The organism is Zunongwangia sp. L-65 (assembly GCF_056859415.1).
Window position 1 is genome coordinate 1 of record NZ_JBSXOK010000050.1, and the last position, 57,671, is coordinate 57,671.

General features: G+C 36.2%; 58 protein-coding genes (1 of these 58 running past the window's edge). 33 read left to right on the top strand and 25 right to left on the bottom strand.

The window, feature by feature from the left end:
- Positions 1–237 precede the first annotated feature (237 nt).
- Positions 238–2,001 carry a TrkH family potassium uptake protein gene (locus AC13DP_RS06975; protein WP_228251515.1) on the top strand — a complete coding sequence of 588 codons (1,764 nt, stop codon included), beginning with the start codon at positions 238–240 and terminating at the stop codon, positions 1,999–2,001.
- 7 nt (positions 2,002–2,008) lie between these two features.
- Entirely contained in the window at positions 2,009–2,710 is a 702-nt protein-coding gene (locus AC13DP_RS06980) for a potassium channel family protein (RefSeq protein WP_013070352.1), read from the top strand.
- A gap of 60 nt (positions 2,711–2,770) precedes the next feature.
- Here AC13DP_RS06980 and AC13DP_RS06985 read toward each other — a convergent pair whose 3' ends face one another.
- Positions 2,771–3,106, bottom strand: coding sequence for a tRNA-binding protein (locus AC13DP_RS06985; RefSeq protein ID WP_013070351.1), 336 nt, complete (start codon positions 3,104–3,106; stop codon positions 2,771–2,773).
- 68 nt (positions 3,107–3,174) lie between these two features.
- Here AC13DP_RS06985 and AC13DP_RS06990 point away from each other — a divergent pair, with 68 nt between their 5' ends.
- Positions 3,175–3,735, top strand: coding sequence for a thioredoxin family protein (locus AC13DP_RS06990; RefSeq protein WP_347407099.1), 561 nt, complete (start codon positions 3,175–3,177; stop codon positions 3,733–3,735).
- Positions 3,736–3,890: 155 nt separating this feature from the next.
- Positions 3,891–4,532, top strand: coding sequence for a peroxiredoxin (locus AC13DP_RS06995; protein WP_347407098.1), 642 nt, complete (start codon positions 3,891–3,893; stop codon positions 4,530–4,532).
- Between the two features lie 173 nt (positions 4,533–4,705).
- Here the strand turns inward: AC13DP_RS06995 and AC13DP_RS07000 are convergent, their stop codons facing one another.
- The 5 genes from AC13DP_RS07000 to AC13DP_RS07020 all read right to left on the bottom strand — a co-directional run bounded on the left by AC13DP_RS07000 (position 4,706) and on the right by AC13DP_RS07020 (position 13,557).
- Positions 4,706–5,638: a peptidylprolyl isomerase gene (locus AC13DP_RS07000; RefSeq protein WP_272958489.1), complete on the bottom strand. Its 933-nt coding sequence runs from the start codon at positions 5,636–5,638 to the stop codon at positions 4,706–4,708.
- Between the two features lie 42 nt (positions 5,639–5,680).
- Entirely contained in the window at positions 5,681–7,306 is a 1,626-nt protein-coding gene (locus tag AC13DP_RS07005; RefSeq protein WP_347407097.1) for an amidohydrolase, read from the bottom strand.
- Between the two features lie 97 nt (positions 7,307–7,403).
- Positions 7,404–8,528 carry a hypothetical protein gene (locus AC13DP_RS07010; RefSeq protein WP_013070346.1) on the bottom strand — a complete coding sequence of 375 codons (1,125 nt, stop codon included), beginning with the start codon at positions 8,526–8,528 and terminating at the stop codon, positions 7,404–7,406.
- A gap of 220 nt (positions 8,529–8,748) precedes the next feature.
- Entirely contained in the window at positions 8,749–10,485 is a 1,737-nt protein-coding gene (locus AC13DP_RS07015) for a TonB-dependent receptor (protein ID WP_483067465.1), read from the bottom strand.
- Between the two features lie 48 nt (positions 10,486–10,533).
- Positions 10,534–13,557, bottom strand: coding sequence for a tetratricopeptide repeat protein (locus AC13DP_RS07020; protein WP_483067466.1), 3,024 nt, complete (start codon positions 13,555–13,557; stop codon positions 10,534–10,536).
- Positions 13,558–13,844: 287 nt separating this feature from the next.
- Here AC13DP_RS07020 and AC13DP_RS07025 point away from each other — a divergent pair, with 287 nt between their 5' ends.
- A complete protein-coding gene (locus AC13DP_RS07025; RefSeq protein ID WP_013070343.1) occupies positions 13,845–14,528 on the top strand; it encodes a cell division ATP-binding protein FtsE in 684 nt (227 codons plus the stop codon).
- A gap of 156 nt (positions 14,529–14,684) precedes the next feature.
- On the opposite strand, the gene AC13DP_RS07030 is transcribed toward AC13DP_RS07025, so the two are convergent.
- Both AC13DP_RS07030 and AC13DP_RS07035 read right to left on the bottom strand, forming a co-directional pair.
- Positions 14,685–15,074: a rhodanese-like domain-containing protein gene (locus AC13DP_RS07030; protein ID WP_347407094.1), complete on the bottom strand. Its 390-nt coding sequence runs from the start codon at positions 15,072–15,074 to the stop codon at positions 14,685–14,687.
- Complete coding sequence (locus AC13DP_RS07035) at positions 15,074–15,388, bottom strand: rhodanese-like domain-containing protein (protein ID WP_013070341.1); 315 nt, start codon at positions 15,386–15,388, stop codon at positions 15,074–15,076. Before AC13DP_RS07035 ends, AC13DP_RS07030 begins: the two co-directional genes overlap by 1 nt.
- 153 nt (positions 15,389–15,541) lie before the next feature.
- Here AC13DP_RS07035 and AC13DP_RS07040 point away from each other — a divergent pair, with 153 nt between their 5' ends.
- The 12 genes from AC13DP_RS07040 (at position 15,542) to AC13DP_RS07095 (ending at position 25,859) form a co-directional block, all read left to right on the top strand.
- Positions 15,542–15,991 (top strand): MarR family winged helix-turn-helix transcriptional regulator, encoded by a 450-nt coding sequence (locus AC13DP_RS07040; RefSeq protein WP_013070340.1) that lies wholly within the window; start codon positions 15,542–15,544, stop codon positions 15,989–15,991.
- Between the two features lie 109 nt (positions 15,992–16,100).
- Positions 16,101–16,733 carry an NAD(P)H-dependent oxidoreductase gene (locus tag AC13DP_RS07045; RefSeq protein ID WP_013070339.1) on the top strand — a complete coding sequence of 211 codons (633 nt, stop codon included), beginning with the start codon at positions 16,101–16,103 and terminating at the stop codon, positions 16,731–16,733.
- 20 nt (positions 16,734–16,753) lie between these two features.
- Positions 16,754–17,323, top strand: coding sequence for a YceI family protein (locus AC13DP_RS07050; RefSeq protein WP_483067467.1), 570 nt, complete (start codon positions 16,754–16,756; stop codon positions 17,321–17,323).
- A gap of 245 nt (positions 17,324–17,568) precedes the next feature.
- Complete coding sequence (locus AC13DP_RS07055) at positions 17,569–18,966, top strand: anthranilate synthase component I family protein (RefSeq protein ID WP_483067468.1); 1,398 nt, start codon at positions 17,569–17,571, stop codon at positions 18,964–18,966.
- 117 nt (positions 18,967–19,083) lie between these two features.
- Positions 19,084–19,650, top strand: a complete 567-nt coding sequence (locus AC13DP_RS07060; protein ID WP_013070336.1) for an anthranilate synthase component II — start codon at positions 19,084–19,086, stop codon at positions 19,648–19,650.
- A 97-nt stretch (positions 19,651–19,747) separates the two neighbouring features.
- Positions 19,748–20,740, top strand: coding sequence for an anthranilate phosphoribosyltransferase (gene trpD, locus AC13DP_RS07065; protein WP_483067469.1), 993 nt, complete (start codon positions 19,748–19,750; stop codon positions 20,738–20,740).
- Between the two features lie 5 nt (positions 20,741–20,745).
- A complete protein-coding gene (trpC, locus tag AC13DP_RS07070; protein WP_228251502.1) occupies positions 20,746–21,531 on the top strand; it encodes an indole-3-glycerol phosphate synthase TrpC in 786 nt (261 codons plus the stop codon).
- Positions 21,532–21,939: 408 nt separating this feature from the next.
- Complete coding sequence (locus tag AC13DP_RS07075; RefSeq protein ID WP_013070333.1) at positions 21,940–22,560, top strand: phosphoribosylanthranilate isomerase; 621 nt, start codon at positions 21,940–21,942, stop codon at positions 22,558–22,560.
- Positions 22,561–23,349: 789 nt separating this feature from the next.
- Positions 23,350–24,531, top strand: a complete 1,182-nt coding sequence (gene trpB / locus AC13DP_RS07080; RefSeq protein WP_228251500.1) for a tryptophan synthase subunit beta — start codon at positions 23,350–23,352, stop codon at positions 24,529–24,531.
- Between the two features lie 198 nt (positions 24,532–24,729).
- Positions 24,730–25,503 carry a tryptophan synthase subunit alpha gene (gene trpA / locus AC13DP_RS07085; RefSeq protein WP_483067470.1) on the top strand — a complete coding sequence of 258 codons (774 nt, stop codon included), beginning with the start codon at positions 24,730–24,732 and terminating at the stop codon, positions 25,501–25,503.
- Between the two features lie 72 nt (positions 25,504–25,575).
- Complete coding sequence (locus AC13DP_RS07090; RefSeq protein WP_013070330.1) at positions 25,576–25,719, top strand: hypothetical protein; 144 nt, start codon at positions 25,576–25,578, stop codon at positions 25,717–25,719.
- 5 nt (positions 25,720–25,724) lie between these two features.
- Positions 25,725–25,859 (top strand): 30S ribosomal protein THX, encoded by a 135-nt coding sequence (locus tag AC13DP_RS07095; RefSeq protein WP_013070329.1) that lies wholly within the window; start codon positions 25,725–25,727, stop codon positions 25,857–25,859.
- 85 nt (positions 25,860–25,944) lie between these two features.
- Here AC13DP_RS07095 and AC13DP_RS07100 read toward each other — a convergent pair whose 3' ends face one another.
- The 5 genes from AC13DP_RS07100 to AC13DP_RS07120 form a co-directional block, all read right to left on the bottom strand.
- Complete coding sequence (locus tag AC13DP_RS07100; protein WP_483067495.1) at positions 25,945–26,604, bottom strand: uracil-DNA glycosylase family protein; 660 nt, start codon at positions 26,602–26,604, stop codon at positions 25,945–25,947.
- A gap of 11 nt (positions 26,605–26,615) precedes the next feature.
- The gene (locus AC13DP_RS07105; RefSeq protein WP_483067471.1) at positions 26,616–27,281 is read right to left on the bottom strand and encodes an HAD family hydrolase; all 666 of its coding nucleotides are present in this window, start codon (positions 27,279–27,281) and stop codon (positions 26,616–26,618) included.
- 171 nt (positions 27,282–27,452) lie between these two features.
- A complete protein-coding gene (gene yaaA / locus AC13DP_RS07110; protein ID WP_483067472.1) occupies positions 27,453–28,214 on the bottom strand; it encodes a peroxide stress protein YaaA in 762 nt (253 codons plus the stop codon).
- A gap of 236 nt (positions 28,215–28,450) precedes the next feature.
- Positions 28,451–29,509 carry an RluA family pseudouridine synthase gene (locus AC13DP_RS07115; protein WP_339812735.1) on the bottom strand — a complete coding sequence of 353 codons (1,059 nt, stop codon included), beginning with the start codon at positions 29,507–29,509 and terminating at the stop codon, positions 28,451–28,453.
- Positions 29,509–30,126 carry a PASTA domain-containing protein gene (locus tag AC13DP_RS07120; protein ID WP_228251495.1) on the bottom strand — a complete coding sequence of 206 codons (618 nt, stop codon included), beginning with the start codon at positions 30,124–30,126 and terminating at the stop codon, positions 29,509–29,511. The genes AC13DP_RS07115 and AC13DP_RS07120 overlap by 1 nt, the downstream gene beginning before the upstream one ends.
- Positions 30,127–30,232: 106 nt before the next feature.
- Between AC13DP_RS07120 and AC13DP_RS07125 the strand changes: the two genes are divergently transcribed.
- Positions 30,233–31,207, top strand: coding sequence for a D-alanine--D-alanine ligase (locus tag AC13DP_RS07125; RefSeq protein WP_228251494.1), 975 nt, complete (start codon positions 30,233–30,235; stop codon positions 31,205–31,207).
- A gap of 3 nt (positions 31,208–31,210) precedes the next feature.
- Here the strand turns inward: AC13DP_RS07125 and AC13DP_RS07130 are convergent, their stop codons facing one another.
- A complete protein-coding gene (locus AC13DP_RS07130) occupies positions 31,211–31,777 on the bottom strand; it encodes a hypothetical protein (RefSeq protein WP_483067473.1) in 567 nt (188 codons plus the stop codon).
- A 123-nt stretch (positions 31,778–31,900) separates the two neighbouring features.
- On the opposite strand from AC13DP_RS07130, the gene coaD reads away from it, so the two are divergent.
- Positions 31,901–32,356: a pantetheine-phosphate adenylyltransferase gene (coaD, locus tag AC13DP_RS07135; RefSeq protein ID WP_228251491.1), complete on the top strand. Its 456-nt coding sequence runs from the start codon at positions 31,901–31,903 to the stop codon at positions 32,354–32,356.
- 674 nt (positions 32,357–33,030) lie between these two features.
- Here coaD and AC13DP_RS07140 read toward each other — a convergent pair.
- Both AC13DP_RS07140 and AC13DP_RS07145 read right to left on the bottom strand, forming a co-directional pair.
- Positions 33,031–35,319 (bottom strand): TonB-dependent receptor domain-containing protein, encoded by a 2,289-nt coding sequence (locus tag AC13DP_RS07140; RefSeq protein WP_483067474.1) that lies wholly within the window; start codon positions 35,317–35,319, stop codon positions 33,031–33,033.
- Between the two features lie 30 nt (positions 35,320–35,349).
- The gene (locus AC13DP_RS07145) at positions 35,350–36,642 is read right to left on the bottom strand and encodes a PQQ-dependent sugar dehydrogenase (protein WP_347407084.1); all 1,293 of its coding nucleotides are present in this window, start codon (positions 36,640–36,642) and stop codon (positions 35,350–35,352) included.
- Positions 36,643–36,883: 241 nt separating this feature from the next.
- Between AC13DP_RS07145 and AC13DP_RS07150 the strand changes: the two genes are divergently transcribed.
- Positions 36,884–38,635, top strand: coding sequence for a M14 family metallopeptidase (locus AC13DP_RS07150; protein WP_347407083.1), 1,752 nt, complete (start codon positions 36,884–36,886; stop codon positions 38,633–38,635).
- Here the strand turns inward: AC13DP_RS07150 and AC13DP_RS07155 are convergent.
- On the bottom strand, positions 38,619–39,245 hold the full coding sequence (locus tag AC13DP_RS07155) for an NUDIX hydrolase (protein WP_013070315.1): 627 nt from the start codon (positions 39,243–39,245) through the stop codon (positions 38,619–38,621). The genes AC13DP_RS07150 and AC13DP_RS07155 overlap by 17 nt on opposite strands.
- Before the next feature lie 7 nt (positions 39,246–39,252).
- Between AC13DP_RS07155 and pyrE the strand changes: the two genes are divergently transcribed.
- Together pyrE and AC13DP_RS07165 are read left to right on the top strand one after the other, a co-directional pair.
- Entirely contained in the window at positions 39,253–39,900 is a 648-nt protein-coding gene (gene pyrE / locus AC13DP_RS07160) for an orotate phosphoribosyltransferase (protein ID WP_013070314.1), read from the top strand.
- Positions 39,897–40,286 carry an SRPBCC domain-containing protein gene (locus AC13DP_RS07165; protein WP_347407080.1) on the top strand — a complete coding sequence of 130 codons (390 nt, stop codon included), beginning with the start codon at positions 39,897–39,899 and terminating at the stop codon, positions 40,284–40,286. The genes pyrE and AC13DP_RS07165 overlap by 4 nt, the downstream gene beginning before the upstream one ends.
- Positions 40,287–40,455: 169 nt before the next feature.
- On the opposite strand, the gene AC13DP_RS07170 is transcribed toward AC13DP_RS07165, so the two are convergent.
- Positions 40,456–41,187, bottom strand: coding sequence for a biotin--[acetyl-CoA-carboxylase] ligase (locus AC13DP_RS07170; RefSeq protein WP_347407079.1), 732 nt, complete (start codon positions 41,185–41,187; stop codon positions 40,456–40,458).
- Positions 41,188–41,280: 93 nt separating this feature from the next.
- Here AC13DP_RS07170 and rsfS point away from each other — a divergent pair, with 93 nt between their 5' ends.
- The 6 genes from rsfS (at position 41,281) to AC13DP_RS07200 (ending at position 46,182) form a co-directional block, all read left to right on the top strand.
- Positions 41,281–41,652, top strand: a complete 372-nt coding sequence (gene rsfS, locus AC13DP_RS07175) for a ribosome silencing factor (RefSeq protein ID WP_013070311.1) — start codon at positions 41,281–41,283, stop codon at positions 41,650–41,652.
- A gap of 26 nt (positions 41,653–41,678) precedes the next feature.
- Positions 41,679–43,724: an ATP-dependent zinc metalloprotease FtsH gene (gene ftsH, locus AC13DP_RS07180; protein WP_483067475.1), complete on the top strand. Its 2,046-nt coding sequence runs from the start codon at positions 41,679–41,681 to the stop codon at positions 43,722–43,724.
- 99 nt (positions 43,725–43,823) lie between these two features.
- Positions 43,824–44,441, top strand: a complete 618-nt coding sequence (locus AC13DP_RS07185; protein ID WP_013070309.1) for an LUD domain-containing protein — start codon at positions 43,824–43,826, stop codon at positions 44,439–44,441.
- A gap of 6 nt (positions 44,442–44,447) precedes the next feature.
- Positions 44,448–45,251, top strand: a complete 804-nt coding sequence (locus tag AC13DP_RS07190) for a phosphatidate cytidylyltransferase (RefSeq protein WP_013070308.1) — start codon at positions 44,448–44,450, stop codon at positions 45,249–45,251.
- On the top strand, positions 45,241–45,891 hold the full coding sequence (locus tag AC13DP_RS07195; protein WP_483067476.1) for a phosphatidylserine decarboxylase family protein: 651 nt from the start codon (positions 45,241–45,243) through the stop codon (positions 45,889–45,891). Before AC13DP_RS07190 ends, AC13DP_RS07195 begins: the two co-directional genes overlap by 11 nt.
- 15 nt (positions 45,892–45,906) lie before the next feature.
- Complete coding sequence (locus AC13DP_RS07200) at positions 45,907–46,182, top strand: acyl-CoA-binding protein (protein WP_013070306.1); 276 nt, start codon at positions 45,907–45,909, stop codon at positions 46,180–46,182.
- A gap of 154 nt (positions 46,183–46,336) precedes the next feature.
- Here the strand turns inward: AC13DP_RS07200 and AC13DP_RS07205 are convergent, their stop codons facing one another.
- Genes AC13DP_RS07205 through AC13DP_RS07215 form a run of 3 tightly spaced genes read right to left on the bottom strand, consistent with a single transcriptional unit; the run spans position 46,337 to position 48,290 of the window.
- A complete protein-coding gene (locus AC13DP_RS07205; RefSeq protein ID WP_339810652.1) occupies positions 46,337–46,894 on the bottom strand; it encodes a hypothetical protein in 558 nt (185 codons plus the stop codon).
- 30 nt (positions 46,895–46,924) lie between these two features.
- Positions 46,925–47,485, bottom strand: a complete 561-nt coding sequence (locus AC13DP_RS07210; protein ID WP_347407076.1) for a sugar O-acetyltransferase — start codon at positions 47,483–47,485, stop codon at positions 46,925–46,927.
- A gap of 10 nt (positions 47,486–47,495) precedes the next feature.
- Positions 47,496–48,290, bottom strand: a complete 795-nt coding sequence (locus tag AC13DP_RS07215; protein ID WP_041579595.1) for a DUF2797 domain-containing protein — start codon at positions 48,288–48,290, stop codon at positions 47,496–47,498.
- 113 nt (positions 48,291–48,403) lie between these two features.
- Between AC13DP_RS07215 and AC13DP_RS07220 the strand changes: the two genes are divergently transcribed.
- Positions 48,404–49,915 (top strand): GH3 auxin-responsive promoter family protein, encoded by a 1,512-nt coding sequence (locus tag AC13DP_RS07220; RefSeq protein WP_013070301.1) that lies wholly within the window; start codon positions 48,404–48,406, stop codon positions 49,913–49,915.
- Positions 49,916–50,180: 265 nt separating this feature from the next.
- Here AC13DP_RS07220 and hemL read toward each other — a convergent pair whose 3' ends face one another.
- From hemL to AC13DP_RS07240, 4 genes are read right to left on the bottom strand one after another with little or no spacing between them, the layout of a single operon-like run.
- Positions 50,181–51,473: a glutamate-1-semialdehyde 2,1-aminomutase gene (gene hemL, locus AC13DP_RS07225; protein WP_013070299.1), complete on the bottom strand. Its 1,293-nt coding sequence runs from the start codon at positions 51,471–51,473 to the stop codon at positions 50,181–50,183.
- Between the two features lie 11 nt (positions 51,474–51,484).
- Positions 51,485–52,318: a glucosaminidase domain-containing protein gene (locus AC13DP_RS07230; RefSeq protein ID WP_483067477.1), complete on the bottom strand. Its 834-nt coding sequence runs from the start codon at positions 52,316–52,318 to the stop codon at positions 51,485–51,487.
- Between the two features lies 1 nt (position 52,319).
- The gene (locus AC13DP_RS07235; protein ID WP_483067478.1) at positions 52,320–53,279 is read right to left on the bottom strand and encodes a 1-aminocyclopropane-1-carboxylate deaminase/D-cysteine desulfhydrase; all 960 of its coding nucleotides are present in this window, start codon (positions 53,277–53,279) and stop codon (positions 52,320–52,322) included.
- Between the two features lie 39 nt (positions 53,280–53,318).
- Complete coding sequence (locus AC13DP_RS07240) at positions 53,319–53,645, bottom strand: hypothetical protein (protein ID WP_228251480.1); 327 nt, start codon at positions 53,643–53,645, stop codon at positions 53,319–53,321.
- 33 nt (positions 53,646–53,678) lie between these two features.
- Between AC13DP_RS07240 and AC13DP_RS07245 the strand changes: the two genes are divergently transcribed.
- The 4 genes from AC13DP_RS07245 to AC13DP_RS07260 form a co-directional block, all read left to right on the top strand.
- The gene (locus AC13DP_RS07245; protein WP_187288257.1) at positions 53,679–53,846 is read left to right on the top strand and encodes a C1orf53 family protein; all 168 of its coding nucleotides are present in this window, start codon (positions 53,679–53,681) and stop codon (positions 53,844–53,846) included.
- Positions 53,847–53,876: 30 nt separating this feature from the next.
- Complete coding sequence (locus AC13DP_RS07250; protein WP_483067479.1) at positions 53,877–55,859, top strand: urocanate hydratase; 1,983 nt, start codon at positions 53,877–53,879, stop codon at positions 55,857–55,859.
- A gap of 30 nt (positions 55,860–55,889) precedes the next feature.
- On the top strand, positions 55,890–56,429 hold the full coding sequence (locus tag AC13DP_RS07255) for a DUF4136 domain-containing protein (protein WP_272959281.1): 540 nt from the start codon (positions 55,890–55,892) through the stop codon (positions 56,427–56,429).
- 140 nt (positions 56,430–56,569) lie between these two features.
- Positions 56,570–57,671, top strand: the 5' portion of a protein-coding gene (locus AC13DP_RS07260) for an aromatic amino acid hydroxylase (protein ID WP_483067480.1). The gene runs 668 nt beyond the window's last position; 1,102 of the gene's 1,770 nt are visible here — the first part of the coding sequence; the start codon lies at positions 56,570–56,572; the stop codon falls past the right edge of the window.

Consider the following 57,671-nt stretch of genomic DNA (forward strand, 5'->3'; position numbering starts at 1 on the left):
AAAATTTGTTGATGTGAAAATGAAGATAGAAAAAAACAACTTTAAACCTTGAACTTTTAAACTTTGAACTCAACAGCGGCTGCTTAAGCTTTCGCTTATCGAGTAAATTTTGGGTTTTATTTAAAACAATCTTTCTTAAAGTCTATCCTTTTCTATTTATCTTGCGCTATATTTTAGCGCGTGCGTACTTCGATTTGCACCCAACTAAACTGAATTTTACTACAATTTCAGTAGTGTATGAGTAAATATAAAATTTTAGAGTACCTAAGAAGGTTTTCTTTTTGGCTAAGTTTCTTTGCGGTAATAGCAATAATTTTTGATTTAGGCTTTTCTCATGAGAAATTTGTTGAAATCGAAATAAGAACTTTTTATTTTATTACCCTTCTCGTTGGAATTCCTTCTATTGCTTTACGTTATTTTATCGCCAATGATCGTTTCCCTAACAAGGTTAGATTTTTCGATACTATCATTTTCTCGCTATTTGGCCTCCTCGCTCTTGCACAGGTTGATGCTATTAGAGAGAATCTTGGATTTTTCGAATTTTTCAATAAAATGGGCTGGATCTACCTGGCTATCGTTATTTATTTTATCCGGGAATTATCCAGGTTTGAATTAAAGATCAATCGAGAAATTATCAATCCGGCACAACTGTTTATTATTAGTTTTTTAATACTCATAATAATAGGGACACTGTGCCTTATGCTTCCTAAAGCTACTCACAATGGCATTTCGTTTTTAGATGCTTTATTCACCTCTACCAGCGCAGTTTGTGTCACCGGACTTATTGTGGTTGATACAGGTAGCTATTTTACAACTTTTGGACAAAGTATCATTTTGGTTTTAATTCAGCTAGGGGGATTGGGAATCATGACTTTTGCCAGTTACTTTAGTTATTTTTTCCGTGGTAGCACCTCGTATGAGAATCAGTTAATGATGAAAAACGTCACCGATTCAGAGACACTGGGCGAAGTTTTTTCGGCATTAAAAAAGATTTTGTTTATCACTTTTGTATTCGAATTTATAGGAGGTTTATTAATTTATATGAGCTTAGATCCTCAATTATTCGAAACTGTTGGTGATCGTATTTTCTTTTCGGTTTTTCACACCATTTCAGGGTTTTGTAATGCCGGTTTTTCTACTTTAGAATATAGTCTATACCAACCGGAATATCGATTTAATTTTCCATTGCATATCATTTTATCAGTACTGTTTATTCTGGGAGGTTTAGGATTTCCTATTGTACTTAACATATATAAGTATGGAAAGTATTTTATCAAAAAGAATTTTTTACGGTTTAAAAGACCAGACCAGCCGGTTCATATGCCATGGGTTTTGAATTTGAATTCCAGAATTGTACTGGTCACCACAGCGATATTACTCGTGGGCGGTACGGTTTTCTTTATGTTCTTTGAATACAACAATACCCTAAAAGATTATAATTTCCTTGGAAAACTGGCTGCTTCTTTCTTTGGTTCCTCGACTCCTAGAACTGCCGGGTTTAACTCGGTCGATATGGGGGCATTGCATTTCTCTACCATTATGGTGATTATGTTTTTAATGTGGATTGGTGCTTCCCCTGGATCTACAGGTGGTGGTATTAAAACAAGCACGATAGCTATTGCTACGCTTAATTTTTTAAGTCTGGCAAAAGGTAAAGACCGTGTAGAAGTTTATAACCGGGAAATTGCAAATAACTCTTTACGAAGAGCTTTTGCGATCATGACCTTATCTATACTTTTTGTAGGATTATCGATTTTAATGATCTCTTATTTTGACCCCGATATGCACTTACTTGATGTGGCTTTCGAATCTATTTCTGCTTACAGTACCGTAGGATTAAGCTTAGGGATTACTGCAAATTTTTCCGGTGCCTCAAAAATTGTAATTATCATGACCATGTTTGCCGGTAGAGTAAGCATGCTTACTATTATGGCCGCATTTTTGGCTGATGTAAAACATTTAAATTATAAATACCCTACAGAGGAAGTTTTAATTAACTAATAGCATTATGAAATATATCATTATTGGATTAGGAAACTTTGGTTCTTCATTAGCCCAAAAGCTTACTGCACTTAACAATGAAGTTATTGGTGTTGATATTCGTATGGATCGTATCGAATCCATAAAAGATAAAATCACACATGCGATTAATCTTGATGCAACAGAATCGGCTGCTGTATCTAACCTGCCTCTTAGGGATACCGATGTTGTAGTGGTAGCCATTGGAGAAAATCAGGGCGCCAATGTGATGACCACAGCTTTGATGAAAAAGTTAAATGTAAAGCGACTTATTAGCCGTGCACAACAGGGATTGCAGGAAATGGTATTAGAAGCTATGGGCGTAGATGAGATTATTCACCCTGAAGAAGAAACCGCCGAGCGCTGGGCCAAAAAACTGAATATGCGCGGAGTGGTAGATAGCTTTGAACTTAATGAGGATTATAGTATTGTTGAAGTGCAGGTACCGGATCAATACCACGATAAAACCTTACAGGAAATACGCTTTAGAGAAGATTATGACCTTATTATTTTGACTACAATGAAAGTCACTGAAGGTAAAAACGATCTTGGGTGCGCAAAAAAAATAACCAATATTAAAGGCGTTGCTTCCGCAGGCACCAAACTATACAAAGGCGATATCATGGTGATCTACGGAAACAAAAAAGATATCAGAAAATTATTAGAAGATCAGCAGAAAAGAGATCGATAATTTTGAATTGAAAAAATCACTTCAAAATTGAAGCATTATTGCAATCATTATTAGTGTACCCTACCCAATTCTTATGCCATTTTCAACCTCTAAACCAGGCTCAATAAGGACAATATCGTTATGATCTCCTACTGCTCCCAAAACCAGACATTCACTCATAAAATTAGCGATTTGCTTATCTGGGAAATTAATTACCGCAATGACCTGTTTCCCTACCAGATCCTGAGGCTCGTAGTTTCTGGTAATTTGTGCAGAGGTCTTTCTAAAACCTATATGTTTTCCAAAATCAATTTTTAATTTGTAAGCGGGCTTCCTGGCTTCTGGGAACTGCTTGGCCTCGATGATTGTTCCTACCCGCATTTCAACTTTTTCAAAGTCTTTCCAACTTATTTCCATAGCATTTGTATTTCTACGGAAATTTAGATATTCTAGAGTACAAAATTGTAAATTTATAGTAAAAAATTATGGCACGTACTCCATCAAATATGTTGGCTTTGGGCACTAAAGCTCCAGAGTTTGAATTATACGATACAGTAACCGATAAAACCTTTGATATTGAAGCACTAAAAGGACCAAAAGGAATATTAATCATGTTTATTTGCAACCATTGTCCATTCGTAAAGCATGTAAATTCAGAAATCGCCAAACTAGGCGAAGAATATCAGGCTAAAGGATTTGGGATAGTGGCAGTTTCCAGCAATGACGTTGAAAATTATCCTGACGACAGCCCGAAATTAATGAAAAAAGCTGCTCAAAAAGAAGGATATACTTTCCCTTATTTATACGATGAAGACCAAAGTGTTGCAAAAGCTTATGATGCTGCCTGCACGCCAGACTTTTTTCTTTTTGATGAAAATTTAGAACTCGCTTATCGCGGTCAGCTAGACGATTCTCGTCCCGGAAACGAAAAACCGGTTACCGGAAAAGATCTTAGAAATGCCATGGATGCTATTCTTGCCGGAGAAAAAGTTGCGGAAGATCAAAAACCGAGTATTGGCTGCAATATTAAATGGAAACAGGCTTAGTGCCAACTGCTTAAATTATATGAAATAACCTCTTATTTCTCCAGAAAAAGAAATATCGGGTTAAACTTTTCACAAAACACAATTATCCTATAGATTTAATAGGTTATTTGATTTGATTTTCTTTAATTTTGAATACAATTTAAAAAGATCAGACTATGAGTACTATAAGATTAGGAGATACTGCACCAAATTTTGATGCTGAAACTACAGAAGGAAAAATAAATTTTTACGATTATCTTGGCGATAGTTGGGGAATATTATTCTCTCACCCATCAGATTATACGCCGGTTTGTACTACGGAATTAGGAACTGTAGCCAATTACAAACCAGAATTTGATAAGCGTAACACTAAAGTAATCGCTTTAAGTATCGACGATCTGGAATCTCACAAAGGTTGGGTAAAAGACATTGAGGAAACTCAGAAAGTAAAACTTAACTATCCCATTATCGCTGATGAGGATAAAAATGTTTCGAATCTTTACGACATGATCCATCCAAATGAAGATAATAAAGCGACGGTAAGATCGGTATTTATTATTAGTCCTGATAAGAAAGTAAAGTTAACATTAACCTATCCACCAAGTACCGGTAGGAATTTTGAAGAAATTCTTCGTGTTATCGATTCTTTACAATTAACGGCGTATCATAAAGTAGCGACTCCGGCAAACTGGAAACATGGTGAAGAAGTAGTTATTAGTCCTGCGGTTTCTAACGAAGATGCTAAAGGTCTATTCCCTAAAGGATATAAAGAAGTGAAACCATATTTGAGAATGACCCCACAACCCAATTTGGACTAATTTCTTAAAAAACAATCGTAAATTACCTTTGGGCAAGCCCACAAGGCATTCGATAGAGACAAAATCTCAATTCCAAAGCATCCCGATTGCTATCGGGACGGCTATTACGCCCTTTGGCGGTACCAATAAAAAAAGCTGCTCGGTCGAGCAGCTTTTTTTATAATTATTCTGTATTATTTTACATCCATTAACTCTACATCAAAAATCAATGTTGCGTTTGGTGGGATTACACCACCTGCACCACGCTCACCATATCCAAGATGAGAAGGGATCACAAATCTTGCCTGGTCACCAACTTTTAGTTTTAAAATACCTTCGTCCCAACCAGCAATTACATGTCCTACACCAATAGGAAACTCTATAGGCTGATTTCTTTTATAGGAAGAATCAAAAACAGTACCATCGGCCAAGCGACCTTTGTAGTGTACAGCAACCGTTTTTCCTTTTTCGGCTTGTTTACCGTCTCCTTCTTTCTCAATTTTATAGCGTAAACCACTATCGGTTTTTTCAAAACCCTGTGCTAATTTACCAAGAAGTTCTTCCTGTTGCTTTAGGGCAGCAGCTTCACGCTCTGCTTTAGCACCATTAAACTGACGGAACGTTTCTACTGCATTCCAATTTTTAGCTTCTTCCCCTTCACGGATAATTTCTAACTTTTCGATTTTATCACCCTGAGCGATGCTATCTACAACATCCTGACCTTCAACCACACTTCCAAATACCGTATGCTTCCCGTCTAACCATGGTGTCTCTACGTGAGTAATAAAAAACTGACTACCGTTAGTACCAGGACCTGCATTGGCCATCGATAATTTACCTGGAGCATCGTGCTTAAGATCTGGATGAATTTCGTCATCAAATTTATAACCTGGACCACCAGACCCAGTCCCCTGAGGATCACCACCCTGAACCATAAAATCTGGAATTACCCGATGAAATTTTAATCCGTCGTAATAAGGCGTTCCCTGTGATTTTGCTTCGTTTTCTAAATTTCCTTCAGCAAGCCCAACAAAATTTCCTACTGTTCCCGGAGCCTTTTCATATTCTAATGCTACTAAAATTTCACCTTTCGTGGTGTGAAACTTAGCATATATTCCGTTATCCATTTTTTAGTTTTTAATTTTAGCAAAGATACTCTTTTCTGTTTTTTAAAACACTTTTTCTCCCCCAACGTAAGTTTCCACTACTTTTAGATTAGGAATTTCGCTTTCGTCTACCTCCATAATATCCTTTTCCAATAGGATAAAGTCGGCAAATTTACCTTTTTCGATACTTCCCTTTTCCTCTTCTTCAAAGTTCGCATAAGCCGCCCAAATGGTCATTCCTTTTAAGGTTTCTTCACGAGTTAAAGCTTCCTCTTTCATAAAGCCGCCTTCAGGATAGTTTTCAGTGTCCTTTCTTGCTACTGCCGCATAAAAGGTTAAGAACGTACTTACTTGCTCTACCGGAAAATCAGTACCTAAAGCAACCAATCCTGCCTGGTCCAATAATTTTTTATATGCATAAGCGCCTTCTTGTAACCGTTCTTCACCCAAACGATCCTCTGCCCAGTACATATCACTTGTAGCATGTGTAGGTTGGACAGAAGGAATTATATTTTTACTGAAGTATTTAAAATCCTCTTCATCAATAATCTGAGCATGTTCTACCCGCCATCTGCGGTCAGGATCATTTTTCAGCAAAGAATCATAAGTTGTTAGCACCACATAATTAGCTGAATCCCCAATAGCATGCGTATTTAACTGATATTTTGATTTTGCAACTCTAGCCGCTACCTCTTTAAAAGTCTCTATAGGAGAAAGCAAGGCCCCAAAATGACCGTGACGGTCACTATATTCCTCTTTTAAAGCGGCTCCTCGAGAACCTAAAGCGCCATCACCGTAAAATTTTACCGATCGTACATTTAAGTGCTCAGTTTTATAAGGTTCCTTATCAAGATAATAATTAAGGTTTTCTTCGGTATTGCTAATCATTGCATAGATTCTCATTTTAAAATCCCGATGCTGTTGTAAACTGTCCATAAGTTCGATCACTTTACGATCGATACCGGCATCTACCACGGTAGTCAAACCATACTCAAAACACATTTTTTGAGCAGTCATCAAGGCTTCAGCCATTTCGTCTTCGGTTGGTTTTGGTTGCGCATCAAAAATTAATTGCATAGGATTATCGACCAGGATACCGGTTAACTCCCCATTTTTCTGCTCGATATCACCACCTTCAAAAGTAGTTTCTGTAGTAACCCCTGCCTTATCCAACGCAGCTTGATTTACCAGTAAGGCATGACCATCAATTCGGCTTAAAGCAATTGGCGTATCCGGAAATAAACGATCTAAGGTGTCTTTGGCTGGAAACTCTTTATTTTCCCAATCATTTTGATCCCAACCACCCCCTGTGATAAAGGACTTATTATTTTTTTGTTGAAATTCAACGATTCTTGCTACTACTTCTTCATAGCTTTTTGTGCCGACTAGATTTACCATTTGCTGCTGAAGGCCTAAACGATAAAAATGCGCATGAGCATCAATAAAACCTGGATAGACTGCTTTACCGTGGGCATCTATGGTTTTATTTGCTTCATAAATCGACGTAATTTCTGAAACTGTCCCAATTGCTTCAAATTTTCCGTCTTTTACCGCAAAAGCTTCGGCCATAGAAAAATCTTCATCTACCGTATAAATCTTCGCATTGGTTACAATGAGATCTACTTTCTGCTTAGAATCGCAAGAACACAAAATAAATGATACAAATAAAATTGTAAAAATATTACGCATAGTTCACTTTTTAAGATAAGTTGTAAAAATAAAAAATGCACCTTATCTAAGGTGCATTTGAATGAAATTATATGGTTCTGAAGAAATGCTCCCAGAATTATACGCTAATACTTGCAAAAATTGCATCACGAATACTTTTATTTGCCGCCGCCGCAAGGGCAACAGAAATAATGAGTCCTAAAAAAGCGTAAATAAAGTCTCTGGCAATTAATTTAAAGGCTTTCTTTCGATGTTTTTTACCTTTTTTCTTACGGGCCAAACTTATAGCAATCTCACGCCCCCCGATAACTCCAAGGAAAACCCAGGTGGTACTCATAGGTACAGTACTAATAAACAGCTTGTAGATTAATAATAAAACGTAAGTTAAATCCACCAGCGTTGCTGCACGTATATCTGAAATTCGTGATTTTTCACTTACCACTTCCTGAATACGATCGCCTCGCAAATAGAATAGCAATCCTAGCCCTAAAAAGATGGTTACCGCAAATATGATAAACTGAAACAGACTTTGATGTCTGGGTAAGAAAACAGCGATGTTTGCCCCATCCTGCATTACCCAAACCGCCCAAAGTGAACCACTCACAATCCATTGTACCGCCATCCAACCGGTATGCGCTTTACGACTTTTAAAAAACTTTCTTATGGCATTATATGATAAATACCATACTGCAAAGGATAATACAAAAGCCATTACATAACCCGACAAACTCTTACCAACTACTGAAGTGATTCCAGAGGTATCCGCACTAAAAACACTTAAAATAAGAAATGTCGTCGATACCGGCATTCTCATTCTGGTAAGAATTAACAACACTAAAGGAGCTATGATCTGGAAGAAACTAAACTTCTCGGGATGTGGATAATCTGACGTTCCATCGGGGTTTAAAAGTCGTTGATAGGTCACATCTCCATCGTAATGAAGGAAACTCCACGTAACTGTGACCAGGAAAATCGATCCTACAAAAAGCCATAATATCCACCATTTTCTAGCTTTATTACTTTCAATAAAAGTTCCTAAAGACTGGATACTATCATTAGCTACAGTAGCATAAGCAGCAAAAAAGAATCCCACCCACATTGCGGCCCTACCATACCCGGTAGAGATACCGGCAACGATAATACCAACCATGATGATGCCCAGGAAGGTTCTTTCTTTTACAAGAAAATCCAGGATATTTAAATAAGGACGATCCCGGTTAATACGTTTAAATTTTTTAGCCATTAATTACGCTTAGATTATTGACAAATTTGGATGCAAATTAACATACAAAGATTATTAATTTTCTTGATCCTATGTTTTCTTATTGTTATCAATTTTGTGAGACAAAACTAAGAAGTTTTTAAATTGCTTGTAAGAATTAAAACAGATATTTACAGTTTAATAAAACAAAAAGGCGACCAGATGATCTGGTCGCCTTTCGTAGTTATATATTTAAGAGTTCTTAATTATAATCAAATTTATAGGTTACGCCCCCTAAAACCTGGATTCCCTGTACCTGGAAATCGCTCCAGCGCTGATAATCGTTATTTAAAAGGTTGCTACCTTTCACAAACGCTGAAAGTTGATCGTTAAAGCGATAACCTACATGAGCATTCGCATCAAAATAACTATCTAAAGTAATAAATGCTCTCTCTATACCGCCATCTACAGGACGACTATCCACAATTGCCATCGCTTCCCGCTCTCCTACTAAAAACAGGTTAGCACCAGCGTACCATTTTTCTGTAATTTGATAATCTGCGGTGAGCTCGGCAGTATAATTTGGTAAATTCCATGCTTCCTGTTCACGATCAGTATCATAATCAAAAAATTCTCCGGTAATTCCTAACCTAAAATTATCGTTTACATCTAAACTAATATTCGCGAAAAACGAGAGTGTTTTTACATTGTCGTAAACTACCCCAAAAGAGTTTCCGTAAGCGTAGCCTTCCCTAATATCCGGGTTATAAACATTTCTTACAAAAAGGGGTTTTACATCCTCCGCATTGTAGCCTCCTCTAAAATTATAAGAAACAGTGTTGGTCAATTTTCCTTTTGCACCTAAATAAAAATTATATAAATTATCTGTGGGTGCTACCATAATAGTTGGTGAAATATGAGGGTTCTGCTGCACAAAATCGTAGTAGGAATTTTGCTTAAGCCCCCCTTCCAAACCAGCATAAGGCGTAAAATAATCACCGGCTAACTTATAACTGGCGGTAACTTTTGGATATAAGTAGAAGTTACTATCGCTATTTTCTGTATCTAAACCATAGAAAAATGCAGCCCCTATATTAAGGGTTAAATTATTTCTTAGAATTAATAAACTTGGAGTCACTCCCACATTTAAAAATGTGTATTTATTTTCAACATTTTCGGCATAAATTCTATCCATCGAGCCATTTACAAAATTGGCCTGAACATCTGTTGTAATTAATTCGTCTGCAATATTAAATTCTAACGTACTGTTTAAATCTACTTTTTGCTCTGAAGTTCCAAAAGCATCACCTGTTTGTCTAATTTCAAGATCGGCAGTTTTAAAGAAAGAATCATACAGCTCGATATTTCCACCTCCAAAAACCGAATAATAATTTTGCTGCGGATCTACCGTGGTAAGAATTTCAGCATCAGTCATTGGAACGTTTTCAGAAATACCGTACCAATTAAATAACTGATGTTGCACACCAAGCTCAGTATTCCAGGAATAATCACGGTCTTTACTTCCATAATTAAGATTAAGCGATGTGTCGTAGAATTTATTATCCAATAAAACACCATCTATCCCTCCCTGAGAAGAATTATGCAGCAAATAAACTCCAAAGTTCTGATCGCGGTTTACTTCGATATTACTATAAAATTCGGCTAAGACATTGGTATAATTTCCTAATCCTAAAGTTGCATAATTATCGTAAGCTTTAGGAAGACGAACACGTTCTACCCTGGTGGCCCTTCCTTTTACCGGAGTAAAGGTTGAAGCTACCGGAACCGAGAAAATATTATATTTTACTGACTTTTTTGTAGTACTTACCGAATCTGCTTTCCCTGGTACCGCTTTTATTTTAGAAGCCTCTCGTACCGATGGCGAATAAGGTTTTACCACCGTAACTGTTTCACTATCTATTGGGTCTTGTGCAAAAGCAAAACCACTTACTAAAAACAGACATAAAAACAAGCTCCTTTTTACTGAAACAAATTTCATATATAATTTCTTAAATTGTTGTTAGGTTGATCTGATCCTTTTAAGGATTTAATTATTTCCGGTTTGTACGGAAGAATTGGTTTTTGCTTCTTCGGCTTTTATTCTGGAAAGCTCCTGTTGAGCTTCCTGAACCACATCTGGATATTTACTAAAATTCTTAATCACATTATCCAAAACATAAGTGGCCTGGTAAGCATCCCCTAGTTTATAGAAGTTTTTAGCCATAAGCACCAATCCCTTAGCCCCCCATTTTTTATATCCTGAAAAATCTTTGGCTAATACCTGTACCGCAGCATTCGAAGCTTCATAATTATTACTTTTATTTTTAAAATAAGCATCATAATACAGTGCTTCAGCAGCTAATTCGCCAGTCGCCGTTTTTTGAACTTCCGCATAAGCTGTTTTTGCTTTTGCTTCGTTACCCGATTTTATAGCCGATCTTGCCACTATTAATTGCGCATCGGTTCTTGCCTGTTTATCGGCTTCCGGATTCGCCAAAACTTTATCGGCATAAGCTGCTGCCTGTCCCGGCTGATTCATCTCATCGTAAGATTTCATCAGGTTAGACTGTGCATAAATCTTATTTTGAGTATCACCGGCTACCTGCTCTAAACGCTGCAACAATGGTAATGCTTCCTGATATTGTGATTTTTCAAGATAAATTTGAGAAAGTCTTGCTAAGGCCTGTTCGGTAAACTCATTATTTGGTTTAGCGATAACATACTTATAATGTGGAACAGATCCTTCTTTATCACCATCGCGATATTGTAATTGCGCTAGATAGAAATTTGCATTAATAGCATGAATTCCGTTAGGAAAACTTTTTAAATATTTCTCGAAATTCGATTTTGCCTGCGAGGTATTATTTGCCAAATATTGATTTTCGGCAGCTTCGTAAGTAGTGTTATCTAAATCGGCATCACTAACCTCAACAAAATCAATATTCTTAACCCAACCCGCATATTCATCTGTCCTACCTAAGTCTACATACACATTACGAGCTGTAGAAACCGCTTCCATCGCTTCAGGGGTATTTGGATAATCGTTTACTACTTTTTTAAACTTACTAAGCGCTTTTTCTCCCTGATTGGAATTATAATAAATTAATCCCTGTCTCAACATTGCTTTAGGAACCAAAGCACTTCCTGGCACTTCTCTAATTAAACGATCGTAGGTTGAAATCGCCTGCGAGGTGTTATTGGTCGCCACATAGGTATTTCCTAATTCATATAATGCATCGTCACGAAAAGCTGATCGGGGATATTTACTATTGAATCCTGAAAGATCCTCGATCTTACGTTCGTTTCGATCTACAAAACCATAACTAATAGCTTTTTGGAAAGCCGCGTAATCGGCATTACCAACTCCGTTTGCGATAGCTGCATTATATGATTCCATTGCCGGCCAATACTGGCTATTTACAAAGTAACTATCGCCTAGCCTCAAATAAGCATCGTTTCTTTTAGCTGCGTCATGCTGGCTATTTTCAGCATATCTCTTAAAATATTCGATAGCGCGATCATACTCGTTTTTCTTAAAATACGCGTATCCAATATTATAATCTAAATCTGTTTTTTCATCGGTTCCGGCAGCAGCTGTCATTCCTCCAAATTCTTTATAGCCTATAATCGCATCGTCAATTCTGTTCACATTAAATTCACTTTCAGCTTTCCAGTAGGTCGCTTTTGCGGTAATTTTTGGATCACGAGGTTCTTTTAAGGCTTTCTCAAAATTCTTGATCGCTTCATAATAATCGCCTTCTTCGTAAAGCTGAAGTCCGTAATAATACGCTACTTTTTGATAAGCCACTTTATCAGCAAAATTTCTATTGCTTTCTAAAAGGTTCATCGCTTCTTCAAAATTTCCTGAAGTGATAAAAGAGTTGATTAATAATTCCTCAGCTTCAGCCTTATTTGGCGAATTTGGATAGGTTTCCAGGAATGTAATCAATACTTTAGAAGGGCTCTCATAACTATTCCCAATTTCGTAACCAAGCTTTGCGTAATTCAGCATTGCATCTTCTTTGATCTTCGCATCAAAATCCATTTCACTGGCATTTTTAAATGCGTTTAATGCCTGCTGCTTTTGTCCCGATTCTAGATACGATTGTGCCAAATGATAGTAGGCGTTTTGAGCAATCGCGTTTTTACCATCAATAATTTTATTGAATTCTGAAATCGCATTTGCATAATCCCCTTGCTTATAATAAGCGTAGCCTAACTGGTAATAATCGGTATTATTCCATTTTCTTCTTACACCCTGGTATTCTTTTAAGTAAGGAATAGCCTGATCGTATTGCTTTAAATTAAAATAGCTTTCTCCTATAATCTTATTCAGCTGTGATTTTTCTACCACGTTCGATTTTGGCAACTGCTCTTTACCAAGCTGAATGGCTTTTTCAAAATTCCCAAGCTTAAAATTCATATCGGCCTGATAGTACGAAAGTTCTTTGCCGTAACGCTCGTCCCCTTTTACTTCATCAAAGTACTGGTTTGCCTGGTCATAATCGTCTGATTCGTAAGCCATATAACCAATATAATATTTCGCCTGGGCCCCATACTGCTCAGAATCTACAACCCGGTTAAAATAATTTTTCGCCTGTTCTAAATCATTAGTCTGAAAATAAACATATCCTTTATTAAAGTAATATTTCTCTAGATCGGCACGGCTCATACTTTTTTCATCGACCATATCATACCATTTACGTGCCTGTGGATATTTACCGGTATTAAAATAGTAAGTGGCTACATCGTGGTAAGCAGAGTTTGTTTTAGTGCTGGTTGGATATCGGGAAACAAAACGCTCCATAAGCTCATCTGCCCGTGGTTGGTTTAATCTCACTGCGGCATTGGCTACATAGTAAGCACAATCGCCTTTAATTTTCTCGTCTGTTGCTTGTTCTTTAACATCTGCAAAAAGTTTTTGTGCAGCCAGATATTGCTCATTATTATACAATTCTAAGGCTTTATTAAATTTCACAAGATCATTGGTATAAATGGCAGACTGCTGGGAAAATCCAATACTTGCCACCAATAAAAAAACAACAATTAGGTAAGGTTTGCCGGTTGTCATTTATAGTTTTTTAGGTTTGGTAATCAAAGATAATTTAATGCTTTAATTCTAAACGCGATTTAAACACTATAATTATGTTAATGTAGAAAAAAGTGCTTTTGCAGTGTACTAAAAATGTATATTTAGCCTTAGTTTTATAGCTTGAAGTGTTATCTGATTCTTCTAAAAATTGAAACTTAAATTGTATAATTTTGGCTTCAGTTTTTAGGGTGCTTAAAAGAAATATCCAAGCACAGGTCTTGGGCAATAACCTTTAAAAGTTTTTATACTGAAAAGAATTCTGATTTATGGCCAATGTTGTTCTTGAACTTAAAAATGCTGCAATTTACCAGCGGGAAAACCTTATACTTTCTGAAGTTGATGTTACGGTGAATAAAGGTGACTTTGTTTACCTTATAGGAAAAACCGGTACTGGCAAAAGTAGTTTTATGAAAACGCTTTATGGCGATCTTCCTTTAACCGAAGGTGAAGGCTCCATAGTCGATTTTAATCTTAGAAAATTAAAGGAAAAAGATATTCCTTATTTACGTAGAAAACTGGGCATCGTATTTCAGGATTTTAAGTTGTTGACTGATCGTAATATTAAAGACAACCTACTTTTCGTATTAAAAGCAACAGGCTGGAAAGACAAAAACAATATGGATCAAAAAATTGATCTTGTTTTAGAAAAAGTAGGGATGAAAACCAAAGGTTTTAAATTTCCATACCAACTTTCAGGAGGAGAGCAACAACGTGTAGCGATTGCCCGCGCACTTTTAAATGATCCTGAATTAATCCTTGCCGATGAGCCTACCGGAAACCTGGATCCGCAAACCTCGGTAGAAGTGATGGAAGTATTACAGGAAATTAGCCGTAACGGGAATACTATCTTAATGGCTACTCATGATTATGCATTATTACTAAAATATCCTTCTAAAACCCTAAAATGTGACGGTCAACGTGTATTTGAAGTAGTGCAGAAAACGGTCTAAAAAAGTTAGAAAGCTAAAATTGCTTTCAGGAATTTCAAAAAGAAAATAATAAAAAAAGAACTGTCTAAGATTACACTTTAGACAGTTCTTTTTTTTATCGATATTTAGAAAAAGTGAGATACGCGCCACGCTAGCAGTCCAAATAAATATTGAGAATTAGTAAACTTTACCTCCTACTAATATCCAATTTTCAATTCCTCCTTCCAGTTCGTATACCTCCTCAAACCCATCATCTTTAAGAATTTCAATCGCCTTTTTCGTATTTTCCTTATTTTTACCATAAATCACCACCGGCTTATCTTTAGCCAGTGTATCAAAAAAAAGAGAATTATCATTGCTTTCACTCAAAATGATATTCTTAGCTTTAAATATATGGGCATCATCAAATTCTTGAGCTGAACGCACATCTAAAACCTGAATTTCATCTTTCTTCATACGATCCAGCATTTCTTCAGGAGAAATCATTTCAATTTCACTGGCTTCAACTTCCTTACAGCCTTGTGAACATAAGAGCAAAATTGTAAATAATAAAAGGTATTTTCTCATTAGTCTTCTGCCGTTTCGCCTTCCCATTCCATAAAGCCTCCTTTTAAATTGTAAGTATTAGAAAAGCCTAGCTGGTCAAGGATCGAACAGGCTTGCGCACTTCTTTTACCAGATCTGCAATAAATATAATAGTTCTTATCTTTATCAAGTTGCTCTACCTCATCAATAAACCCCTGCCCCTTATAAATATCAATATTCTTAGAATTTGGGATGTATCCCTCTTCAACTTCTTCTTCAGTTCTAACATCAAGAATAGCCGCGTTAGCATCTTTACCAAGCTGTTCTCTCCATTCTTCCTGTTCAAGTTCTTTCATTATATGTACATTTTATATTAAGCAATGTAAATATACATTATCTAAATTAACTGCATTCCTGTGCCCATCAAACAACTGTATTTTTTTAACCTTTCTTTAATATATCACACTAAAAAGTTATATATATTTGTATATACAAATGTTGTAGAAACAATGAAGACTGAAGAGATTTTAAAAACAGACCATCTTAAAGACACCAAGAAACTGGTTATTAATATCATGCTTTGTGCCGACAAAGCAACCACAATGATGAACGAGTCACTTAAACCCCATGAAATCTCTATACAACAATTTAATGTTTTACGCATTTTACGGGGACAAAAAGGAACTCCCGCAAATCTTAGTACTATACAGGAGCGAATGGTAAATAAAATGAGTAACACCACCAGACTGGTAGATAAACTTATCCATAAGAATCTTGTTGAACGATTTGTTTGTAAAGAAAACCGCCGAAAAATTGAAATCATTATCACTAAAGAAGGCTTAAAACTACTAGAGATCCTAGACCCAATAATAGACCATCTGGAAGATAACTTCTCTAACTCTATTACGAAAGAAGAATTATTAACATTAAACCAGCTACTTGAAAAAGTTAGAAATTAAATAAAGAGCTGCGGGAAAAGATTCCCAGATAGGACTGGAAAAACTTTTTACAATTTCACGACAAGCTAAAGCGTGTAATAATACAATACCAATAAAACCGAAAAAAATTATGAGTTCAGTTATTAAAAATCTAAAATGGAGGTACGCCACTAAAAAGTTTGATGCCTCTAAAAAAATCGATCAAGAAGATCTAGAAGCACTTTTGGAAGGAGTGCAATTATCTGCTTCTTCTTATGGTTTACAACCCTATCAGATTTTTGTTATAGAAAACCCAGAGATTAGGGAAAAATTAAAATCTGCAGCGTGGGATCAAACACAACTTACTGACGCATCACAGGTTATCGTATTTGCTAATCATAAAAAACTGGATGAAGCTTATGTAGATGACTACATCAAAAACATCGCAGAAACCAGGAATATGAGTGTTGAAGATCTGCAAGGTATGGCAGATATGATTAAAAACACAACCTTAAAAATGGAAGCCGATCAGCAAAACGAATGGGCTCAAAAACAAAGTTACCTGGCATTGGGCTTTTTACTAAACACAGCTGCACATCTTAAAATAGATGTTTGCCCAATGGAAGGATTTTCAGCAGAGAATTTCGATAAAATTCTTGGCTTAGAAGAAAAAGGGCTTCATACTGCAGTGATTGCTTGTATTGGTTATCGCAGTGAAGAAGATGACTATCAACATGCGACGAAAGTACGAAAATCAACACAGGATTTATTCCACTTTATATAAAATCAAATAATAAAATTGCTATGAAAAAGAATATCATTAAAGGAGCTTTAGCTTCAGTTGTTGTAATTGCTTCACTTGCTTTTACCAGTATGGCTAAAAAAATTGATGTAAAAGAAAGTAAGATTACCTGGAAAGGCGAAAAGGTAACTGGCAGTCACGAAGGGACAATCGATTTAAAATCCGGATACTTAAATGTAGAAGATGAGAAAATCTTAGGAGGAGAATTTGTGATCGATATGACTTCTCTTCAATCTACCGATCTTGAAGGCGAAAGCAAAGGAAAATTGGAAGGTCACTTAAAAACAGATGATTTTTTTGGTGTTGCCAATCATCCTGAAGCTAAACTTATCATTACCACAGCATCCAAAAAATCTGGTAATACTTATGGTATCGTAGGTGATCTTACAATTAAAGGAATAACCAACCCCGTAACTTTTGATATGGTTTATAATGGGAAATCTGCCAATGCAAATCTTATTATCGATCGTACGAAATACAATGTACGTTACGGCTCTGGAAGTTTCTTTGATAATCTGGGAGATAAAACTATTTATGACGAATTTAAAATCGCTGTGGATTTAAAATTCTAAAATTCCAACCATTGTATTTCAATCCCGTAATCTTCCCTGAAGATTACGGGATTTATTTTTTGATTATTTGTTTGTGATTTAAAAATTGATGGCTATATTTGAGGCAATGAAAAACAGAATTGCAAATACTTGGTGGTGGTCTAACTTACGTACAAACTTCGTGAGCTAAATTGCCATTATATAAAAATATAAGAAAAAGGCTTGTCTCACGACAAGCCTTTTTTTATTTCAAGATACTTTAAATTATGTACACATTAAAGACCAATTACAAAAAACTCCTTGCAGATACCATTACTCCTGTAAGCGTTTACTTAAAGGTAAGGGACAAGTATCCAAATAGCCTACTATTAGAAAGTAGCGACTACCACGCCAATAAAAATAGCTTCTCCTACATTTGTTGCAATCCAGTTGCCTCTATAAGAGTACAGAATGAGGAAATTTTAGAGGAATATCCAGACGGAACTTCAAAAACAACCAAAATCAGTTCAGAGGTTAACCTTCCCGAAAAAATTCAGGATTTTGGAAAATTGTTCGATACCGAGGAATCTGACTTTAAATTTATCAATAACGGGCTCTTTGGCTATATTTCTTACGATGGTGTACGCTATTTTGAAGACATAAACATCACCAAGAAAAAAGGCGACCTGGAATTACCAGATATGTACTATGCGGTATACCAAAACATCATCGCCATTAACCATTTTAATAATCAGGCATTTATTTTTAATCACTCCTATAGTGATGATAATAAAATTGAAGAAATCGAACAGCTGATAAGCGTTAAGAATTTTGCCACTTACGATTTTCATCGCGAAGGCGAGACCCAAAGTAACCTTACCGACAAAGAATTTATAGAACAGGTGAAATTCGGTAAAAAACATTGTCATCGTGGTGATGTCTTTCAGATTGTACTTTCCAGACGTTTCTCTCAAAAATTTAAAGGAGACGAATTTAATGTGTACCGTGCTTTACGCAGTATCAACCCTTCTCCTTACCTTTTCTATTTTGACTATGGCAACTTTAAGATTTTTGGAAGTTCGCCAGAAGCTCAATTGATCATCGATGAAGGCAAGGCCGAAATTCATCCTATCGCCGGTACATTTAAACGTACCGGAAACGACGAAAAAGATGCCGAAATTGCCAAACAACTTAGTGCCGATGAGAAAGAAAATGCTGAACATGTCATGCTGGTTGATCTTGCTCGTAATGACCTAAGTCGAAACGGAAGCAATGTAAAAGTCGAAACTTATCGAGAAATCCAATTTTTCTCTCATGTTATTCATTTAGTGAGCAAAGTAACCGGAACCAAAAATCCTAATACGCCAACCATGCAGGTGGTAGCCGATACATTTCCGGCAGGTACATTAAGCGGCGCACCAAAACATAGCGCCATGAAGCTTATTGAAGAATGTGAAAATGTAAACCGTGATGCCTACGGTGGTGCGATTGGATTTATGGATTTTCACGGCAACTTTAACCATGCCATCATTATCAGATCCTTTGTTAGTAAAAACCATCAATTACATTATCAGGCCGGTGCCGGGGTGGTCTCAGAATCTAAAGATGAAAACGAGCTTCAGGAAGTATACAATAAACTTGGAGCATTAACCAAAGCATTAGAAATCGCTGAAAATATAGAATAATGGCGTTACTGACCTAAAGGGCAGTCGGGCTTTCGGTAGTCGCTTTTTTAAACGCTAATTCGCTTAAAAAGAGCTCCAACAAAACCTCAATCCCTAACGCGAAAAGAACTCTTTAAAATGAAAAAAGTATTAGTGATAGATAATTATGATTCGTTTGTATACAATCTTGTACACTATCTGGAGGATTTAGAATGCCAGGTAACCGTAAAGAGAAACGATCAACTGGATATCGATTTTGTACAAAATTTCGATAAGATTTTACTGTCTCCGGGCCCGGGAATTCCTTCTGAAGCCGGGCTATTAAAACCTATTATAGAAAAGTATGGTGCTACCAAAAGTATTTTCGGCGTTTGCCTTGGCCAACAGGCAATCGGTGAAGTTTATGGCGGCACTTTAGGTAATTTAGAATCAGTTTATCACGGCGTGGCAACAGATATTGATATTGTGGTAGACGATGAACCTTTATTTGCAGGGCTAGATAAAAAAATAAAAGTAGGACGTTACCATTCCTGGGTAGTATTAAAAGATTTACCAGACGTTTTAGAAGCCACTTCATTTGATGATAAGGGGCAAGTCATGTCTTTACGCCATCGAGAATTTGATGTGAGAGGCGTACAATTTCATCCAGAATCGGTTTTAACTCCTGAAGGGAAAAAAATGATTGCTAACTGGGTGAAAGCCTAGACTCATAAAACAACTTCAGACCAACCGGTAGAAGACCGGGCATAGAATTTTAAAAACTATAAATTTAGATTCGGTTTAACCGAGTTGTCGTTATAAAATGAAAGAATTACTAAACAGGCTTATTAATCACGAGACGATAAGTAAAGCAGAAGCAAAACAAGCTTTATTCAATATTTCTAACGGAGAATATAATGAAAGTCAGATTGCCGCTTTTCTTACGGTCTATATGATGCGAAGTGTTACGATTGCAGAGCTTGAAGGTTTTAGAGACGCACTTTTAGAACTTTGCGTAGCGGTAGATCTTAGCGCCTATAATCCTATTGATCTTTGCGGAACCGGGGGCGATGGTAAAAATACCTTTAATATTTCTACAACCTCATCATTTGTAACTGCCGGTGCTGGTGTAAAAGTAGCTAAACATGGTAATTACGGAGTATCATCTGTTAGTGGTAGTTCTAATGCTATGGAGCACCTGGGCATACGCTTTAGCAGTGATGCTTCTTTTCTGGAAAAATGCATTGATAAAGCAGGCATTTGTGTATTACATGCTCCCCTATTTCACCCGGCCATGAAAAATGTAGCTCCTATCCGTAAAAGCTTAGCGGTAAAAACATTTTTTAATATGTTAGGACCAATGGTAAATCCAGCATTTCCAAAAAATCAGTTAGTAGGAGTTTTTAACTTAGAGTTGGCTAGAATGTATGGCTATCTGTATCAAAATACCGATAAGAATTTTAGTATTCTTCACGCTTTAGATGGATACGATGAAATTTCGTTAACCAGCGACACTAAAGTAATTTCAAATCATACAGAAAGTATATTGAAACCGGCTGATTTTGGAGTTCGTAAACTAGAACAAAAAGAAATTTACGGTGGCGGAACCATCGAGAATTCGGCTATGATCTTAGTAAAAATTCTTAGAGGCGAAGGTACCCAAGCCCAGGAAAATGTGGTGTGTGCTAATGCGGGTATGGCAATTGCAACCGCTAAAAATATTAATATAAAAGAAGGCTTTTCTGCAGCAAAAGAATCGATTAAATCTGGAAAAGCCTTAGAGGCCTTAAAAAAATTACAGCATTTAAGCGAATAATAGCTATGAATATTCTTGATAAAATAATCGCAGATAAGCATAAAGAACTACTTCTTAAAAAACTAGTGGTTCCGGTATCACAATTAGAAAATTCGGCTTTGTTTAAAAGAGAAACGGTTTCTTTAGCCAATACACTTCGAGAAAGCAAAAGCGGAATTATAGCCGAACATAAACGCCGCTCTCCTTCTAAATCGATAATCAACCAAAGCTTAAATATAGAAGATGTAGCCAGGGGTTACGAACATGCTGGAGTAAGCGGAATGTCGGTTTTAACTGACGGAAAATATTTTGGAGGTTCTTTAGACGATTTGCTGTATGCACGTGCTGCTGTAAAAATGCCAATCCTAAGAAAAGAGTTTATAATTGACGAATACCAATTATTAGAAGCCAAAGCTCATGGTGCCGATGTAATCCTATTGATCGCTGCCGTTCTGGAACGCGAGCAAATCAAACAATTATCTGAATTTGCTAAAAACCTTGGTTTAGATGTATTGCTTGAAGTGCATAACGAAGAGGAATTGAAGAAATCGATCATGCCTAGTTTAGATATGTTGGGCGTAAATAACCGAAACCTTAAAACCTTTGAAGTTAGCACTCAGATAAGCAAAGATCTTTCTGAAAAAATCCCGGACGATTTTGTAAAAGTTAGCGAAAGCGGAATCAGTTCTGCAGAAGCTATTAAAGAACTAAAACAATATGGCTACGAAGGTTTTTTAATTGGAGAAAACTTTATGAAAACCAATAATCCCGGTGAAAATGCTAAGAAGTTTATTGAGCAACTTAGTAGTTAGAATTGAGTAGTGAGAAAATTCTACGATTTGAAGATGTGGTAATTTAAAAAAGTTTATCTAGAGACAAGATTCAAGAATCAGGATGAATTATTATGGATTTTGAATACTTAATTTTGAATTATAAATATTGTCATTTCGACCGAAGCGTAGCGAAACATAGAAATCTCTTAATAAGAATATAGACCGCTTCTCTTAGAAAATAGAGAATAGACGAGGTGATTCAAAGAAAACTGTCAGCTGTTAGCTTTCAGCTAAATGCCACTTCGAGTGATTTTTAAATAGAATAAAAAAAATCAAATCGAGAAGTAAAATAGAATTAGAATTTTTAATCTTATAAATAATATTAGCTGACAGCTAAAGGCTGGGCTAAAAACTAAAACCATGACCCTAAAACTCAAAATATGCGGCATGAAATACCCTGAAAACATTCAGGATATCGCAGCTCTCAATCCAGATTATATGGGTTTTATTTTCTATGAAAAAACACCTCGATTTTTTAATACTGAAATTCCTAAGATCCAGAATTCGATAAAAAAGACCGGTGTTTTTGTGAAATCCAAGATTGCAGAAATTCTGGATAAGATCAATAAATATGATCTTAATGCTATTCAGCTTCATGGTGGCGAATCAGCCGAGTTTTGTGCTGAGCTAAAATTAGTTTTAAAAGAAACATCTATTGAAATTATAAAAGTATTTTCTGTTAAATCGGAATTCGATTTTAACCAGTTAGCAGATTTTGAAGATCATGTTGATTATTTTCTTTTTGATACCAAAGGCAAACATAAAGGAGGGAACGGCGAAACTTTCGATTGGACCTTATTAAAAGAATACCCATCTGAAAAACCATTTTTTCTAAGTGGTGGTATTGGTTTGGAACAATTTGAAGATCTAAAGAAATTCTATATGTATTTCAACAAAATTGGCAAACAAGATTTACTTTATGCAGTAGATGTAAATAGCGCTTTTGAAAGTGAACCCGGTCTAAAGGATATTGAAAAACTAAGACAATTTGTTGATGTGATGATGTGATGATTTGGTGATTTGATGATGTGGTGATTTGATGATGTGGTGATTTGATAATGTGGTGATTTGTAAATTTAAATTGAGAGACAAGAGACAAGAACCAGGAAACAGGATGAATTATTATGAATTTTGAATGCTGAATTTTGAATTATAAATATTGTCATTTCGACTGAAGCGTAGCGAAACGGAGAAATCTCTTAGTAAGAATATACACCCATCCGCTGACAGAACATAGAGAATAGACAATGTGATGATTTGATAATGTGATGATTTGATAATGTGGTGATTTGATAATGTGGTGATTTGTAAATTTAAATTGAGAGACAAGATTCAAGAACCAAGAAACAGGATGAATTATTATGGATTTTGAATGCTGAATTTTGAATTATAAATATTGTCATTTCGACTGAAGTGTAACGAAACGGAGAAATCCCTTAGGAAGAATATAGACCGCTCCGCTGACAGAACATAGAGAATAGAGAATTTGATGATTTGATAATGTGGTGATTTGTAAATTTAAATTGAGAGACAAGAGACAAGAACCAGGAAACAGGATGAATTATTATGGATTTTGAATGCTGAATTTTGAATTATAAATATTGTCATTTCGAGCGAAATGTAATGAAGTCGAGAAATCTCTTAACATGAAAATTAGATCTCTCCACTGCGGTCGAGATGACAAAACAAATAAAGCTAACAGCTTACAAAACCTGTTCACTGTTAACTGTAAACTTTTATATAAATAAGAAAAATTAAGCCGAAAGCTAAAAACTGTAGGCTAAAAAGCTAAATAAAATGACATACCAGGCAAACGAAAAAGGATATTACGGCGAATTTGGTGGCGCCTTTATTCCTGAAATGCTATATCCTAATGTTGAAGAATTACGCAGGCAGTACTTAGACATTATGAAAGAAGATTCTTTTCAGAAAGAATTTAAAGCGCTTCTTAAAGATTATGTAGGCCGCCCTACCCCACTTTATTACGCCGAGCGTTTTAGTAAAAAATATAACACTAAAGTCTATTTAAAACGTGAAGATCTTTGCCATACCGGCGCTCACAAAGTAAATAATACTGTGGGGCAAATTTTAATGGCAAAAAGACTGGGTAAAAACCGAATTATCGCTGAAACCGGTGCCGGACAGCACGGTGTTGCCACTGCTACCGTTTGTGCGCTTATGGGAATAGAATGTATTGTGTACATGGGGGAAATCGATATTGAACGCCAGGCACCAAATGTAGCCCGTATGAAAATGCTTGGCGCCAAAGTAGTTCCTGCAAAATCGGGTAGTAAAACCCTTAAAGATGCAACCAACGAAGCGATTCGTGATTGGATTAATAATCCCATAGATACGCATTATATTATCGGTTCGGTTGTCGGCCCACATCCATATCCAGATATGGTTGCACGATTTCAGGCGATAATTTCAGAAGAAATCAAAACACAGCTAAAGGAAAAAGAAAATCGTGAAAATCCAGATTATGTAGTGGCTTGTGTTGGTGGGGGTAGTAATGCTGCCGGCGCCTACTTTCATTATTTAGACAATCCTGAAGTTGGAATTATTGCTGTAGAAGCTGCCGGAAAAGGAATTTATACCGGTGAAAGTGCTGCAACCTCTGCTTTAGGAAAAGAAGGCATTATTCACGGCAGTAAAACCTTACTAATGCAAACTGATGACGGGCAAATAACAGAACCTTATTCAATTTCAGCTGGGCTGGATTATCCAGGAGTGGGCCCTATGCATGCGCATTTATTTAGAAGTGGCCGTGGTGAGTTTATTTCTATCACCGATGACGCCGCCATGAAAGCAGGGCTGGAATTAGCGAAATTAGAAGGAATTATCCCGGCGATAGAATCCTCTCATGCTCTGGCAATTTTTGAAGATCGAAAATTTAAAGAAGATGATGTGGTGGTAGTAAATCTTTCTGGCCGTGGCGATAAGGATCTAAATACCTATATCGATTATTTTGAGTTATAATAAACAGTAAATGTTTAAAATTTAAATCGCAAAAGAAAACATTTAACAACTGTTACCTTAAACTATCCATGCTTCAGATAGGATTGATCCGGGATATCATCCATACAATTACTGAGATAATAGATGAGATTCCGTTTCTTCCGATAGCTATCGGGGAAAGAATGACTAAAAGAAGCTAAAAACCAAAAGCGATAAAAAATGAATAGAATAAATCAAAGAATGAAAGAAGACAAAAAACTTCTTTCTATATATTTTACTTCAGGATATCCTGAAATTGAAGACACGGTACATATTATTAAAAACCTTGAAAAAAGCGGGGTTGATTTTGTTGAAATCGGGCTTCCGTTTAGTGACCCTTTAGCTGATGGTCCTACCATTCAGGAAAGTTCTACAATTGCATTAAAAAACGGAATGACCACCAACAAGCTCTTTGAACAATTAAAAGATATTCGTTCGGAAGTTTCGATTCCACTAATTATTATGGGCTATTTTAATCCCATTCTTCAATTTGGCGTAGAAAAATTTTGCGCAAAATGTGAAGAAGTTGGTATCGACGGGCTCATTATTCCGGATCTTCCTGTAGACGTTTATAAGGATGAATATAAAGTGATATTCGAAAAACATGGATTAAAGAATATATTCCTAATCACGCCACAAACTTCAGAAGAACGTATTCGTTTTATAGATAAAGTTTCCGACGGATTTATTTATATGGTAAGTACCGCCAGCGTTACCGGAAGCACTAAAGGTTTTGGCGACGAAACCAAAGCATATTTTAAACGAATTTCAGAAATGAAACTTAGAAATCCGCAAGTGGTTGGATTTGGAATTAGTGATGAGGCTACGTTTAATTATGCTACCAAATATGCTAAAGGTGCTATTATTGGTAGTGCTTTTATCAAGCATTTAAATAAAAATGGCATAGGGAATATTCAGGATTTTGTAAAATCGGTTCGCCCTGGTTTAACCTAAGTCTAACAATGTATTGGGAGCTTTTAAGAGTATGTGTTTGTATCTTTAAAATGAACTTAAAAAACATGAATTATGGGAGGGCCAATTGAAGATAACCGCCGAACACGAAAAACAGATCAAAAAAATCCAACACAACCATCGGGAAATAGAAATGAGTCTACTAACAAAGTAGATATCGATGAAAAAACGATTAAAGATCAACAAAACAAAAAATAACTTTTATGGGAAGAGGCGATAAAAAAACAAAACGAGGGAAAATAGCTATCGGTACTAATGGAAAGCTACGCCCTAAACGTAAAAAGTTTAAAGTAAAGCCAACTACCCTTGCCGAGCAAGATAAAAAAGACTTACAGTAAAGTTTAATATAGAATATTTTATTTAAACCTCACAGGTTTTAAAAACCTGTGAGGTTTTTTTGCTTTTTATTGAATTTTAATGAACTCAAAAAAACTCATTATACTGAAGCACTCTAAAATCCATTGTGTTAAAAGCGGGATTTTGAGCTTTTAATTGTTTATAAAGCTGATTACTCCCTATCGCCATATTTGCTGAACCCGAAGGTGCAATTAAAGAAACCGTTTTAATTAAACGACCATCTAAAATAAATTGATGAATCCTGGGGGGTTCGTTATCTACTATTTTCAGTTTTATATCTTCTTCAGAATTTTTTAAATGTCTTCGGAAGAAATACTCAGGTCCATTCTTACTATTCCCTCCAGTAAATAAAAGGGTTTCGATCTTTGGATGATTTCGTAAAATCTGAAGCATATTTCTAAGCTCTACATTCTGCATCCCTAAATCTGAAGCATCAATTTTCTCTCTGAAACTACTTTCCACCACATCACAAATCCCAATGCCTCGCTTCCGGAGAAAATCCTTGCGTTGTACAATAGCTTCGTGGGAATTATCATAAATTAATTCCAGATCAAAAATTCGGTCTAAAATTGGCCAAAGTAGGCCATCCTGACTTCCATAACAAAAATCTACATCGCGTTCTTTTAGGCTATGTTGTGTAAATCTTGGTGGTGGTAAGGTTCCCACGATGAGCTTGGTAGCTTCTTCAGGAATAAAAGGCGGAAATGGATGTTTGTGATGAAAAATATCAGTATTATTTAAATTCGACCCTCTTTTTCTAAATATTGCGTGGCTTCCCGCAAGCTATCAAAAATCTTATCGGCAGCCTTTACATTATCTTTTAAATTAGGATTCCCCTGAATAGCCAAACATTCCAATCCTGCAGCCTTTGCCGAAGCTACTCCAGTCCTCGTATCTTCAAAAACAACCATGTTTTCTTTTGGCAAATTGATTTTTTCAATAGCAGTTAGATAACTTTCAGGATCTGGTTTGCTATTTTTTACATCGGTTCTGGTAATCGTGAACTTAAAATATTTTGCTATACCTGTTTTATCCAAAAGAAACTCAACATTATTACGCGGACTACCGGTAACCAGATAAATAGGAATGCCTTTTTCTTTAAAGAGATCTAAAGTTTCTATGGCATAAGGCATAAATTCAACTTCAGATTCTTTTACCAGTTTCTCGGCCATACGCTCACGCTTATAGGTTAAGTCTTCCCTTGAAATTGGCAAATCAAATTGTTCTATTATGGCTTTTGCATTGATGGGAGAAGGCGTACCGGCGTAAGTTTTTATATAAAAATCATAATCCAGTTCGGCACCATAATCGTTTAAAACTTCTACCCACGAGTTGTAATGATAATGTTCTGAATCTACTAATGTACCGTCGAAATCGAAAATTGCTGCTTTTATTTCAGCCATTGTTGTTGTTTTTGGAATTTTCTACGAAAATACTTCCGCAGAAATAAAGCTTTTTATTACTAATATTAAGTTACTGTAAGTTCTTTTATTAAGGAGAGCTCGGGAAATACATAGAAAACTCATCATGAATTTCGAGGCAACCCCCATGAAAATCAAACTTTCGTTAAGAAACTATCTAATAAACACCGGTTCGTTTTCTTTTTCGGTATGCTCTTCGCTAAATTTATAATCATCATAATCGAAGCCTTTAATATCATCTAAATTCTTTGCCGAAGAATCGATAATATAACGCACCATAGCACCACGAGCTTTTTTTGCATAAAAACTAATGATCTTTAATTTTCCGTTTTTGTAATCCTTAAAAACAGGAGAAATCACCGGTTTTTTTAAAGCTTTAGTATCCACTGCTTTAAAATATTCGTTGCTGGCAAGATTCACAAAAAGCTCATCATCTTTTAATTCAGAATTTAAATAATTGGTCACTTTTTCTTTCCACACTTCATAAAGTGTATCTGTGCTCTCAATTCCTATTTTAGTACCCATTTCTAAACGGTAGGGCTGAATGAGATCGAGTGGCCTTAAAATTCCGTATAAACCCGATAGAATTCGCAGGGTATTCTGGATAACATCTAATTTTTCTTCAGGAAGCGTATAGGCATCCAGCCCATTATAAACATCACCATTAAAGGCATACATTGCGGGACGTGAATTCTTTTTAGTATGATCTTCTTCGAATTCCTGATAACGTGTATAATTTAAATCGGCCAGCTTATCGCTAATACTCATTAATTCTGAAATCTCTTTTTTGGTCATTCTGGCCAATTTTCGATTCAGTTTCGCAGTAGTTTCCAGGAAAGCAGGCTGCGTTCCTCGCATAGTAGGTAATTTTGATTCGTAATCCAGGCTTTTTGCCGGTGAAACAACTATTTTCATTTTTCTTTTCTTTTTTTCTTAGTCTCCCTAAACCGGCCGGTGAGGCGGGCTTGTTTCAGGGTCTCATAAAAAATTATGAGATGCTCAATAAATTCCGATATTTATCGGAACAGCAAGACTTCATAAATTTAAACAATTACGAAGATAAGACTTCGCTTTCCGAAAATAAAAAAGACCTTTAATTACTTATTTATACAGCAATAAAAAGGTCTTATATTATATCGAATTTCGCTAAACTACTCCAGCATTTCTTTTTGATTTTTAGCGTAGTTGCGCCATTTTTCGATAGCTCCAAGCATATCTTCTGGCAAGTCTGAATTAAAACTCATCCACTCTCCTGTTTTTGGATGGGTAAAACCAAGAGTCTTAGCATGAAGTGCTTGTCTTGGTAAAATTTTAAAGCAATTTTCAACAAACTGCTTGTATTTGGTAAATGTGGTACCTTTTAAAATTTTCTCCCCGCCATAGCGTTCATCATTAAAAAGGGTATGACCTATATGCTTCATATGTACCCTGATTTGATGTGTTCTACCAGTTTCCAGTTTACAAGCCACCAGAGTCACATAGCCAAATCGTTCTAACACCTTAAAATGAGTTACAGCAGGTTTTCCTTTTTCAGCATCTTCACCTTCATAAACGGTATTCTGAAGTCGGTTTTTTGGATGCCTGCCAATATTACCTTCCACGGTGCCTTCGTCTTCCTCTACATTCCCCCAAACTATAGCTATGTATTCGCGCTCACTGGTTTTATCAAAAAATTGTTTTGATAAATGAGCCATGGCATGTTCTGTTTTAGCGATCACTAACAGTCCGCTGGTATCTTTATCGATTCGATGCACCAGACCGGGGCGATCACTACTATTATTCGGAAGATTTTCGAAATGATATACCAGGGCATTAATTAAGGTCCCGCTATAATTACCATGACCGGGATGCACTACCATTCCTGCCGGTTTATTTACAACGAGTAGTGTATCATCTTCATACACAATATCTAAAGGAATATTCTCTGGCGTTAGTAAAAATTCATACGGCGGATGCTCGAACATCACCTGCACCACATCACCGGCTTTTACCTTATAGTTTTGCTTTACAGGGACATCGTTCACGTAAATGTTCCCATCTTTTGCCGCTTTCTGAATTTTATTACGAGTCGCTTTCTCGATATAATTCATCAAATATTTGTCAACACGAAGCGGATTTTGACCTTTTTCAGCAATAAATTTATGATGCTCGTATAACGTTTCGTCGTTCTGGTCTTCCAGCTCGTTATTTTCTTCGGGATGCTCGCTCATTAAAAATCAAATTGGTCTTCGTTCGTTTGTTCCGTCTCAACACTATCTTCCACAGGACGACTATAGCTTCCAGAACCATCTCCTAAAACCAAATCGATTTTAGAAGTTTTCATTAGTTCGTCTCCCGGCTCTATTAATTTCCCATTATGACGAAGTTCCAACACCGCATCTTCAGCGATATCTGGTTTATAAGTAATCTCTCCTATTTCAAAACCTAATGATTTTAACGTAGGTTCTGCTTGTCTTCGGGTACGACGAATAAGATCTGGGATTAACACTTTACGATAACCCGAAGGGTTTAAAGTAAGATATATTTTTCTGTTTTCCTTTACAAATTTCCCTGCTTTAGGGACTTGCTCGATAACCGAAAATCGTGGATAATCCGGATTAAAATTAGCAGAATCCAAAATCTCATATCTAAGGTCTTTCTCCTTCAGCATGGTTTCTACTTCGCTTAGCGACAACTCGGCAAGATTTGGAACTTCTATTCGTTCTCCCTGGTTTGTAGTATAATCTAACCACTGCATGGCAGCATATCCTAAAACGACCACAAAAATAATTGCCAGCACTAGCTGAATTAAAAATGTTTTACTGAAAATGAATTTGAACAATCCCATATATTTACAAAATAAAAAGCAAAGATATAAAAACACCTTGGTTTTGGTGACACCCTTTTTTCGTGATATTTTTGTTTTAAACGCAACATCATCTTAGATATTGAATATGAAGAAAAAAATTGCCATCGCAATGGGCGGTTTTTCAAGTGAATACCGCATTTCTATTAATAGTGGAAACATGGTTTATGAAAACCTGGATCGTAATAAATACGAACCCTATCGCGTGCATATTTTACAAAATGAATGGTTTGTAGTTGCTCACGACGATACGCCCTACCCTATTAATAAAAATGATTTCACGGTAAAAATGGGTACTGAAATTATAAAATTTGATTGTGTTTTTAATACTATTCACGGTACGCCAGGTGAAAACGGATTGTTACAGGCCTATTTAGAATTGCTAAATATTCCGCAAACAGCAGCCAATCATTACCAGTCGGCATTAACTTTTAATAAAAGAGATTTAATAAGTGTATTGAAACCTTACGGAATCAAAAGCGCAAAAAATTATTTTCTCAATAAAGAAGATGCGATTAATCCAGATGAAATTATCGAGAAAGTAGGATTACCCTGTTTTGTTAAAGCAAATCGTGCTGGAAGCAGCTTCGGAATCACCAAGGTAAAACAAAAAAATGAATTATACCGAGCTGCACAAAATGCATTTCAGGAAGATGATGAAGCTATAATTGAATCTTTTCTTGATGGTACTGAAGTTTCAGTAGGTGTGATTACTTATAACGGGGAGATCATAGCTCTTCCGGTAACCGAAATTGTTTCAGAAAATGAATTCTTTGATTACGAAGCCAAGTATTTAGGAAAATCCCAGGAAATTACTCCAGCCAGAATTTCAGAAAAAGACACAAAAAAGGTTCAGGAAATAGCCAAGCTGATCTATAAGAAATTAAAAATGAAAGGATTTACCCGATCGGAATTTATTTTCCACAACGGTGAGCCACATTTTATTGAAATGAATACTACACCAGGATTGAGCCAGGCTAGTATTTTACCTCAGCAAGCAGCAAAAGCAGGTATTAGTTTACAGGATTTATACGGAAGTGCGATTGAAGCTTCTTTGGTATAATTGTTAGAAATTGTAACCTATTTTTAAATCTAGACTTATTACTCCTCCATCACTGTCGTAATAATTTTTTTCATCAAAATAAGTAGCATAACCAATACCTATTCCTAATTCATAACCAAAGTGTCTACCTATATTTCTTTTAATTCCCCATTTTGGGATAAATGAAATTTGGTTAGGCACACTTACATTATTTTCATCTGAAATAACAAATAAATCAGGATGTACAGTAATGTCTAAACTCAAGAAATTAGCCGCATTATTCCAGGTTTTCCTACCTCTATCAGCTCGTTTATTTAGATTATAGTACCATCTGGGCTCTAAAGTTATTACTGGAGCAAAAACATAGTGCATATCTCCATTAGAATAAAAAGAATTTGCCCATAGACCGCCATCAAAGCCAATTTCTGTTCTGAATGAAAACTCGTCAGCCAATCGTAATTCATTATATGCCCAAAGGCCTAAAACACCAGTTTGAATTCCGTATAAAGATTCTTCCACTGAATAATTTTGTGCTTTTAAACCTGAACTCCCTAAAAATAAAAAAAGTAAAATGATGATGAATCTGTTCATTTTTTGATCGGTATTTTATTAAATGTCGCGAATATAAAAAAATAACGCTTATAGCTATAACACAAAATCGGATTTTGTTTACTTCTTTTTTTATAAGACCTTAGTATTATTAATTGATTAAATATGAGGAGAGCAGTATTTCCGGGATCATTCGATCCTATTACCTTAGGGCATGTAGATATTATTGAACGCGGTCTTCCGCTTTTTGATGAAATTATTCTGGCTATTGGTACAAATAGTAGTAAAAAGTATATGTTTTCTTTAGAAAAGCGTTTAGCGTTTCTTGAAAAGACTTTCAAGGACGAAACTAAAATAAAAGTTACTACTTATAAAGGACTTACGGTTGATTTCTGTAAAGAAATTGATGCTAAATTTTTACTACGCGGATTAAGAAATGGTATTGACCTGGAGTTTGAAAAGTCTATAGGACAAACCAATTTTAAAATGGAAAACATTGAAACTGTTTTTCTTATCGCTTCTGCTGGTCTGGAGCACATCTCTTCTACCGTTGTTAGAGACGTGATGCAACATGGTGGAAAATATGAGTTTATGGTTCCGAATGTAGTGAGTAGTGAGTAACTTTCAGGTTCCTGGTTAAAGCTTTAAATTTTAATTTGAAAGCTTATAAAAAGTTGGTATGAAAATTTACCATTTCGTTTTCCTGGACGCTATAATTTTTAAACCTTAGGAGTTTATAATTAATATTCCGTAACATGCCCCCAGTTCTCACCGGTTTTTTATTCTATGTGACTGCATTTGTGCAATAACTGAATTGCTTTGCGATCATTTTTAATCGCGTTCTTCGGTTAGCATCAAAGATTTTTATTTTGATAAATTTCACTTTCGTCTTAGTCAATTTTCGTGAATCGGTGGCTTTCGAAAGATATTCTTAATTTCAGGATAAATAGTGAATTTCCTTTTCTCGCTTGGTAGCCTTTAAATTCTCCATTCGGTTGTCTTTTTTGTATTAATTAAAATGAATAACAAAACCTTGTCCTTCTTACGCTCCAAAAACAACTCTTCCAATATTTTATAAGTATACTACCTGCTTGACCATACTCATTTTTAAGTTTTATTCTGATTATTTCATATCCGTTCCAATACTTTTATACTGAAGTTCTATCCCAAATACAGTAATTTTAAATACTCTAACTAGATTGGAGATTTTATAACCTAATTCAGCAAAAACATTCGCTTCAAACTCAATCTCCTTCAATTCTTCATTTCAATCACTTCTTTGCATAAATACCAATTTAGAAAAAATAATTAACCGCTATTCCTGTAAAATAATTCCTGGGATAACCGGGATAATAAAATCGGGGTGCTGCACCGCCAAAACCAACAGCATTAGGCAACACACTAGCCGCGTAATGCTCATCAAAAACATTATTTATTCCCCCGTAAATATTCAGTTGAAAATCCTTCATAATATCGAATGCATACCCGGCTTTTAGATTAACCAATTGATACGAATTAGTATATACCAAATTCTCATCGTTCAATGGAATTTCACCTATATTTCTATACCATATATTAAAACTAAAACCAAAATTGCTATTTAAATCAATACCGGCATTAATAGTATGTTTTGGAACCCCGGGTAACTCATTACCCGAATAATCTACTTCTTCATTTACAAAACGATCAAATTTAAAAAAATTGAAAGCCACATTTACAAATGGACTCATGTGCCAGTTTTCTGCGATATCTAAAGTATATTTTCCGAAGAATTCAATTCCATTATGATCGGTTTTACCTGCGTTGATACCTACGTATTGATCTTCCGCTACCCGCTGTGCTACCAGTAAATTTCGAACCTGGATACTATACAACGAAACTTCAGTATATAATCGATTATTTAACCAATTGCCTTTAAAACCTATTTCATAATTAAATCCTGTTTCGGCTTTTAGATCTGTATTTATTTGCCCTTCGGGAGTTAAAGTCTCGGCTACGGTTGGTGTAGAAAACCCATGACTTACCGAAGCATATAAATTTTTCCTTTCTGCCACTTCATAAGATAAACCTACTCTTGGTGAAAAAACGGCATCAAATGTATAACTTCCGGTTTGATCGATATTATCTTCAGTATAAAAATCATCTAAACTATAACCAGTCGTATTAAAGTTCAAACCGGCTTCTACCAACAGGTTTTCAGTTAAATTCAGGTTTAATTGCGCAAAGAAATTGGCATAATAGCGATCCTGTTCGTTATTGCTTAAGCGTTCTCCTCTAAAACTACCAAGATCATCGAAATCTTCATACAGATTCTCAAAAGTTCCCGTTTCATACCACTCATTATAATATTGTGCCCCAAAACTAATGGCAGCGGGCTTTTCAAAAATAGCAGTAGCGAGACTAAAATTTGTTCGCGCTCCGGCAGATAATCGTTCTTCTTTTAAAATATCGAATGGCCTGGGCTCGTAAGCATTTCTAAAGTTTAAAAATATACTGGTTTGATTGGTGAAATTTTCAGAAAGATGGTGGTTATAACTTATACCTAGCAACCCTCGATCGTAACTCTCGTAACCTCTAGAAGCTCCCCAGGTATAGGCAGCGCTTTCTGGATCGTTAAAAAAATCATCTTCGCTTATCGAACTTGGGATATAGGCTTTTAATCTAACGAAATTGGCTAAAAACGACAAACTGTTACTTCCCGAAGTAAGCACTTTAGCGTTCAAAAGTCCTGATTTACGATCATATGAACCATTATCCCTCCATCCATCACTTTTTACATGGTTATAATTGGCAAAGAATGAAGAATTTTCGCCATTTATAGAAATTACATCCGATTTTTTCCAGGTATTGTAACTTCCGCCCTGCATTTTTACGCCAATATGACTTTGTCTTTTTCCAGGATCGGCGGAGTATAGATTTATTGCTCCGCCAAGTCCGGCTCCGTAAATACTGCTTGTAGGCCCTTTTATAACTTCAACTCTTTCTAAAGATTCCTGATCAATATCATCTAAAGTGAGTTCTCCTTCTGCTGTTGCCAACGGAATGCCATCAAAATAAGCCTGAATGCGATTGGTTGAATATTGTGCCCTCCCACCAATACCTCGAATATTGATTTTATTCGTATTTAAAGCACCCTGATTTACATAGACACCGGGAACATAATTAAGATTGTCTACAAAATTAGCCGCATCGGTTCTTTCAAGATCGCTTTTAGATAGTAAACTCACCGCTGCAGGCATATTTCGTAATTCGGTAGGAATAAGTGTACTCCTCAATCGCACTTCGGAAAGAGATTCGTTAGACTGCTTCAGATAAATTTTAACATCTGATTGATTTTTATCAAAACTTTTTGATTGCGCTTCAAAACCTATAATGCTAAATTTTAAAACTAAGGGGAATTTAACATTTTCAACAGTAAAAAATCCATCAATACCTGAAACAGCAACAACTTCTGAAGCTGCAATGATATTTACATTTGCAATAGCTTCAGAAGTTGCTTCACTTAAAATTTGTCCTGTAAGATTCTGGCTAAATGATTTTTGCGCACCAACTATTAACATCAGCGCAATAATTATTTTTTTCAATTGCTCTTTTTTAAGAAACCAAATTACTTATTATTCCGCAGAAACTCTCCAAACTACTCCACCGTTATCATCATTCACTAATAAATCACCATTTGGTAAAGTAGTAACACCAACCGGGCGACCATACACCTTGCTACCATCTTCACTGGCAATAAAACCAGTTAAGAAATCTTCTGGTTGCTGTGGTTTCCCACTATTATCAAAGGGAATAAACAACACTTTATAACCAGCGAAATTAGAACGGTTCCAGGACCCATGTTGTCCCACAAACGCTCCGTTTTTATATCGTTTAGGAAATTGATCTTTATTGTAAAAAGTTATACCTAAAGAAGCGGTATGTGAACCAACAGGCACATCAGGAATAATCGCTTTTTCTACCATATCTTTATGTGGTTCTTTATGCCATCTTGGATCTTTTATATTTCCATAATACGAATAAGGCCAGCCATACCACCCACCTTGTTTAACACTGGTCATATAATCCGGCACTAAATTATCTCCAAGTTTATCGCGTTCATTAACGGCTGTCCAAAGTTCGCCGGTAATGGGATTATAATCCATACCTACCGGATTACGTAATCCCGCCGCATAAACAATTTCGTTATTACCATCGGGATCCATCATTAAAATATTGGCTCTTCGCTCTTCTTTGTCCATACCATGTTCACCCGCATTACTAGAGGAACCTACCGTAACCACTAATTTCTTTCCGTCTTTACTGGCTATTAAATTACGCGTCCAGTGGTGGTTATACCCACCGGCAGGCAATTCTCTAATTAATTCGCCTTCTCCTTCAAGAGTGGTCATCCCTTTTCGATAAGGCCATCTTTTAATAGCGTCTACATTGGCAACATAAAAGTAGCCGTCTAAAATAAGCATTCCGTAAGGCTGGTTTAAGCCTTCAGCAAACACAAATCGTTCCTCTGGTTTTCCATCCATATTTGCATCCTTAAAAAGGGTTATTCGGTTAGCACTTTTCTTAGCATCATCACTTTCTACTACAAAAATGTCTGTTCCGCTAGGCGCCACATAAGATCTTCTTGGGTGATCAAGATCTTCTGCGAACTTCGAAACCTTAAATCCTTTAGGTGCTATTGGCATTTGACCTGAAGGCCAAGGAACAATTTCACTATTTTTCTCTACCGATTTTGTGGAAAATGGCGAAGGTAATTCTAAAGTACCTATCGCTGTTTGAACGGTGACTGGTGGCTGCTTAGCCAATTCTTTTTTAGTTTTCTTGGGTAATTCTTCTTGCATTTGCGCAACACCACAGAAGCTCACAAGTGCAGATAAGCCGGCACTTACAAATAATTTCTTTCTCATATCTTAGCTTTTCTCTCGAAAATAACCTGAAATAAGACTGCAGAAAAATCATTTAGCAGGATTAAGTATAGTTTAACAGCATAAAATAAAAAGACAAAATTTTTTATGAAAAACAGATAATAAAACTACTAACACAAATGAAGTATTTTCTTACACACCATCTATTAATAATACTTCAAGTTAGTGGCTTTAGCATATTTTAAGTATGTTTACAATCTATTTTTCTTGTTAGTTCGTATTTATGAAAAGAATTCTTTTCTTAGGCTTTATTATTATTGCTTTTGGTTCCTGCGATTTTTCAAAATATCAGCTTCAGGACGATTATGATTTTACCACTCGTTTTGAAATTTCTAATGGAACTGAAACCGATACTTATCCCAAAGTCATCCAGTTTTATAAAGATCTTGCTAAAGTTTACCCCTCTGTACAATTAAAAACATTTGATACTACCGACAGCGGAGAACCTCTACACCTGGCCATTTTCAATCCAGATGCGCAATTCGATATTGCAAAAATCAAAGAGAACAAAAGCATTTTATTGATCCTTAATGGTATTCATCCCGGAGAAAGTGATGGTATCGATGCCACAATGATGATGTTTAGGGATATGGCTCAGGATTCGGTAAAAATCCCAGAGAATGTGGTTATTGCGACTATACCGGTTTATAATATTGGTGGGGCTTTAAACCGAAACTCATTTTCAAGAACTAATCAAAACGGACCACAAGCTTACGGATTTAGAGGTAACGCCCGTAACTACGATCTAAATCGTGATTTTGCCAAGGCCGACACTAAAAACGCACGAGCTTTTTATAAAATTTACCATTATCTGGACCCCGAAGTTTTTATTGATAATCATGTTAGTAATGGTGCCGACTATCAATACGTATTAACACATCTATTTACTCAACACAACAGGCTTGGTGGGGATATTGGTAAATATCTGAACGAAACCATGATGCCAGCTTTGGAAGATTCCCTAAAATCGAAAAAGCTTGATATTACACCTTATGTAAATGTTTTTAATGAGGTTCCCGAAAACGGATTTTCTCAATTCGCCGATTATCCTCGGTATTCTACAGGCTACACCACGCTTTGGAATACCCTTGGAATGATGGTAGAAACCCACATGCTAAAACCTTATGATAAACGTGTTTGGGGAACCTATGAGTTGATGCGCTCTATGGTAGCTATTACCGACAATCAGTCCGAAAAAATAAAAGAATTAAGAGCTGCAGAAAAGAAAAAGTATCTTACTAAACGCTGGTATCCTATCCATTATAAGCCAGATATGGATGATCCAAGCATACGTGAGTTTAAAGGATATGAAGGAGAGATGATCCCCAGTGAGCTTACCGGTGGTGAACGCTTAAAATACGATCGTAATAAACCTTTCACAAAAGACATCGAATACTTCAACAATTTCGTTGCTGAGGACCGGATAGATATCCCAAGGGCTTATGTAATTCCGCAAGGCTGGTGGAATGTTATTGATTTGCTGAAGCTAAACAATATTAAAATGGAAGCTTTTGAAAAAGATACCACCTTATACGTACAGCAATATAAAATAGAAAATTACGAAACCGGAAATACTGCTTACGAAGGACATTATATGCACAGTAAAACTGAAGTTTCTGCAAGTATGGATTCTATACGATTTCGAAAAGGAGATTATTACGTAAGTACTTTTCAGGACGGGGTTCGCTATTTGATTGAAATGTTAGAGCCAGCTGCCGAAGACTCTTTCTTTAACTGGAATTATTTTGACACTGTACTTCAGCAAAAAGAACATTTTTCACCTTACGTTTTTGAAGATATTGCTAAAGACCTATTGGCAAAAAACTCAGAGTTAAAGGCCTCTTTTGAAGAAAAGAAAACAAAGGATCCGGATTTTGCCAAAAGCTGGTATGCGCAATTAGATTGGATTCATAAACATTCTAAATATTACGAAAGTGCGCATTTACGCTACCCAATTTTTAGGCTTCCACGCTAGTATTTTTTGGAACAGTAATATTGTCTTCCTCGAATAATAATTTAATATTGGCATAAGAATTTTTAAGGGCTTTTTCTGCTTTTTCAGGATTTTTCCATTTTACCTTTTCAATGCCTTCTTTTTCCTGAGGAATCAATTCCCCTTCATAATCACTGCTCATATTATACCAATATGTTTCCTTAAGGCGATATTTGCCCTTTCGCTTGAAAACATGGAAGGTAATTCTTAAAAAGCCGGTAATTTGTAGCCCCGTAATAGCAGTTTCTTCAGCAACTTCCCGGATTGCACATTCTTCTATAGTTTCGTCTTTCTCTATTTTTCCTTTAGGTAAATCCCATTTTTTATTTCGATAAATAAAAAGGATTTCACCGTTGCTATTATAAACCTTACCGCCTCCAGCTACAACTACTTTTATTTTCTTTCGCAGCAATTTTAAAAGCTTCTCTTCCTTCCTATGATAAAGATTTACATGAGTAATTTTTCCTTTTATAATCTTTCGAATTAAACGTTTTAATCGTACGGTTTTGATGGAATAGGTTTTATATTCGCCTCCCAGATCTTTTTTTGTAGAAAGAATTATCGGGGTATCATTCACAAAAACTTTATACATTTGTAGTATGATTTTAAATAAAGAAACAGCAATAAAAACTGCTGAAGTATTATTGCAAATTAAAGCAATTAAATTAGAACCACAAGAGCCTTTTACATGGGCTAGCGGGTGGAAGTCTCCTATTTACTGTGACAATCGTATCGTGTTATCTTATCCTTTGATTAGAAACTTTATACGTGAAAATTTTGCTAAACAGGTGGAAGAGATTTATGGAAAACCAGATGTTATCGCTGCTGTAGCTACCGGCGCTATTGGTATTGGTATGTTGGTTGCAGAATACCTAAGTCTTCCTTTTGTATACGTAAGACCTGAGGCAAAATCTCACGGAAGAAAAAACCAAATTGAAGGAAATCTTGAACCTGGACAAACCGTTGTAGTCATCGAAGATTTAATAAGTACGGGGGGGAGCAGCTTAAACGCTGTTAAAGCATTACGAGACAGCGGCGCCAACGTAAAAGGTATGTTAGCAATATTTTCTTACGGATTTGATATTGCCAAAGAGAATATTAAAAACGCAGATCTTGATGTACATACATTAAGTAATTACGATTATTTAATCGATACCGCACAACGCACAAGTTACATTAAAGAATCTGAAGTAGAACTATTAAAAAGCTGGAGAAAAGATCCGGCAAAATGGATCCCGGAATCATGAATTTAGAAAGCCCAAAAGTAACTGCGAGTAAAAGTCAGCAGGAAATGTATAAATTCCTGACCAATGTTGAGAACTACGAGCAAATTATGCCCAATAGCAAAGAGAAGTTTGAGGTTTTATCTTCAGAAAAATTTCTTTTTCAGCTAAAGGGAATGCCAGAGATCGTTCTTAAAATTGTAAATACAGACGAACCTAATCTGGTGGTTTTAGGATCAGGTTCTGATAAATTTCCTTTTACCCTTAGCATTCATATTAATGAAGCTGATACAGGAAGTGAAGTTCAGTTTTTATTTCATGGTGAATTTAATGGGATGATGGCGATGATGGTAAAAAGTCCGTTGCAAAAATTCATCAACAATTTAAGTGAAAATATTTCGAAATTATAAATTTCGAAAATCATTAATCTCTTGGCTAGCCTACATAGTATAAATCGGGAAACCTCTTGACAATTTCGAGGTACTCTATAATAATTGTAATCTAAGTATTCTCTATTGTATAAGAAGCCATTAAAATAAAAGCTGTTTTAAAATTTGATATTTTAAAACAGCTTTTATTTTAATACATAAGTTTTACTTCTTTTAAATCGAAAGTTTTAAATACGGCATCTTCAATTTCAATATTTAAAAGCCCGTTAGTAGTCACTCCACGTATAATACCGTTAAAATATTCTCCATTTGGGTATTGAAACGCAGCAACAACGTCTTTTTTAAACATTAATGCCGCGTATTCTTCTAAAATAGAAGTTTCTTTCTCTTTAGAAAGTGCTTTTAAGCGAGCAGAAAGTTCGTCTAAGATTGCTTTTAAAATTTCATCTAAATTAAAATGATTTCCGGTTAGCAATTTTAAGGAAGAAGCCTGTTTTAAATCTCCAAAGTCATCCTGATTTACATTTAGGCCGATCCCGACAATGCTAGCAGCGATGTCAGACTTTTTCAGAATATTTTCAATTAATATACCGCCAACTTTAAAGTTTCCTGACATTATGTCGTTAGGCCATTTTACACTTAATTTAGGGATATAAAACTTACGTAGTATATTTACTACCGATAAAGAAACCACAGCACTCAATAAAAAACGATGATTAATTGTTAGTTCAACTTTAGGATAAAGTAAGCTGAATGTTAGATTTTTGCCTTCCGCTACATTCCAAACAGCACCTCTTTGCCCCTTACCTTTTGTTTGAAAACGGGCAGAAACACAAACCGGTTCGAAGCTAGAATTACCCGTGTAATACTGCTTTACGAAGTCGTTTGTAGAGGGGATGGCATCAACTTTGATTATACGCATATTAGAATAATGAAAAGATTGTCGCTAAATGTTGTGTTAAGTAGGTCTATAAAAAGCCAAAAAAACATAACTTTGCGTAAATAAATAAATTTAATGACGAAAAAAGAAACAAACAGCGATCAACTTATAGCACATATCATTAAGGGAATTGAAGACGTAAAAGGAAATGATATAGATATCCTCGATTTAAGAGCGATTGATAATACAGTTTGTGATTATTTTGTTATCTGCAACGGTACTTCTAACACTCAGGTTAACGCCATCGTTAATTCCGTTCAAAAATCCGTTAGTAAATCTTTAAAAGATAAGCCCTGGCATATCGAAGGTAGTGAGAATGCTGAATGGGTTTTAATGGACTATGTGAACGTTGTTGTTCATGTATTCCAGAAGCATATTAGAGAGTTTTACGACATCGAAAGTCTTTGGGGGGATGCTAAAATAACCTCTATCGAGACAAAGTATTAATTATTTAGAAGAAAGAAAGACCAATAATGGCGAAACAGCAATCAAATAAAAAATTAGATCCTAAAAAACCTAAGTTTAGTGCATACTGGATATATGCCCTCATCATTTTAATCTTTTTAGGAATCAACTTTTTTGGCGGAAGTGGATTTGGCGAGCCCGCTAAAATCACCCCTTCAGACTATATGAAATATCTTTCTGAAGGTGACGTCAAAAAAACCGAGGTCATTAATGAAAGGGTGGCCCGTGTTTACCTTACAAGTGAAGCGAAAGAAAAAGCCGTGCATAAAAAATCTGGTGATAGTGACTTTTTGAGTACCGGCACCTCTCCAGATTACAGTTTTAATATTGGTAGTTTGGAAAAATTTCAAACTGATGTTGAAGACATCGAAAAAGAAAACAATGTAAAGGCCAATCTAACTTTTGAAAATGAACAAAATTATTTGGGTGAAATTTTAATTACCCTCCTCCCTTTTGTGCTTATCATTGGTATTTGGATATTTATCATGAGAAAAATGAGTTCTGGTGGTGCTGGTGGCGCTGGTGGACAGATCTTCAATATTGGTAAATCTAAAGCCAAATTATTCGATCAGAATACCGATGTAAAAACTTCTTTTAAAAATGTTGCTGGTCTTGAAGGAGCAAAAGAAGAAGTTCAGGAAATAGTAGATTTCTTAAAACAACCCGAAAAATACACCAGCCTTGGTGGTAAAATTCCGAAAGGAGCTTTACTTGTAGGTCCTCCGGGAACTGGTAAAACCCTATTAGCTAAAGCTGTTGCAGGTGAAGCGAAAGTTCCTTTCTTTTCATTATCAGGATCAGATTTCGTAGAAATGTTTGTAGGAGTTGGTGCATCAAGGGTAAGAGACTTGTTTAAACAGGCTAAAGAAAAATCACCGTCGATTATTTTTATCGATGAGATCGATGCTATTGGTCGTGCCCGTGGTAAGAGCAATTTCTCTGGCTCTAACGATGAACGTGAAAATACCTTAAACCAGCTGCTTACCGAAATGGATGGTTTTGGAACGAACACCAACGTAATCGTAATTGCTGCAACCAACCGTGCAGATGTGCTGGATAAAGCCCTAATGCGTGCTGGTCGTTTTGACAGACAGATTTATGTAGATCTACCTGATCTTAATGAAAGACGGGAAATTTTTGAAGTTCATTTAAAGCCACTTAAAAAAGTAGCTGACGAACTTGATACTGAATTTCTTGCTAAACAAACTCCAGGATTCTCTGGAGCAGATATTGCCAACGTATGTAACGAAGCAGCACTTATTGCCGCTAGAAAAGGAAACAAGGCAGTTGGCAAACAGGATTTCTTAGATGCAGTAGATCGTATTGTTGGAGGTCTCGAAAAGAAAAATAAAATCATCACTCCAGATGAGAAAAAAGCCATTGCTTTTCATGAAGCTGGACACGCTACGGTAAGTTGGATGCTAGAGCATGCCGCACCCCTGGTAAAAGTAACAATCGTACCACGTGGACAATCCTTAGGAGCTGCATGGTATTTACCGGAAGAGCGTTTAATCGTTAGACCAGAACAAATGCTGGATGAAATGTGTGCTGCTCTTGGAGGACGTGCTGCCGAAAAAGTTATTTTCGATAAAATATCTACAGGAGCGCTAAGTGATCTTGAGAAAGTAACCAAACAGGCAAAAGCTATGGTTACCATTTATGGTCTTAACGATAAAGTAGGAAACTTAACCTATTACGATTCTTCTGGACAGAGTGAATATAACTTCACTAAGCCTTACAGTGAGAAAACTTCTGAGCTTATTGATAAAGAAATTTCAAATTTAATCGAAAGTCAATATCAAAGAGCAATAGCTCTTCTTACAGAAAATAAGGATAAGCTTACACAACTGGCTGAAATCTTATTAGATAAAGAAGTTATCTTTAAAGACGATTTACAAAACATCTTTGGTGAGCGTCCTTTTGCTAAAAAAGAAAGTCACCTAAGCGAGGTTAGGGAAAGCGAAGAATCAGCTCCTTCAACTTCCAATCCAAGCAATACACCTAAAGGATCAGAAAGCGAAGATTTAAAAGGTAATGCTTCTCTAGACAAATAATATTTGGACTAATGCTAAAAAATCTTAATTTACGTAATCGTTAAATTAAGATTTTTTACCTTTGGTTAAAATGATATTTCGAACCACACCCAAAACTATATGAATCTATTTAGGAGATTCTTAAACCCTAACAAGTCCAAATCAGACAAAAATCAGGAAAATATACCTGATAATGCTGATCGTGGGAAGTATATGCCTGAAGTAAAACTTCCTACAGACGAGCGTTTTATGCTTAATTTTAAAAACAATGGGGGGAAATTTTTGTATTGTGAAGATGAAGAAGAAGTACAGGAAGCATTTGATAATATTTTATTGGAAAATGACTGGTACGAAAAACAATGCTGTTGCTTTGATGAAAATCTAAAAAGTAAATTTGATAGTTTCAATCTGGATTTTAATTCTTCAGCAGGAGCCCCATTTTTTCTATCTACTTGTGAATATCTGGTAGCTAATGATGGGTCTATTTTAATTTCTAGCAACCAGATTAAAGAAAGAAAATTAAGAGAATTACCATCAGACTTTATAATTTTATCTTCTACAAGTCAACTTATTGATACCATTGGAGAAGGATTACGAGGTATAAAGTTTAAGAATAAACAGCGTATTCCATCAAACATTACAACGATTAAAAACTTTGAACCACAGAAAGAAAGTGATTTTATGAGCTACGGTAGCAGTAGTAAAAATTTATATTTACTTCTTCTGGAAGATCTTTAATATTTTATGAGGGAAGCGATTATAAGAACCGTATCAGGGCTACTTTATATTTCTATTCTAGTAGCATCTATCCTTTCCTCAGAATTAATTTTCATAGGCCTTTTTTACATTTTAGGGCTTATCTGCCTAATCGAAATGCAAAAGCTTTTACACCTTAAAAGTTATGCATTATATGTGGTACAGGCCTTACTTTTTTATCTGTTCAGTTTTCTTAAATTTGACCAAAATGCCACACTCCTTTTACTGGCGGTAACCATATTTGTAAATTTATTTCTTGTAAAAGATCTGCTTGTTATTCGTAAAATCCCGGTCTTTGAAAAGAAAAAATATATTATCATTATATTTTACCTTATTTCTTCGGTGATTTTTCTAACTCTAATTCCAACTATTGAGGGCGAATTTAAACCAAAGCTCGTTGTAGGAATTTTCGGATTAATTTGGACTAACGATACTTTTGCTTATATTATAGGTAAAAACTTTGGTAAGCGTAAATTATTTGAAAGAATTTCACCAAACAAAACTATAGAAGGATTTATAGGCGGCATAATTTTCACTGCTATCGTGAGTTATTTCATCTCGATTTATACCGATTTTTTAAGCTATAAAGACTGGATAGGTTTGGCCTTTTTTATTAGTATTTTTGGAACTTTAGGTGATCTTATCCAATCAAAATTTAAACGACAGGCAGGAGTTAAAGACAGCGGAAATCTGATGCCTGGACACGGAGGCTTGTTTGATAGACTTGATAGTATTATTTTTGCTGCCCCTTTTATATATGCTTACTTATACCTTTTAAATTATGTTTCATAAAGAAGGATACAAAATCATGGCCATTACCGCAGTTTCACTGTTGGTAATAAATATTGGATCTTACTCGTTAATTAACCAGTATTGGGTAAAGTTTGCCATCCTTTTGGCTTCCATTGTCCTTTTTATTCTTATCGTTCAATTTTTCAGAAACCCCTCAAGGCAAACCGCGCTTAATAACGATCATGTTGTTGCCCCCGTAGATGGTAAGGTAGTAGCTATAGAAGAAGTTTTGGAAAAAGAATATTTTCAGGAAAAAAAATTACAGATAAGCATTTTTATGTCTCCCCTGAATGTGCATGTAACCAGACATCCTATAGGCGGCATTGTAAAATATAGCAAATATCATCCAGGAAAATTTTTAGTTGCCTGGCATCCAAAATCGAGTGAAGAAAATGAAAGAACCACAGTTGTGGTAGAAAATGATGTAACAGGACCTATACTTTATCGTCAAATAGCAGGAGCTTTAGCGAAGCGTATTGTAAATTACGCCGAAGAGGGTAAAGAAGTGGTACAGGGAAGCGATAGCGGATTTATAAAATTTGGATCGCGTGTAGACGTATTCTTGCCCATTGGCACTCCGGTTAAAGTTTCATTAAATGAAAAAGTAAAAGGCGGAATAACCGTTATTGCTGAAGTTTAATTTTATTTTTTAGTTATGCCTGAAAAGACCAGGGAGCGCTTTTTAAAAGCCTACGAAATAGCCAGCAAAACAGACAAAAAATTCCCTCCAGATATCCTGCTGCATTTTTATTCCTATTATAAAAGAGCAACTGAACAAAATGGATTTTACATTCCTCCTTCTGAAAGTGGAGACCTTCGTAGCGCATTTAAAGTGAATGCACTGATACAGGTTAAAAACCTAAGTAGACAAGAAGCCGAAGAAAAATACATCGAACTCGTAGAGCAACACATCGGTAAAGTTCCAGAATAAAGGTTTCTATCTTTCTAAGTTCAAAGTATAAAGTTGAAGTTGAAGTTGAAAGTTGAAAGTGCTGTAATCCAATTCAGAAATCTTTGGATTTTTAAAAACCTATTAGCTTTCCGTAAAAATTTTAGCAGTTTTTAATTTTCTAAAACTCTTCATTCTATTTGATCCTTATTGTGTTTGCCTTTGTGATATTAGCTGGTTTCTTAGTGATAAACTTTGCCAAAACAATATTCTGACCTTTTTTGGACGTCGGGATTTCTTCTAAAATCAATTTCAAAATATAGGCTTTATCAAGTTTGCAAATAGCATAATCTAAATCTAATACCTCTTCATCTATTTGAACCACAATGGGATTCTCGGTATCTGTTTGCTCTAAAATAAAATCTTTTATTAGGATATATTCAGGCTGATAATCCTCTTTATAACTTATAATTATTTTACCATCAAAGTTAACATTATGAAGCTTAAAAGCTTCCTTATTTATATCAACGCTCCGGATTTCGTTAGGATTTAGTGTACGATACATCGACAGATCCCCTACAAATTCCTCTTCTATATATAAAGCTACCCGCTCTTCTTTATCTATTTCACTTAAATGGTTTACAACCTCCAATTTAGAATCTTCAGAATACTTTTTTATTGAATGGTTTAGTTCCTGGCCAAAAAGCACAGAACTTGCAAAAAAGAACAGTCCAATATTCAATAATTTCAGCATAAAAATTTTTTCCAATAAAAACAGTAAGAGTTACTGCTCGATATTCTTAATAACCTTACAGGGATTCCCTGCAGCAAAAACGTCTTCCGGAATATTTTTGGTCACGACGCTACCCGCTCCAATTACCGCACGACTGCCAATTTTTACGCCTGGACAAATCGTAACATTTCCTCCAACCCATACATCATCACCAATTTCAATAGCTTTAGAAAACTCAAGCATCGAAGCGCGTTCTTTAGCATTCAGTGGATGAGAGGCTGTGTAGATTTGCACATTGGGACCAAACATACTTCTGGAGCCAATTTTAACTTCCATACCATCTAAAATCACACAATTAAAATTAAAATAAACTCCTTTGCCCGTTTTAATATTATAACCGTAATCACAATAAAACGGGGGCTGGATGAACAATCCTTTGCCGCCTTCAGGAATCAGTTTCTTAAGAACCGACTTTAAATTTTCTGGCTGATCTTCTGGGCAATTATTGTAGTTCTTCAATAATTCCCGCGCTACTAATCGCTCGTTCGTCAGCTCTTTATCTCCGGCAAAATACAACTCTCCAGCAAGCATTTTTTCTTTCTCTGTTTTCATAGTTTCAGTATTAACTCACCTGAATTTCGACTACAAAACCTTCATGCGCTCGAACATTAAAAACAGTACCATCTTCAAATAACAAATACTGCCCTTTTACCCCTGTTAATTTCCCTTGATAAAACGGTGATTTTGTAAGATTCAAGGTCTTTATTTTTTTAGGAAATTGCTTTACTGGAAATTTAATTTCCGTTTCTTTTCGGTCCGCCAAATAGTAAGCTTTTGCTTCTTCGGGAATAAAACCTTTTAATTTTTCACGCTCTTCTTCAAGATTCAAATCCAATATATCATTGGTAAGCATTTTACGCCAGTTAGTTTTATCAGAAACATGATCTTTAAGAGCGACCTCGGTAATCCCCGCTAGATAGCGGTTAGGCAGTTCAGCAATCTCTATGGCTTCGTGTGCACCCTGATCGATCCATCTGGTAGGTACCTGCGTTTTGCGCGTCACCCCTACTTTCACGTTACTAGAATTCGCTAAATATACGATGTGAGGTTGTAATTGTACACTTTTCTCAAATTCCAGATCACGATCTTCCTGATCTAAATGTGCCTTACTTAATTCGGGTTTCATAATCCAATCCCCTGCCTGCGGAATCGAACTAAAACAATCATAACAATAGCCCTGACGAAAAATCTTCTTTTGCTGTCCACAATTTAAACATTGAAAACGCAAAAAATTAAGACTGATCGTTTTATCTAAAAGCTGATTAAGATTTAAAAAATCGTTTTCAAAATCAAGATAATACTCAACCTGATCAAGCAGTTCGGTTTTCATTTTGGTAAGTACTCCTTCGTATCTCATAGCTTTTTCGTATATTTTTAACTGATGCCTTTTTGCAGGCTTCAAAGTTTCGATTATTTTTAACCAACCAACCAAAAAGCTCTGCCAAGAGTTGATAAATATATAATAAATAAATGCCAATTCCATTAGTAAATTCCATTGCTTCCTGGTTCTTAAAGAAGCGTATCCATCAGATGGAATTATTCATAAAATATCCTAACGAGGTACAGGAAGAATTATTAAAAGGACTTATTAATAAAGCCAGAAATACTGAAATTGGCAGAAAATATAACTTTTCTGAAATAAAAAATTATCGGGATTTTGCCACTCGCGTACCCGTTCATTGCTATGAGAATTATTACGAGGCTATCGAAAGAAGTCGGCAGGGTGAAACCAATATCTTTTGGCCCACCCCTATAAAATGGTTTGCAAAGTCTAGTGGAACCACCAATGCCAAAAGTAAGTTTATCCCTGTGAGTGAAGATTCGCTGGAAGATTGCCATTATGCTGCTGGTAAAGACTTACTTTGCATATACTTAAACAATAATCCGGGCTCACAATTATTTACAGGAAAGAGTCTTCGTCTTGGAGGAAGTAAGGAAATTTACAAAGAAAATGGCACCAGCTTTGGCGATCTGTCTGCCATCCTAATCGATAATATGCCTTTTTGGGCTGAATTTAGCAGTACTCCCAGTAACGAGGTATCCTTAATGCACGATTGGGAAACCAAGATGGGAGCTATTGTTAGAGAAACCATACAGGAAAATGTCACCAGCCTTGCCGGAGTACCTTCCTGGATGTTGGTCTTATTAAATAATGTATTAGAACATACCGGTAAAGAAAGTATTTTTGAAATTTGGAGAAATATCGAAGTATATTTTCATGGCGGGGTAAGTTTTGATCCTTATGCGGTACAATATCAAAAAATACTGCCCAATGAGGATTTTAGATATTATGAAATTTATAATGCTTCGGAAGGTTTTTTTGCCTGCCAGGATCTAAACGACCATAAGGAAATGCTCTTGATGCTGGACTACGGGATTTTTTATGAATTTATACCGATGGATAGCTACGGAAGTGAAGCCGAAAAACTGATTCCTTTATCTGAAGTTGAAATTGGTAAAAATTACGCCATCGTTATTACCACCAATGCAGGCTTATGGCGTTATAAAGTGGGCGATACCGTAAGATTTACTTCTATCAGTCCGTACCGCATTAAAGTTTCAGGAAGGACCAAACACCATATCAATGTATTTGGGGAAGAATTAATCGTTGAAAATGCTGAAGCGGCACTTAAAAAAGCATCACTAACCAACAATTGCGAAATTGTAGATTATACCGCTGCGCCTGTTTTTATGGAAGGTAAAGAAAAAGGAGCACACGAATGGATTATTGAATTTAAGCATCCGCCAAAATCGATGGAAGAATTTAACGCCGATCTAGATTTAGCCTTACAACAGGTAAACAGCGATTATGAAGCAAAACGTTATTTGAATATGACACTTAACGCTCCTAAAATTCATATTGCCAGAGAGAAATTATTTCATGATTGGTTAAAAAAGAACGGAAAACTTGGTGGCCAGCACAAAATTCCAAGATTATCCAATTCCCGGGACTATGTCGAGGAATTGCTGGGGATGATGTAGTCGATTTATTTAAAACTTTTGCGCTAATCAATTTCCGCCATTTCGAGCGAGGGGCGAGTCGAGAAATCTATTTAGGTCGTATCGAGATTTCTCCATTTCGCTACGCTTCAGTCGAAATGACGAAAGGGTTGAAAGTTATTTCAAAATTCTTAATCGCTATTTGAATATGAAATCTAGAAACCTTATTACCACTATTTAAAAACAAATACCCAAAAACCGGCATTCTGAAAATCAAAATACCGGTTGGGTTTATATAAAATAGATGTCAATCGAAATCTTTGGTGATTTTTTCAACCACCGCGATAGTTTTATCCAGATCTTCGTAACTTAAGGCATCACTAATAAACCAGGTTTCAAATGCGCTCGGTGCGATATAAATTCCGTTTTCTAGCATTCTGTGAAAAAATGTGTTGAACTTTCCACTTCTGGCAGCTTCCGCAGAAGAAGCAAAATCAGTTACCGGATCTTCAGAAAAATGCACGGAGATCATTGAACCAACTCGGTTTATCGTATGCTTTACACCATTTGCCTTCAAGACTTTCTCCATTCCTTCATGAAGATATTCGGTTTTTTTATCAATACTATTAAATATTTCAGGATTCTCAGACAACTCGATTAACATTGCTAATCCGGCAGCCATTGCTAAAGGATTTCCGCTTAAGGTTCCGGCCTGATATACCGGTCCAACCGGCGCCAGGTAATCCATAATTTCATTTCTGGCAGCAAAAGCCCCCACCGGTAAACCACCACCGATAACCTTTCCAAAACATACAATATCGGCATGGATTCCTAATCGCTCCTGTACGCCTCCAGCGGCCAATCTAAACCCACTCATTACCTCATCAAAAATCAGTAATATCCCGGTTTCATCACATAATTGTCGCAGGCCTTCCAAAAATCCTGATGCCGGAGGAATACATCCCATATTTCCTGGCACAGGTTCTACGATAATACAGGCTATTTCATCCTTATTTTGATCTACGATCTGTTTTACCCCATTAAGATCATTATAGGCCGCAAGCAAGGTATCCTTGGCAGTTCCCTGGGTCACTCCCGGGCTATTTGGTGTTCCAAAAGTCATAGCTCCACTCCCCGCCTGAATTAAAAACGAGTCGCTATGCCCATGATAACATCCCGCAAACTTGATGATCTTTTCCTTTCCCGTAAATCCTCTGGCCAATCGTACCGCACTCATACATGCTTCGGTTCCTGAGTTTACCATTCTAATCTTATCGATATTTGGCACCATCTTCACGGCTAACTCGGCAATTTTGGTTTCAATTTCTGTTGGAGTTCCAAAAGAGGTTCCTTTTTGGGCTCTGTCGATTACCGCATCCACTACCGGCTTATGGGCATGACCAAGAATCATTGGCCCCCAGGAATTAATATAATCGATGAGTTTATTTCCATCTTCATCATAAATATAAGCTCCTTCTGCTCTTTCAATAAAAACAGGATCTCCGCCTACGGCTTTAAAAGCTCTTACCGGTGAGTTTACACCTCCGGGAATCACTTTTTTAGCTTCAGCAAATAAGGCACTACTTCTTTGATAAATCATATCTCATATTTTTATCGTCTTTCTTTTACTAATAAGGTTTGACCAATATCAATATTGGTCCCGTTTAAATTATTTAATCGCTTAATTTCTTCAACAGATGTATTATAGCGTTTTGAAATAGAATACAACGTATCTCCTTTCTTTACGATGTAACTATCGCCTTTAGCTTCAAAAGTAGTGGTATAACTTGGTGAAGGACGCTCTAAAACATCGGCATCGTAGCGATACAGTTCGTAACGTTCAATAAGCTCTATCAATTTTTGTGGATATCGGCGATCTGTAGCATAACCGGCCTGGCGTAATCCTTTAGCCCATCCTTTGTAATCATCTTGATCCAAATCAAAAAGTCCGGCATAACGCCGACGTTCAGCTAAAAACAAGGAGTGATCCCTAAAAGAATATTTTGGATGTTTATATTTTCTAAAACATTCCTGATTACGATCGTCATCATGATAGATTTTTTCTCCCTGCCAGTCGTGACACTTAATTCCAAAATGATTATTAGCCTGCTGTGCTAACCTTCCTTTTCCAGAACCCGATTCCAAAATCCCCTGTGCTAAAGTGATACTTGCCGGCACTCTGTATAATCTCATTTCGTGTTGAGCAACTGGTGCATAATCTGCAATATAATTTTCTACTGTAAAATCATAGGTTCTAACTGGCATCGTTTCAGCGTCTACCACTTCAGCCGGAGTTTCACTATTTCTATTTGCCTGATTGCGGTTATTGATCACCGCTTCGTTTCTATCTTTTCGGCTTTTACGTGTGGTTACCTTTTTTTTACTTCCACAGGAAGCCATAAAAAGTGCAAAAACGATCAATATTAAATAAGGCTTTAACCTCATATTACTCAATTATTAAACTCATTTTCTTTTTCTCCAATCGGCGGTTCATCCCAGCTATTCCTTGCAAACCGCCTGTATGCACCGCTAAAATACGGGATTTTTCAGGAATTCGTTTTTTTTTGATCATCTCAAAAATTCCAAACATCATTTTGCCCGTGTAGATGGGATCAAGCTGAATTCCACACTCCGCTTTAAATTCATTTATAAAACTGATCAACTCTTCATTTATTTTAGCATAACCTCCAAAATGATCATCGCTAACAAGTGTCCAGTTCTTTTTACTACTGAAATGACCAATTTCATCTTTTAAAAAATCTCCTTTTAAAGCTGAAAATACCAAAACACTTTGATTTTGTCCTGAAGCATTTATTAAACCCGAAGCCGTTCCTCCAGTACCTGCCGAAACGCAAATAATATCGAATTCTTTATCTTCTTCACTTAAAATCTCTTCACATCCTGCTATGGCAAGCTGGTTCGTTCCGCCTTCAGGAACCAGATAAAAATCACCAAATTCAGCATGCAGAGATTCAATAAATTTAGGATCATTTTTTCTACGGTAATTTTCTCGCGACACAAAATGAAACTTCATTCCGCTATCTGAAGAAAATTTTAAAGTAGGATTTGACTGTAGTGTTTGTTGAAGGTCTATCCCAAGTTCTTCGCCCCTAATAACACCAATTGTTGGAATATCATATAACTTTCCGGCTGCTGCAGTAGCCGAAATATGATTAGAAAACGCCCCTCCAAATGTCAGAATTTGTGATTTTTGAAGTTTTTTTGCTTCCAGTACGTTATATTTAAGCTTTCTAAATTTATTCCCGGAAACTTCAGGATGCAGCAAATCTTCTCGCTTCAACCAGACTTCAATATTTTGTTTTTCAAACTTTTTGATAAAGTCGTTTCGTGAAAAAACAGGCTCATTTTTATGGAATATCAAATTGATGTTTTCCGCAGCGTTCATACTGCAAAGATGAGAAAGGCTAAAATCGCTACAAAGAAATTAACGATAATATTTTAGAAAGCTAAAGGCCTTTCTTGACTTTAAATAGTCTTCATCTTTTTCATTACTGTAGGCTTCAACTTCAAAACTTATATTTCGATAGGCCGCCATTGCATTTTTATATTTTATCCATCGAAAAATAAATTCCGCAGCATACAAAACATAAAAGAAAACAACTAAAAGCTCTAATTGTTGCCGCAAATGAATCTTTTCGTGGTTCACTAATATCTCATCCTGTTTGTAATCAGCATTTTTCACAAAGATTACCGGCCAGATAGTTACGGCAATAAAGTTTTTACCGAGGAGATGTTTGTTAACCAAAATCATAATCTTCAATATAAGAATTGTAATTTTGTTTTTATGAGTTTTCCACGAAAAAGAATACCGCTTGAAGAAGGCGATTATTATTTAACGCCAGAAGGTTATCGATGTTTCACCGAGCAATATCATCTTAAGCGCGGCTATTGTTGCGAGAGTGGTTGCCGACATTGTCCCTATGGTTACGATAAAAAAACGAATACCCAATAAAAAATTATAAGAATCATAAACCGCACAAAAATGACGTTTAAGGAACAGCTATTACAGGGAATTCCCAATGAACTTCCAGAACCTACACCACTGGATCCTGAAATTAACCACGCCCCTAAACGTAAAGCAATTTTAAATCCTGAAGAGAAAAAGCTGGCATTACAAAATGCACTTCGTTATTTTAAACCAGAGCATCATAAAACCTTACTGCCAGAATTCAGGCAGGAACTAGAAGATTTTGGTCGCATTTATATGTATCGTTTTAAACCTGATTATAAAATGTATGCCCGCGCCATTGATGAATATCCCGGCAAGAGCACTCAGGCTAAAGCGATCATGCTAATGATCCAAAACAACCTGGATCATAACGTCGCACAGCATCCAGACGAATTAATCACATATGGCGGGAACGGTGCGGTCTTTCAGAACTGGGCACAGTATCTTTTAACCATGCAATACCTGGCTATTATGGAAGATGATCAAACGCTGGCGATGTACTCTGGACACCCTATGGGTTTATTTCCAAGTAATGAAAATGCTCCACGAGTGGTTGTCACCAACGGAATGATGATTCCTAATTATTCGCAACCCGACGATTGGGAGAAGTTCAATGCACTTGGCGTAACGCAATACGGACAAATGACGGCAGGAAGCTATATGTATATTGGTCCGCAGGGAATTGTTCACGGCACCACAATCACTGTTTTAAACGCCGGAAGAAAGATTGCCAAAAAGAACGAAGATCTCTCTGGGAAGCTTTTTGTAACCTCTGGACTTGGCGGTATGAGCGGCGCACAACCCAAAGCAGGCAACATTGCCGGTTGTGTTACTATTTGCGCAGAAGTAAATGAAAAAGCGATTAAAACCAGGCATAGTCAGGCTTGGGTAGATGAAGTAATTACGGATATTCGCCTGCTCGCCGAACGAGTTTCGAAAGCAAAGAAGGATAAAGAAGTAGTCTCGATTGCTTACCACGGTAATATTGTAGAAATCTGGGAATATTTTGCTGAAAACGATATTTATATCGATTTGGGCAGTGACCAGACGTCTTTACACAATCCCTGGGCCGGCGGCTATTACCCCGTAACACTTTCTTTTGAAGAAGCTAAAGAAATGATGGCCAATAATCCCGAACAGTTTAAAACTGAAGTTCAGGAAAGTTTACGACGACAAACTACTGCGATTAATAAACATACTGCAAAAGGCACTTATTTTTTTGATTATGGCAATGCATTTTTACTAGAGGCCTCTCGTGCCGGGGCTGATATATTAGCCAAAAATGGTGATTTTAGATATCCTAGCTATGTTCAGGATATTATGGGCCCCATGTGCTTTGATTATGGTTTTGGTCCCTTTAGATGGGTTTGTGCCAGTGGTAAAGAGGAAGACCTGGCTAAAACCGATAAGATTGCTACTGAAGTTTTAGAACGACTAAAACAGGAGTCACCAGCTGAAATCCAACAGCAGCTAGAAGACAATATTCGCTGGATAAAAGGCGCACAACAAAATAAACTGGTGGTAGGATCTAAAGCCAGGATTCTTTATGCCGATGCTATAGGTCGTATTGAAATTGCAAAAGCTTTTAATAAAGCAATTGAAAACAATGACATTGGCCCGGTAATTTTAGGACGTGATCATCATGATGTTTCGGGAACCGATTCTCCTTATCGCGAAACCTCTAACATTTATGACGGCTCTCGTTTTACCGCAGATATGGCGATACAAAATGTTATTGGCGATAGCTTTAGAGGTGCTACCTGGGTAAGCATTCATAATGGCGGCGGCGTAGGCTGGGGAGAAGTTATAAATGGAGGATTCGGCATGATTCTTGAAGGTAACAAACAGTCTGAGAAGCGATTAGAATCGATGCTTTTTTGGGATGTAAATAACGGAATAGCCAGAAGATCATGGGCAAGGAATAAAGGAGCAGTTTTCGCTGCTAATCGAGCCATGCAAATAGAACCAAAGCTAAAAGTTACACTCCCAAATATGGTGGATGATTCCCTTTTTTGATATCTTTATTAATCATAAAATATAACACCTATGAAAGTTCTAAAATTTACTCCTGTGTTGATGTTACTGGTGATGTTTGTCACATCATGTAACACCGTAAGAGTAGCTTCGGATTACGATCGTGAAGCTGATTTTAATTCGTACCACTCTTTTGCATTCTTTAAACCAGGAATTGATAAAGCTGAAATTTCAGATCTTGATAAAAAAAGAATTATGCGTGCTATTGAAGGTACTATGTCTGAAAAAGGATTTGAGAAATCCCAAAGTCCCGATCTTTTAGTAAGTATCTTCACCAAAACCCACGAAAACATTAATATTTACCAACATAATCCGGGATGGGGTTATGGATGGGGATGGTCTCCCTGGTATTGGAATTCAGGATTTAATACGGTAAACAGGACTAGTGATGGTACCTTATATATCGATCTTATAGATGCCAATACTAAAGAATTGGTATGGCAGGGAATGGGAACTGCTGCCCTTGCTGAAAGAGTGAGCAAAAAACAGGAAAGAATTAATGATATCGTTTCTAAAATTTTAGAAAAATATCCTCCGGGATCTGAAAAATAAAATCACTGGATTTTTAATAATCCAAGATAAATTCATGTTTAGCCTTTCATCCGAAAGGCTTTTTTATTGACATATTTTCTTTAATAACTCTAAATATTTAAAAATTTCGTATATTCATTACTCAAATAAGCCACATAATTATGCTTAATTCAATCGAGTCTAACGAAATACTAGAGCGGTTACCTGTACATCTTCAGCAATACATTAAGCCGCAAAATTATGAAGACTACACTCCAATTAATCAGGCAGTGTGGCGCTATGTAATGCGCATAAATGTGGAATACCTAAGCAGAGTTGCTCATAAATCATATTTGGACGGACTCCAATTAACAGGGATTTCTATAGATCATATCCCAAATATGTATGGGATGAACCGAATCTTAAAAGAAATTGGCTGGGCGGCAGTTGCGGTAGATGGTTTTATTCCGCCGGCTGCTTTTATGGAATTTCAAGCCTACAATGTTTTGGTCATCGCCAGCGATATCAGGCAACTGGAACATATTGAATACACTCCTGCTCCCGATATTATTCACGAAGGTGCCGGCCATGCCCCAATAATTGCTAATCCAGAGTATGCTGAATATTTAAGACGCTTTGGAGAAATTGGCTGTAAGGCGATCTCGAGCGCTCATGATTATGAGGTATATGAAGCAATTCGAAAACTCTCTATTTTAAAAGAAGCTGAAGATACTCCGCCTGAAGAAATTGCTAAAGTTGAAAAACTTGTAGACGAACTTCAGCAAAAAGAAGTAACGCCCAGTGAAATGTCTTTGATAAGAAATTTACACTGGTGGACGGTAGAATATGGTTTAATAGGCACTCCTGAAGATCCTAAGATCTATGGTGCAGGATTATTATCCTCGATTGGAGAAAGTAAATCCTGCTTAACCGAGAAGGTAAAAAAAATACCGTATTCCATTGAGGCCATGCACCAGGAGTTTGATATCACAAAGCCACAACCTCAGCTTTACGTAACACCAGATTTTGCATACTTAAGTTTGGTTTTAGAGGAATTCGCTAATAAAATGGCACTTAGAAAAGGCGGCTTAAGCGGAGTCAAAAAACTTATCGATTCTAAAGGATTAGGCACCATAGAATTTAGTACCGGTTTACAGGTTTCCGGGAATTTTGAAAACGTGATCGAATTAGAGGGAAAACCTATCTATATTCAAACGAAAGGAAAAACAGCCCTAGCCTATCGCGAAAAAGAACTTGTAGGCCACGGAACAAAATCTCATGCTA

Excerpts from the sequence above, each read along its gene's own strand:
- AC13DP_RS06975 (WP_228251515.1), top strand. The coding sequence starts at position 238 with ATGAGTAAATATAAAATTTTAGAGTACCTAAGAAGGTTTTCTTTTTGG.
- AC13DP_RS06980 (WP_013070352.1), top strand. The coding sequence starts at position 2,009 with ATGAAATATATCATTATTGGATTAGGAAACTTTGGTTCTTCATTAGCC.
- AC13DP_RS06985 (WP_013070351.1), bottom strand. The coding sequence starts at position 3,106 with ATGGAAATAAGTTGGAAAGACTTTGAAAAAGTTGAAATGCGGGTAGGA.
- AC13DP_RS06990 (WP_347407099.1), top strand. The coding sequence starts at position 3,175 with ATGGCACGTACTCCATCAAATATGTTGGCTTTGGGCACTAAAGCTCCA.
- AC13DP_RS06995 (WP_347407098.1), top strand. The coding sequence starts at position 3,891 with ATGAGTACTATAAGATTAGGAGATACTGCACCAAATTTTGATGCTGAA.
- AC13DP_RS07000 (WP_272958489.1), bottom strand. The coding sequence starts at position 5,638 with ATGGATAACGGAATATATGCTAAGTTTCACACCACGAAAGGTGAAATT.
- AC13DP_RS07005 (WP_347407097.1), bottom strand. The coding sequence starts at position 7,306 with ATGCGTAATATTTTTACAATTTTATTTGTATCATTTATTTTGTGTTCT.
- AC13DP_RS07010 (WP_013070346.1), bottom strand. The coding sequence starts at position 8,528 with ATGGCTAAAAAATTTAAACGTATTAACCGGGATCGTCCTTATTTAAAT.
- AC13DP_RS07015 (WP_483067465.1), bottom strand. The coding sequence starts at position 10,485 with ATGAAATTTGTTTCAGTAAAAAGGAGCTTGTTTTTATGTCTGTTTTTA.
- AC13DP_RS07020 (WP_483067466.1), bottom strand. The coding sequence starts at position 13,557 with ATGACAACCGGCAAACCTTACCTAATTGTTGTTTTTTTATTGGTGGCA.
- AC13DP_RS07025 (WP_013070343.1), top strand. The coding sequence starts at position 13,845 with ATGGCCAATGTTGTTCTTGAACTTAAAAATGCTGCAATTTACCAGCGG.
- AC13DP_RS07030 (WP_347407094.1), bottom strand. The coding sequence starts at position 15,074 with ATGAGAAAATACCTTTTATTATTTACAATTTTGCTCTTATGTTCACAA.
- AC13DP_RS07035 (WP_013070341.1), bottom strand. The coding sequence starts at position 15,388 with ATGAAAGAACTTGAACAGGAAGAATGGAGAGAACAGCTTGGTAAAGAT.
- AC13DP_RS07040 (WP_013070340.1), top strand. The coding sequence starts at position 15,542 with ATGAAGACTGAAGAGATTTTAAAAACAGACCATCTTAAAGACACCAAG.
- AC13DP_RS07045 (WP_013070339.1), top strand. The coding sequence starts at position 16,101 with ATGAGTTCAGTTATTAAAAATCTAAAATGGAGGTACGCCACTAAAAAG.
- AC13DP_RS07050 (WP_483067467.1), top strand. The coding sequence starts at position 16,754 with ATGAAAAAGAATATCATTAAAGGAGCTTTAGCTTCAGTTGTTGTAATT.
- AC13DP_RS07055 (WP_483067468.1), top strand. The coding sequence starts at position 17,569 with ATGTACACATTAAAGACCAATTACAAAAAACTCCTTGCAGATACCATT.
- AC13DP_RS07060 (WP_013070336.1), top strand. The coding sequence starts at position 19,084 with ATGAAAAAAGTATTAGTGATAGATAATTATGATTCGTTTGTATACAAT.
- trpD (WP_483067469.1), top strand. The coding sequence starts at position 19,748 with ATGAAAGAATTACTAAACAGGCTTATTAATCACGAGACGATAAGTAAA.
- trpC (WP_228251502.1), top strand. The coding sequence starts at position 20,746 with ATGAATATTCTTGATAAAATAATCGCAGATAAGCATAAAGAACTACTT.
- AC13DP_RS07075 (WP_013070333.1), top strand. The coding sequence starts at position 21,940 with ATGAAATACCCTGAAAACATTCAGGATATCGCAGCTCTCAATCCAGAT.
- trpB (WP_228251500.1), top strand. The coding sequence starts at position 23,350 with ATGACATACCAGGCAAACGAAAAAGGATATTACGGCGAATTTGGTGGC.
- trpA (WP_483067470.1), top strand. The coding sequence starts at position 24,730 with ATGAATAGAATAAATCAAAGAATGAAAGAAGACAAAAAACTTCTTTCT.
- AC13DP_RS07090 (WP_013070330.1), top strand. The coding sequence starts at position 25,576 with ATGGGAGGGCCAATTGAAGATAACCGCCGAACACGAAAAACAGATCAA.
- AC13DP_RS07095 (WP_013070329.1), top strand. The coding sequence starts at position 25,725 with ATGGGAAGAGGCGATAAAAAAACAAAACGAGGGAAAATAGCTATCGGT.
- AC13DP_RS07105 (WP_483067471.1), bottom strand. The coding sequence starts at position 27,281 with ATGGCTGAAATAAAAGCAGCAATTTTCGATTTCGACGGTACATTAGTA.
- yaaA (WP_483067472.1), bottom strand. The coding sequence starts at position 28,214 with ATGAAAATAGTTGTTTCACCGGCAAAAAGCCTGGATTACGAATCAAAA.
- AC13DP_RS07115 (WP_339812735.1), bottom strand. The coding sequence starts at position 29,509 with ATGAGCGAGCATCCCGAAGAAAATAACGAGCTGGAAGACCAGAACGAC.
- AC13DP_RS07120 (WP_228251495.1), bottom strand. The coding sequence starts at position 30,126 with ATGGGATTGTTCAAATTCATTTTCAGTAAAACATTTTTAATTCAGCTA.
- AC13DP_RS07125 (WP_228251494.1), top strand. The coding sequence starts at position 30,233 with ATGAAGAAAAAAATTGCCATCGCAATGGGCGGTTTTTCAAGTGAATAC.
- AC13DP_RS07130 (WP_483067473.1), bottom strand. The coding sequence starts at position 31,777 with ATGAACAGATTCATCATCATTTTACTTTTTTTATTTTTAGGGAGTTCA.
- coaD (WP_228251491.1), top strand. The coding sequence starts at position 31,901 with ATGAGGAGAGCAGTATTTCCGGGATCATTCGATCCTATTACCTTAGGG.
- AC13DP_RS07145 (WP_347407084.1), bottom strand. The coding sequence starts at position 36,642 with ATGAGAAAGAAATTATTTGTAAGTGCCGGCTTATCTGCACTTGTGAGC.
- AC13DP_RS07150 (WP_347407083.1), top strand. The coding sequence starts at position 36,884 with ATGAAAAGAATTCTTTTCTTAGGCTTTATTATTATTGCTTTTGGTTCC.
- AC13DP_RS07155 (WP_013070315.1), bottom strand. The coding sequence starts at position 39,245 with ATGTATAAAGTTTTTGTGAATGATACCCCGATAATTCTTTCTACAAAA.
- pyrE (WP_013070314.1), top strand. The coding sequence starts at position 39,253 with ATGATTTTAAATAAAGAAACAGCAATAAAAACTGCTGAAGTATTATTG.
- AC13DP_RS07165 (WP_347407080.1), top strand. The coding sequence starts at position 39,897 with ATGAATTTAGAAAGCCCAAAAGTAACTGCGAGTAAAAGTCAGCAGGAA.
- AC13DP_RS07170 (WP_347407079.1), bottom strand. The coding sequence starts at position 41,187 with ATGCGTATAATCAAAGTTGATGCCATCCCCTCTACAAACGACTTCGTA.
- rsfS (WP_013070311.1), top strand. The coding sequence starts at position 41,281 with ATGACGAAAAAAGAAACAAACAGCGATCAACTTATAGCACATATCATT.
- ftsH (WP_483067475.1), top strand. The coding sequence starts at position 41,679 with ATGGCGAAACAGCAATCAAATAAAAAATTAGATCCTAAAAAACCTAAG.
- AC13DP_RS07185 (WP_013070309.1), top strand. The coding sequence starts at position 43,824 with ATGAATCTATTTAGGAGATTCTTAAACCCTAACAAGTCCAAATCAGAC.
- AC13DP_RS07190 (WP_013070308.1), top strand. The coding sequence starts at position 44,448 with ATGAGGGAAGCGATTATAAGAACCGTATCAGGGCTACTTTATATTTCT.
- AC13DP_RS07195 (WP_483067476.1), top strand. The coding sequence starts at position 45,241 with ATGTTTCATAAAGAAGGATACAAAATCATGGCCATTACCGCAGTTTCA.
- AC13DP_RS07200 (WP_013070306.1), top strand. The coding sequence starts at position 45,907 with ATGCCTGAAAAGACCAGGGAGCGCTTTTTAAAAGCCTACGAAATAGCC.
- AC13DP_RS07205 (WP_339810652.1), bottom strand. The coding sequence starts at position 46,894 with ATGCTGAAATTATTGAATATTGGACTGTTCTTTTTTGCAAGTTCTGTG.
- AC13DP_RS07210 (WP_347407076.1), bottom strand. The coding sequence starts at position 47,485 with ATGAAAACAGAGAAAGAAAAAATGCTTGCTGGAGAGTTGTATTTTGCC.
- AC13DP_RS07215 (WP_041579595.1), bottom strand. The coding sequence starts at position 48,290 with ATGAGATACGAAGGAGTACTTACCAAAATGAAAACCGAACTGCTTGAT.
- AC13DP_RS07220 (WP_013070301.1), top strand. The coding sequence starts at position 48,404 with ATGCCAATTCCATTAGTAAATTCCATTGCTTCCTGGTTCTTAAAGAAG.
- hemL (WP_013070299.1), bottom strand. The coding sequence starts at position 51,473 with ATGATTTATCAAAGAAGTAGTGCCTTATTTGCTGAAGCTAAAAAAGTG.
- AC13DP_RS07230 (WP_483067477.1), bottom strand. The coding sequence starts at position 52,318 with ATGAGGTTAAAGCCTTATTTAATATTGATCGTTTTTGCACTTTTTATG.
- AC13DP_RS07235 (WP_483067478.1), bottom strand. The coding sequence starts at position 53,279 with ATGAACGCTGCGGAAAACATCAATTTGATATTCCATAAAAATGAGCCT.
- AC13DP_RS07240 (WP_228251480.1), bottom strand. The coding sequence starts at position 53,645 with ATGATTTTGGTTAACAAACATCTCCTCGGTAAAAACTTTATTGCCGTA.
- AC13DP_RS07245 (WP_187288257.1), top strand. The coding sequence starts at position 53,679 with ATGAGTTTTCCACGAAAAAGAATACCGCTTGAAGAAGGCGATTATTAT.
- AC13DP_RS07250 (WP_483067479.1), top strand. The coding sequence starts at position 53,877 with ATGACGTTTAAGGAACAGCTATTACAGGGAATTCCCAATGAACTTCCA.
- AC13DP_RS07255 (WP_272959281.1), top strand. The coding sequence starts at position 55,890 with ATGAAAGTTCTAAAATTTACTCCTGTGTTGATGTTACTGGTGATGTTT.